The sequence below is a fragment of the Allosphingosinicella sp. genome (genome assembly GCF_036387615.1).
Lineage (GTDB): Bacteria > Pseudomonadota > Alphaproteobacteria > Sphingomonadales > Sphingomonadaceae > Allosphingosinicella.
Genome location: NZ_DASVTH010000062.1, coordinates 1 through 54,214, shown reverse-complemented (window position 1 = coordinate 54,214; position 54,214 = coordinate 1). Strand labels below are relative to the sequence as shown.

General features: G+C 65.4%; 65 protein-coding genes and 2 pseudogenes. 19 read left to right on the top strand and 48 right to left on the bottom strand.

The window, feature by feature from the left end:
* Nucleotides 1-492: pseudogene (locus VF631_RS14090) on the top strand (beta-xylosidase); the annotation flags it as partial.
* The gene (locus VF631_RS14085) at nt 489-1,601 is read left to right on the top strand and encodes an inositol-3-phosphate synthase (RefSeq protein WP_431850951.1); all 1,113 of its coding nucleotides are present in this window, start codon (nt 489-491) and stop codon (nt 1,599-1,601) included. The pseudogene VF631_RS14090 and the gene VF631_RS14085, both read left to right, overlap by 4 nt.
* A 40-nt stretch (nt 1,602-1,641) precedes the next feature.
* Here VF631_RS14085 and VF631_RS14080 read toward each other — a convergent pair whose 3' ends face one another.
* Nucleotides 1,642-2,724 (bottom strand): surface lipoprotein assembly modifier, encoded by a 1,083-nt coding sequence (locus VF631_RS14080; RefSeq protein ID WP_431850950.1) that lies wholly within the window; start codon nt 2,722-2,724, stop codon nt 1,642-1,644.
* A gap of 230 nt (nt 2,725-2,954) precedes the next feature.
* Here VF631_RS14080 and VF631_RS14075 point away from each other — a divergent pair.
* Nucleotides 2,955-3,353, top strand: a pseudogene (locus tag VF631_RS14075) (hypothetical protein); the annotation flags it as partial.
* 7 nt (nt 3,354-3,360) lie between these two features.
* On the opposite strand, the gene VF631_RS14070 reads toward VF631_RS14075, so the two are convergent.
* Nucleotides 3,361-4,275 carry a hypothetical protein gene (locus tag VF631_RS14070; protein ID WP_431850954.1) on the bottom strand — a complete coding sequence of 305 codons (915 nt, stop codon included), beginning with the start codon at nt 4,273-4,275 and terminating at the stop codon, nt 3,361-3,363.
* A gap of 175 nt (nt 4,276-4,450) precedes the next feature.
* Between VF631_RS14070 and VF631_RS14065 the strand changes: the two genes are divergently transcribed.
* Nucleotides 4,451-4,750, top strand: coding sequence for a hypothetical protein (locus VF631_RS14065; protein WP_431850949.1), 300 nt, complete (start codon nt 4,451-4,453; stop codon nt 4,748-4,750).
* A 119-nt stretch (nt 4,751-4,869) separates the two neighbouring features.
* Here VF631_RS14065 and VF631_RS14060 read toward each other — a convergent pair whose 3' ends face one another.
* Nucleotides 4,870-5,376, bottom strand: a complete 507-nt coding sequence (locus tag VF631_RS14060; RefSeq protein ID WP_431850948.1) for a flavin reductase family protein — start codon at nt 5,374-5,376, stop codon at nt 4,870-4,872.
* Between the two features lie 140 nt (nt 5,377-5,516).
* On the bottom strand, nt 5,517-5,999 hold the full coding sequence (locus VF631_RS14055) for a hypothetical protein (RefSeq protein ID WP_431850947.1): 483 nt from the start codon (nt 5,997-5,999) through the stop codon (nt 5,517-5,519).
* A 291-nt stretch (nt 6,000-6,290) separates the two neighbouring features.
* Here VF631_RS14055 and VF631_RS14050 point away from each other — a divergent pair, with 291 nt between their 5' ends.
* Nucleotides 6,291-7,124 carry a Crp/Fnr family transcriptional regulator gene (locus tag VF631_RS14050; protein ID WP_431850946.1) on the top strand — a complete coding sequence of 278 codons (834 nt, stop codon included), beginning with the start codon at nt 6,291-6,293 and terminating at the stop codon, nt 7,122-7,124.
* 183 nt (nt 7,125-7,307) lie between these two features.
* The gene (locus tag VF631_RS14045) at nt 7,308-8,063 is read left to right on the top strand and encodes a Crp/Fnr family transcriptional regulator (protein ID WP_431850945.1); all 756 of its coding nucleotides are present in this window, start codon (nt 7,308-7,310) and stop codon (nt 8,061-8,063) included.
* Between the two features lie 257 nt (nt 8,064-8,320).
* On the opposite strand, the gene VF631_RS14040 is transcribed toward VF631_RS14045, so the two are convergent.
* From VF631_RS14040 to rpsL, 31 genes are all read right to left on the bottom strand, one after another.
* Complete coding sequence (locus VF631_RS14040; protein ID WP_431850944.1) at nt 8,321-9,391, bottom strand: DNA-directed RNA polymerase subunit alpha; 1,071 nt, start codon at nt 9,389-9,391, stop codon at nt 8,321-8,323.
* An 88-nt stretch (nt 9,392-9,479) separates the two neighbouring features.
* A complete protein-coding gene (gene rpsK / locus VF631_RS14035; protein ID WP_431850943.1) occupies nt 9,480-9,869 on the bottom strand; it encodes a 30S ribosomal protein S11 in 390 nt (129 codons plus the stop codon).
* A gap of 84 nt (nt 9,870-9,953) precedes the next feature.
* The gene (rpsM, locus tag VF631_RS14030; RefSeq protein WP_431850942.1) at nt 9,954-10,322 is read right to left on the bottom strand and encodes a 30S ribosomal protein S13; all 369 of its coding nucleotides are present in this window, start codon (nt 10,320-10,322) and stop codon (nt 9,954-9,956) included.
* Nucleotides 10,323-10,678: 356 nt separating this feature from the next.
* Complete coding sequence (gene gdhA, locus VF631_RS14025; RefSeq protein WP_431850941.1) at nt 10,679-12,037, bottom strand: NADP-specific glutamate dehydrogenase; 1,359 nt, start codon at nt 12,035-12,037, stop codon at nt 10,679-10,681.
* A 314-nt stretch (nt 12,038-12,351) separates the two neighbouring features.
* Entirely contained in the window at nt 12,352-13,050 is a 699-nt protein-coding gene (locus VF631_RS14020; protein ID WP_431850940.1) for an adenylate kinase, read from the bottom strand.
* A complete protein-coding gene (secY, locus tag VF631_RS14015) occupies nt 13,047-14,414 on the bottom strand; it encodes a preprotein translocase subunit SecY (RefSeq protein WP_431850939.1) in 1,368 nt (455 codons plus the stop codon). Before secY ends, VF631_RS14020 begins: the two co-directional genes overlap by 4 nt.
* Before the next feature lie 220 nt (nt 14,415-14,634).
* On the bottom strand, nt 14,635-15,168 hold the full coding sequence (rplO, locus tag VF631_RS14010; protein ID WP_431850938.1) for a 50S ribosomal protein L15: 534 nt from the start codon (nt 15,166-15,168) through the stop codon (nt 14,635-14,637).
* A gap of 46 nt (nt 15,169-15,214) precedes the next feature.
* The gene (rpmD, locus tag VF631_RS14005; protein ID WP_431850937.1) at nt 15,215-15,391 is read right to left on the bottom strand and encodes a 50S ribosomal protein L30; all 177 of its coding nucleotides are present in this window, start codon (nt 15,389-15,391) and stop codon (nt 15,215-15,217) included.
* 5 nt (nt 15,392-15,396) lie between these two features.
* Nucleotides 15,397-16,122 (bottom strand): 30S ribosomal protein S5, encoded by a 726-nt coding sequence (gene rpsE, locus VF631_RS14000; RefSeq protein WP_431850936.1) that lies wholly within the window; start codon nt 16,120-16,122, stop codon nt 15,397-15,399.
* Nucleotides 16,123-16,491 (bottom strand): 50S ribosomal protein L18, encoded by a 369-nt coding sequence (rplR, locus tag VF631_RS13995; RefSeq protein WP_431850935.1) that lies wholly within the window; start codon nt 16,489-16,491, stop codon nt 16,123-16,125.
* A gap of 3 nt (nt 16,492-16,494) precedes the next feature.
* Entirely contained in the window at nt 16,495-17,028 is a 534-nt protein-coding gene (gene rplF / locus VF631_RS13990; protein ID WP_431850934.1) for a 50S ribosomal protein L6, read from the bottom strand.
* Complete coding sequence (gene rpsH, locus VF631_RS13985) at nt 17,028-17,423, bottom strand: 30S ribosomal protein S8 (protein WP_431850933.1); 396 nt, start codon at nt 17,421-17,423, stop codon at nt 17,028-17,030. The genes rplF and rpsH overlap by 1 nt, the downstream gene beginning before the upstream one ends.
* Before the next feature lie 11 nt (nt 17,424-17,434).
* Nucleotides 17,435-17,740, bottom strand: a complete 306-nt coding sequence (gene rpsN, locus VF631_RS13980) for a 30S ribosomal protein S14 (RefSeq protein WP_431850932.1) — start codon at nt 17,738-17,740, stop codon at nt 17,435-17,437.
* A 42-nt stretch (nt 17,741-17,782) separates the two neighbouring features.
* Entirely contained in the window at nt 17,783-18,370 is a 588-nt protein-coding gene (rplE, locus tag VF631_RS13975; protein WP_431850931.1) for a 50S ribosomal protein L5, read from the bottom strand.
* Nucleotides 18,363-18,683, bottom strand: coding sequence for a 50S ribosomal protein L24 (gene rplX / locus VF631_RS13970; RefSeq protein WP_431850930.1), 321 nt, complete (start codon nt 18,681-18,683; stop codon nt 18,363-18,365). The genes rplE and rplX overlap by 8 nt, the downstream gene beginning before the upstream one ends.
* Nucleotides 18,683-19,051 (bottom strand): 50S ribosomal protein L14, encoded by a 369-nt coding sequence (gene rplN, locus VF631_RS13965; protein ID WP_431850929.1) that lies wholly within the window; start codon nt 19,049-19,051, stop codon nt 18,683-18,685. The genes rplX and rplN overlap by 1 nt, the downstream gene beginning before the upstream one ends.
* A 58-nt stretch (nt 19,052-19,109) precedes the next feature.
* Nucleotides 19,110-19,379, bottom strand: a complete 270-nt coding sequence (gene rpsQ / locus VF631_RS13960; RefSeq protein WP_431850928.1) for a 30S ribosomal protein S17 — start codon at nt 19,377-19,379, stop codon at nt 19,110-19,112.
* Between the two features lie 12 nt (nt 19,380-19,391).
* On the bottom strand, nt 19,392-19,601 hold the full coding sequence (gene rpmC / locus VF631_RS13955; RefSeq protein ID WP_431850927.1) for a 50S ribosomal protein L29: 210 nt from the start codon (nt 19,599-19,601) through the stop codon (nt 19,392-19,394).
* Nucleotides 19,602-19,604: 3 nt separating this feature from the next.
* Nucleotides 19,605-20,036, bottom strand: coding sequence for a 50S ribosomal protein L16 (gene rplP, locus VF631_RS13950; RefSeq protein ID WP_431850926.1), 432 nt, complete (start codon nt 20,034-20,036; stop codon nt 19,605-19,607).
* Nucleotides 20,037-20,059: 23 nt separating this feature from the next.
* Entirely contained in the window at nt 20,060-20,767 is a 708-nt protein-coding gene (rpsC, locus tag VF631_RS13945; protein ID WP_431850925.1) for a 30S ribosomal protein S3, read from the bottom strand.
* Between the two features lie 2 nt (nt 20,768-20,769).
* Entirely contained in the window at nt 20,770-21,147 is a 378-nt protein-coding gene (gene rplV, locus VF631_RS13940) for a 50S ribosomal protein L22 (protein WP_431850924.1), read from the bottom strand.
* Between the two features lie 3 nt (nt 21,148-21,150).
* Nucleotides 21,151-21,426, bottom strand: a complete 276-nt coding sequence (gene rpsS / locus VF631_RS13935; RefSeq protein ID WP_431850923.1) for a 30S ribosomal protein S19 — start codon at nt 21,424-21,426, stop codon at nt 21,151-21,153.
* Nucleotides 21,427-21,428: 2 nt separating this feature from the next.
* The gene (gene rplB / locus VF631_RS13930; protein ID WP_431850922.1) at nt 21,429-22,265 is read right to left on the bottom strand and encodes a 50S ribosomal protein L2; all 837 of its coding nucleotides are present in this window, start codon (nt 22,263-22,265) and stop codon (nt 21,429-21,431) included.
* Between the two features lie 7 nt (nt 22,266-22,272).
* A complete protein-coding gene (locus VF631_RS13925; protein WP_431850921.1) occupies nt 22,273-22,617 on the bottom strand; it encodes a 50S ribosomal protein L23 in 345 nt (114 codons plus the stop codon).
* A complete protein-coding gene (rplD, locus tag VF631_RS13920) occupies nt 22,610-23,236 on the bottom strand; it encodes a 50S ribosomal protein L4 (protein WP_431850920.1) in 627 nt (208 codons plus the stop codon). The genes VF631_RS13925 and rplD overlap by 8 nt, the downstream gene beginning before the upstream one ends.
* Nucleotides 23,237-23,240: 4 nt before the next feature.
* On the bottom strand, nt 23,241-24,110 hold the full coding sequence (gene rplC / locus VF631_RS13915; protein ID WP_431850953.1) for a 50S ribosomal protein L3: 870 nt from the start codon (nt 24,108-24,110) through the stop codon (nt 23,241-23,243).
* A gap of 193 nt (nt 24,111-24,303) precedes the next feature.
* Nucleotides 24,304-24,615: a 30S ribosomal protein S10 gene (gene rpsJ, locus VF631_RS13910; protein WP_028969184.1), complete on the bottom strand. Its 312-nt coding sequence runs from the start codon at nt 24,613-24,615 to the stop codon at nt 24,304-24,306.
* Nucleotides 24,616-24,770: 155 nt separating this feature from the next.
* A complete protein-coding gene (gene tuf, locus VF631_RS13905) occupies nt 24,771-25,961 on the bottom strand; it encodes an elongation factor Tu (RefSeq protein ID WP_431850919.1) in 1,191 nt (396 codons plus the stop codon).
* Between the two features lie 43 nt (nt 25,962-26,004).
* On the bottom strand, nt 26,005-28,101 hold the full coding sequence (gene fusA / locus VF631_RS13900) for an elongation factor G (RefSeq protein WP_431850918.1): 2,097 nt from the start codon (nt 28,099-28,101) through the stop codon (nt 26,005-26,007).
* A gap of 65 nt (nt 28,102-28,166) precedes the next feature.
* Nucleotides 28,167-28,637 (bottom strand): 30S ribosomal protein S7, encoded by a 471-nt coding sequence (rpsG, locus tag VF631_RS13895; protein WP_431850917.1) that lies wholly within the window; start codon nt 28,635-28,637, stop codon nt 28,167-28,169.
* A gap of 48 nt (nt 28,638-28,685) precedes the next feature.
* Entirely contained in the window at nt 28,686-29,057 is a 372-nt protein-coding gene (rpsL, locus tag VF631_RS13890) for a 30S ribosomal protein S12 (protein WP_056426693.1), read from the bottom strand.
* Nucleotides 29,058-29,348: 291 nt separating this feature from the next.
* Here rpsL and VF631_RS13885 point away from each other — a divergent pair, with 291 nt between their 5' ends.
* On the top strand, nt 29,349-29,714 hold the full coding sequence (locus tag VF631_RS13885) for a hypothetical protein (protein ID WP_431850916.1): 366 nt from the start codon (nt 29,349-29,351) through the stop codon (nt 29,712-29,714).
* Here the strand turns inward: VF631_RS13885 and metC are convergent.
* The 3 genes from metC to VF631_RS13870 are packed head-to-tail and all read right to left on the bottom strand — an operon-like array spanning nt 29,702 to nt 33,227.
* Entirely contained in the window at nt 29,702-30,880 is a 1,179-nt protein-coding gene (gene metC, locus VF631_RS13880) for a cystathionine beta-lyase (RefSeq protein WP_431850915.1), read from the bottom strand. The two genes, VF631_RS13885 and metC, sit on opposite strands and share 13 nt — an antisense overlap.
* Nucleotides 30,877-31,719 (bottom strand): 3-mercaptopyruvate sulfurtransferase, encoded by an 843-nt coding sequence (sseA, locus tag VF631_RS13875; protein WP_431850914.1) that lies wholly within the window; start codon nt 31,717-31,719, stop codon nt 30,877-30,879. The genes metC and sseA overlap by 4 nt, the downstream gene beginning before the upstream one ends.
* Nucleotides 31,720-31,721: 2 nt before the next feature.
* Nucleotides 31,722-33,227 carry a S10 family peptidase gene (locus tag VF631_RS13870; protein ID WP_431850913.1) on the bottom strand — a complete coding sequence of 502 codons (1,506 nt, stop codon included), beginning with the start codon at nt 33,225-33,227 and terminating at the stop codon, nt 31,722-31,724.
* Nucleotides 33,228-33,323: 96 nt separating this feature from the next.
* Here VF631_RS13870 and VF631_RS13865 point away from each other — a divergent pair, with 96 nt between their 5' ends.
* Genes VF631_RS13865 through VF631_RS13850 form a run of 4 tightly spaced genes read left to right on the top strand, consistent with a single transcriptional unit; the run spans nt 33,324 to nt 37,037 of the window.
* Nucleotides 33,324-35,114, top strand: coding sequence for a GAF domain-containing protein (locus VF631_RS13865; RefSeq protein ID WP_431850912.1), 1,791 nt, complete (start codon nt 33,324-33,326; stop codon nt 35,112-35,114).
* A gap of 38 nt (nt 35,115-35,152) precedes the next feature.
* A complete protein-coding gene (gene queF, locus VF631_RS13860; protein WP_431850911.1) occupies nt 35,153-35,599 on the top strand; it encodes a preQ(1) synthase in 447 nt (148 codons plus the stop codon).
* A 3-nt stretch (nt 35,600-35,602) separates the two neighbouring features.
* Nucleotides 35,603-36,634 (top strand): 2-dehydropantoate 2-reductase, encoded by a 1,032-nt coding sequence (locus VF631_RS13855; protein ID WP_431850910.1) that lies wholly within the window; start codon nt 35,603-35,605, stop codon nt 36,632-36,634.
* 16 nt (nt 36,635-36,650) lie between these two features.
* Nucleotides 36,651-37,037, top strand: a complete 387-nt coding sequence (locus tag VF631_RS13850; protein WP_431850909.1) for an acyl-CoA thioesterase — start codon at nt 36,651-36,653, stop codon at nt 37,035-37,037.
* Between the two features lie 4 nt (nt 37,038-37,041).
* Here VF631_RS13850 and VF631_RS13845 read toward each other — a convergent pair whose 3' ends face one another.
* The 4 genes from VF631_RS13845 to hflK form a co-directional block, all read right to left on the bottom strand.
* Complete coding sequence (locus tag VF631_RS13845; protein WP_431850908.1) at nt 37,042-38,601, bottom strand: helicase HerA-like domain-containing protein; 1,560 nt, start codon at nt 38,599-38,601, stop codon at nt 37,042-37,044.
* Nucleotides 38,602-38,723: 122 nt separating this feature from the next.
* Nucleotides 38,724-40,289, bottom strand: coding sequence for a Do family serine endopeptidase (locus tag VF631_RS13840; RefSeq protein WP_431850907.1), 1,566 nt, complete (start codon nt 40,287-40,289; stop codon nt 38,724-38,726).
* Between the two features lie 116 nt (nt 40,290-40,405).
* Complete coding sequence (gene hflC, locus VF631_RS13835) at nt 40,406-41,269, bottom strand: protease modulator HflC (RefSeq protein WP_431850906.1); 864 nt, start codon at nt 41,267-41,269, stop codon at nt 40,406-40,408.
* Nucleotides 41,266-42,333, bottom strand: a complete 1,068-nt coding sequence (gene hflK, locus VF631_RS13830) for an FtsH protease activity modulator HflK (protein WP_431850905.1) — start codon at nt 42,331-42,333, stop codon at nt 41,266-41,268. Before hflK ends, hflC begins: the two co-directional genes overlap by 4 nt.
* 72 nt (nt 42,334-42,405) lie before the next feature.
* Between hflK and VF631_RS13825 the strand changes: the two genes are divergently transcribed.
* Genes VF631_RS13825 through VF631_RS13815 form a run of 3 tightly spaced genes read left to right on the top strand, consistent with a single transcriptional unit; the run spans nt 42,406 to nt 44,564 of the window.
* Nucleotides 42,406-43,389, top strand: coding sequence for a P-loop NTPase (locus VF631_RS13825; RefSeq protein ID WP_431850904.1), 984 nt, complete (start codon nt 42,406-42,408; stop codon nt 43,387-43,389).
* A gap of 24 nt (nt 43,390-43,413) precedes the next feature.
* Complete coding sequence (locus VF631_RS13820; protein ID WP_431850903.1) at nt 43,414-43,848, top strand: CoA-binding protein; 435 nt, start codon at nt 43,414-43,416, stop codon at nt 43,846-43,848.
* Between the two features lie 56 nt (nt 43,849-43,904).
* Nucleotides 43,905-44,564, top strand: a complete 660-nt coding sequence (locus tag VF631_RS13815; protein WP_431850902.1) for a 2OG-Fe(II) oxygenase — start codon at nt 43,905-43,907, stop codon at nt 44,562-44,564.
* On the opposite strand, the gene VF631_RS13810 is transcribed toward VF631_RS13815, so the two are convergent.
* From VF631_RS13810 to ubiA, 3 genes are read right to left on the bottom strand one after another with little or no spacing between them, the layout of a single operon-like run.
* Entirely contained in the window at nt 44,561-45,322 is a 762-nt protein-coding gene (locus tag VF631_RS13810; protein WP_431850901.1) for a 3'(2'),5'-bisphosphate nucleotidase CysQ, read from the bottom strand. The genes VF631_RS13815 and VF631_RS13810 overlap by 4 nt on opposite strands.
* The gene (locus tag VF631_RS13805; protein WP_431850900.1) at nt 45,315-46,661 is read right to left on the bottom strand and encodes a TldD/PmbA family protein; all 1,347 of its coding nucleotides are present in this window, start codon (nt 46,659-46,661) and stop codon (nt 45,315-45,317) included. The genes VF631_RS13810 and VF631_RS13805 overlap by 8 nt, the downstream gene beginning before the upstream one ends.
* A gap of 39 nt (nt 46,662-46,700) precedes the next feature.
* Entirely contained in the window at nt 46,701-47,609 is a 909-nt protein-coding gene (gene ubiA / locus VF631_RS13800; protein WP_431850899.1) for a 4-hydroxybenzoate octaprenyltransferase, read from the bottom strand.
* Nucleotides 47,610-47,669: 60 nt separating this feature from the next.
* Between ubiA and VF631_RS13795 the strand changes: the two genes are divergently transcribed.
* The 4 genes from VF631_RS13795 (at nt 47,670) to VF631_RS13780 (ending at nt 51,154) form a co-directional block, all read left to right on the top strand.
* Entirely contained in the window at nt 47,670-48,518 is an 849-nt protein-coding gene (locus tag VF631_RS13795; protein WP_431850898.1) for a beta-1,6-N-acetylglucosaminyltransferase, read from the top strand.
* Nucleotides 48,519-48,538: 20 nt separating this feature from the next.
* Complete coding sequence (locus VF631_RS13790; protein WP_431850897.1) at nt 48,539-49,306, top strand: 16S rRNA (uracil(1498)-N(3))-methyltransferase; 768 nt, start codon at nt 48,539-48,541, stop codon at nt 49,304-49,306.
* 44 nt (nt 49,307-49,350) lie between these two features.
* Nucleotides 49,351-50,724, top strand: coding sequence for a glutamate--cysteine ligase (locus VF631_RS13785; RefSeq protein WP_431850896.1), 1,374 nt, complete (start codon nt 49,351-49,353; stop codon nt 50,722-50,724).
* Between the two features lie 157 nt (nt 50,725-50,881).
* Nucleotides 50,882-51,154 carry a GlsB/YeaQ/YmgE family stress response membrane protein gene (locus VF631_RS13780; protein ID WP_431850952.1) on the top strand — a complete coding sequence of 91 codons (273 nt, stop codon included), beginning with the start codon at nt 50,882-50,884 and terminating at the stop codon, nt 51,152-51,154.
* 91 nt (nt 51,155-51,245) lie between these two features.
* Here VF631_RS13780 and VF631_RS13775 read toward each other — a convergent pair whose 3' ends face one another.
* Complete coding sequence (locus tag VF631_RS13775) at nt 51,246-52,562, bottom strand: methyltransferase family protein (protein WP_431850895.1); 1,317 nt, start codon at nt 52,560-52,562, stop codon at nt 51,246-51,248.
* Nucleotides 52,563-52,746: 184 nt separating this feature from the next.
* On the opposite strand from VF631_RS13775, the gene VF631_RS13770 reads away from it, so the two are divergent.
* Nucleotides 52,747-53,373, top strand: coding sequence for a PilZ domain-containing protein (locus VF631_RS13770; RefSeq protein WP_431850894.1), 627 nt, complete (start codon nt 52,747-52,749; stop codon nt 53,371-53,373).
* Nucleotides 53,374-53,384: 11 nt separating this feature from the next.
* On the opposite strand, the gene VF631_RS13765 is transcribed toward VF631_RS13770, so the two are convergent.
* Together VF631_RS13765 and VF631_RS13760 are read right to left on the bottom strand one after the other, a co-directional pair.
* Entirely contained in the window at nt 53,385-53,681 is a 297-nt protein-coding gene (locus VF631_RS13765; protein ID WP_431850893.1) for a hypothetical protein, read from the bottom strand.
* A gap of 308 nt (nt 53,682-53,989) precedes the next feature.
* The coding region (locus VF631_RS13760) for a hypothetical protein (protein ID WP_431850892.1) at nt 53,990-54,214 on the bottom strand (225 nt) is incomplete at its 5' end.

Genomic DNA, 54,214 nt, shown 5'->3' with positions numbered 1-54,214 from the left:
GTCTTCTGGTACAGCCTGTTCGATCTCCCCCAGGCCTGGGGCGCGACCACCCGCCACCGCGAGGCGGAAGGCTCCAGCTACTACCGCCATTTTTACATGGGCCTGATCCGGGAGGATGGCACGCCCAAGCTGGCGCTCGAGCATTTCGCGCGGCACACACCCCAGATGGGCCTGATGCAGTGGTTCCATTTCGAGGACCCGCGGCTGGACGACGCGGTCAAGTGGATGCGGCGACTCGGCGTCACGCATCTGCGCACCGGCCTCAGCTGGGCCGACAGCTACCGGCCGGGCTGGGAAAGCTGGTTCGACCGGCAGATGGATGCGCTGGCCGAATTTGAGACCACCGTCACCTTCTGCTTCACGCCGGAAAGCGAAGGCATCGCCCCGCACCACACCAGCCCCGCACGTGATCCCATGTATTTTGCGGATTTCTGCGCGCGGATGATCGACCGATACGCTCCGAGGGGCATGGTCAGGGTGGCTGCCGAATGAGCCTGCACGACCCGCATGCGATCAACGTCGGACTCGTTGGCATCGGAAATTGCGCCAGTTCGCTCGTGCAGGGCATCGCGCATTACCAGAATGGCGGGGCGAACGATCAGATCGGCCTCATGCACTGGGATCTCGGGGGTTACCGGCCCAAGGACATCCGCATCACCTCCGCCTGGGACGTGGACCGTCGTAAGGTCGGCCGCGACGTCGCCGAGGCGATTTTCGCCAAGCCCAATTGCACCAGCATCTTCTGCGATCACGTCCCACCCTCCGGCGTGGACGTCCGCATGGGTCGCGTCCTCGACGGCTATTCCGAGCATATGGCCGAGATGCCGGACGACCGCACGTTTCTGCTCGCCGGCGCGGCTGAACCGGACAAGGCCGAGGTCATCCAGACGCTGCGCGAGACGGAGACGGAGGTGCTGCTCAACTACCTCCCAGTAGGTAGTCAGCAGGCGACCGAATTCTACGCCGAATGTGCGCTCGAAGCCGGGGTCGCGTTCGTCAACAACATTCCCGTTTTCATCGCCAGCGACGAAAGCTGGGCAAAGCGCTTCACCGACGCCCGCGTCCCGCTGATTGGCGACGACATCAAGGCTCAGCTCGGCGCCACCATCGTGCACCGGGTGCTGACCGACCTCTTCCGCAAGCGCGGCGTCAAGCTCGACCGCACCTACCAGCTCAACACCGGCGGCAATACCGACTTCCTCAACATGTCAAACCGCTCGCGGCTCAAATCCAAGAAGATCAGCAAGACCGAAGCGGTGCAGTCGGTCGCCGAACACCGTCTCGAGCCGGAGAACATCCACATCGGCCCCTCTGATTACGTCGCTTGGCAGAACGACAACAAGGTCTGCTTCCTGCGCATGGAAGGCCAGCTGTTCGGCGGCGTTCCCATGAACCTGGAGCTCCGCCTCTCGGTCGAGGACAGTCCGAATAGCGCCGGCGTCGCGATCGACATGATCCGCTGCGCCAAACTCGCCCGCGACCGCGGCCTCGGCGGCCCGATCCACCCCGCCAGCGCCTATTTCTGCAAACACCCGCCGGTGCAGATGACCGACGACGCGGCGTACGAGGCGCTGGAGGCATTCATCGCGGGCAAGGCCTGAAGCGCGCTTCCGACTCTCCCGCATCGATGGCCGCAGCCCGTCAGAAGCTGCGCAGCAGTCCCAGGCGGACGCGGTGGCGGTCGGCGTCGAAAAAGCTGATCGAGCTCTGGTTGCGGTGATAGCTGTAGCTGAGCGACGGGAACAGGTTCCAGCCGATCGGCTTGCGCGTGGTCAGCGAAAAGGTGGTGTAGACCCGCACGTCCTCCCGCGCACCCGGCGACAGGAACAGGATCGGAGCGTCGAATAGCATGCGGCTGATCCCGGCGGAGACGGCCCCGCTAAGACTGGGCCCCAGATACCGGCTGATGCCGGCATAGATGCCGAGTTCGGCGCCCGAATATGCCTCCCCAACCAGCCAGTCGCGGCGCGCGTAGACGCCGAGCGATCCCATCATCTGCGCATTCAGGACGCGGTCATACGTCAGATAGGCGCCCGCCTGGGTCCCTCGGAAATCCACGCCATAGTCCGAATCGAAGATGCGGACGTCGAGCGACAGGCTGACACGATGCCCCGTGGCGACCTGCTGCTGGTAACGCGCACGCAGCCCATAGCCCTGACTGGCCGAAATGCCGCCATACCAGCGCTCGAACGCGGTGACCTGGACGAAAGCCCGGCCGTTCTCGGTCCAGGTGAGTTCCGGACCGGCCGCGATCAGCACCGACAGGTCGTCATTCCGCGACCCGTCGAGCTCGATCGCGTAGCCTTCCGCGTCGAGCGCGAACGCGGCGCCCGGCGCGACGGGCAAGCGCGCGCCGGCCGAGACGGATGCGCCGAGCGCCAGGTCGGCGCGGGCTCGGATCGCCGGATCGAGCGGAACCGGAAAGGTGACCTCGCCATTATGGATCGGGATGCTGTCGTCGTCGGTCGCGTTGGTGACGTTGCTGTCCGCGGTTATGCTCGCGTCAACGGTCAGGAAGAATTGGGCGGAGGACGGCGCCGGCGCTTCGAGCGCCACGAGTGGAACCGACCGGTCCGCCACCCGGTCGGGATCGGTCGGCCCGGGGCCGTCCGGCGCGTCCAACTCAGGCAGATCGTAATCAAGCGCGGGAACGGGCGGCTGCGCGAAGCCGCACAAGGCCAGCCAGATGAGACCTGCCAGGGCGGGGCTTGATTGCAATCGCACTTATTCGCCTGCCCGTGCCTCGCTCCCGACAAGCGCATCGGGAAGCCTTCGGCACCTGACTAAGCGGACGCGGTTAATTCCTTCTTACGAGCATCGCCCCTGGGCGGCTTGGCCGCGCTACTCTTAACCGGCCGGTAGTCATGCCTGGTGAGATGGCGTTGATGATAGCCCGCCTATCCGGGGAGTGGAAATCCGCTTGATCGAGCGGACCGGATCTGAACGGCGGACCCATGATGCGCTTTCTCGGCCTGCTCTGCATGGTTGCGGCGTTGCTGTTGGGACCGATGGCGCATGCGGCCGTGCCGGCCTGGCGGATCAGCGAAGTCGCCGGATCGGTGCAGGTCAAGCAGGCCGGGCAGTCAAGGCCGGCGGAGCGAGGCGGCACGCTTGCTCCCGGCGAGGCGATCGCGACCGGAGCGGATGGGCGCGCGGTGCTCGTGCGCGGACGGGAATATGTGATCGTCTCTCCCCGCACCCAGTTGCGGCTGCCGGGAGTCGCTGCCGCGCGGAGCGGCATCATCCAATTGATCCAGGATCTCGGCAAGGCGCTGTACCGGATCGAGAAAAAGTCGACCCCCCATTTCGGCGTCCAGACACCGATGCTCGCGGCCCTCGTCAAAGGAACGGTGTTCAGCGTCACGGTGGAGCGCGGGGGCGCGTCGGTCCGGGTCTTCGAAGGCCGGGTGGAAGTCGCCGCGGCGGAGGGCGGCGCGCGGCGACTAGTCGATCCGGGCATGGTAGCCTCGGTCCTGGCGCAAAGCCCGACCAGCATCGAGCTCGGCACCACGCCTGCAGGGAAGGGCGAGGCCGCCAGCTACGGCTTGGCCGGAAGCGGATCGGGCGCCCCAAGGCTGGATTATGCGCGCCTGCCGGTTCCGACCGGAACGGCCGCAACCGGCGAACCGGGCTCCGCGCCCCTGCTGCGGCTTGCCCGCCTGGACGAAATGGACCAGCGCGACCCGTCAACCCTGGTGCGTGAGGCTGCCGCGGTCTCGGCATTGTCCTCGACGCTGCCGCCCGCGCCCTCACCGGCTCCGTCGCCCGCTCCGACTTTGCCAGCACCCGCTCCAGCCTCAGCCGCCGATGCTGCTGCGGGCCAGCAACCAGCACCTGCGCCAACTCCTGCTCCAGCTCCAACTCCGACAACTGCTCCGGAGCCCGCGCCAGCACTGGCGCCTGCGCCTGCTCCGGCCCCGGCACCACAGCCTGCTCCCGCTCCAGCACCTGCCCCGGCACCGGCACCCCAGCCTGCTCCCGCTCCAGCCCCTGCCCCGGCACCAGAGCCCGCTCCAGCACCAGCTCCTGCTCCTGCTCCAGCACCCGCCCCAGCGCCTGCCCCGGCACCGGAGCCTGCTCCTGCAGCACCAGCGCCGGAGCCCGCTCCTGCGCCAGCCCCAGCGCCTGCTCCCGCGCCCGCACCGGAGCCTGCTCCCGCTCCTGCCCCGGCTCCTGCTCCTGCTCCAGCACCTGCCCCGGCGCCAGCGCCTGAACCCGCCCCTGCTCCAGCTCCGGCTCCGGCTCCGGCACCGGCACCGGCTCCCTCGCCTCCACCCCCGGCGCCGCCGGCGCCGGAGCCGCCGAAGTGCCTGCTGGGTCTGACCCTGATCTGCCTCTGAGGATTGGTCGGTTCGGGCCAGACAGAACCGCTGCTCCGACAGCCTTGATTGGACCCAAAGCCGGTCAGAAGCGCTTAGCCTCCCGCACGTAATAAACAGGAGGAAGTTGGATGCGCATTTTTCTCATGATCGGTGCGGCTTTGACCCTGTCCGCCTGCGGCGGCGGCGGGTCTGAGGCCAACGACGCCAATATGGCAGCGTCGGGCAACATGACCATGGACCAGAACATGACCATGGACCCGATGATGAACGGGAACATGGGAATGGATCCGATGATGAACGGCAATATGGCCACGGACCCGGCGATGAACGGAATGGCCAACGGCGCCGCCGATCCCGCCACCCAGAACGCGATGCAGAAGGACATGAACGCCAACGATCCCGACACCAACCTCGCCAACGGCATGTAGCCGGCCGAGACCGGAGCTGCTTTCAGGCAGGCAGCTCCCAGGGAGCGTCCGCCAGGGCGGGCGCTCCTTTGTTTTTGCGGATGGGGGCTATGCGCCCGCCGAAAGCGCTGCGGCGCTCCTCAGACCTCAACCCTTTCTGACCGCGCCCCTGCATAGGACCCGTCCAGGTAGATCAGCGGATCGACCTCGCCGCGCACCCGCACCTCCTCGACCACGCCGATGAAGATGCTGTGCGTGCCGAATTGGTGGTGATCGATGCGCCGGCACAGGAGCGACGCCTGTGCGTCGGCCAGCCGCGGCGGGTGCGCGCAGTCGAGCTCCCATCCACTCGCGAAGCGCAGCTCCGCCTTCGAGCGATCCGCGAACATCTGCGCCAGATGCTGCTGGTCGCGGTGGAGCACGTTTACGCCGAAATGCGTCACGTCCCTGATCGAGGCGTGGAGCGAGGCGGTCTGGTTGATGCAGACCAGCAGGCTCGGCGGGTTCATCGCCAGCGATGACATGGCTGTGGCCGTAATCCCCATCGGCCGCCCGTCGACGCAGATCGTGATCACGTTGACGGTCGATGCGACGCGACGCATCGCCTGGCGGAACGCCTCGTCGAGCTGGTCTGAGGGGGCAGGCATCGTCCGCCCAACTGGGGTCCCGCGCGCCGGAGCACAAGCTTGGTCGACTCGCGGAACACGACTTGGCCGGAGTGCCCCGGCGAGAGAGCTTCGGTCAGGTGGCGCGGGAGACGCTTCACCGCCTCCCGCGCCGCGTTGGCTCACCGGCGCTTGCTGCTGCTGCCGCTCTTGCTGAACAAGACCGAGCGGCTCTCGCCCGTCTCGAAATCGTCGCCGGTCTCGGTGAACGACGCCTGGCTCCTCCCGCCCGACTTGCGGGCCGCGAACAGGAACGGGATGGCGCCGCCGGTGATCGCGCCCGCAAGCGCCGCGCCGGCGATCACCGCCGTGCTCGGGCGGCTGCGCGACTGCTCGGCGTAGGTCGCCTGGTCGCCAGAAGACTGATAGCTGCTGGTCTCATAGCCGCTCGTCTCCGGCTGGAAGTTCGAGCCCGAGCCCGAAGACGACGACAAGCCGCCCGAACTCTGCGTCGAGCTGGTGGTGGTGCTGCCGGTCGGCCGGCTGGTGTCGCCGAAATTGCTCGAGGCGCCGGATGGGCTGGAGCCCGTGCCGCCGGTGCTGCTCGTTGTGGAACCACTGACCGTGCTGCCGGCCCCGGGGGCGAGGGTGTTCTTGTCTGCCATACTCATTTCTCCTTCACATGCCCGACCGGCGCGAGCGTCCGCCCGGTTTCGGGCGACATGGAGCTGCGCTGCTTGGCACGCGCGGCCCATCAACGTCTCTGCTGTCGGGACCTGGCCATAACGGCTTTCCGCACCCGGGCGTTCCCGGGCCGGTCGGATAAGGCTCGCGGCGGGCTCGCGGTGCGTCCCGAGCATCACGAACCTCCGCTTGCGGCCATTGCGGACACTCGAGTGGTGGGGCAGACTCAAACCGCGATTTGATGCGTTCCGGCGGATTAGCAAGGATCAGACGTGGCCAATCCACTTACGATGAAGCTGGAGCAGTTCACGAGCTTCGACCCCGAGGAGCGGCAGCGGCTGGATCAGCTCCTCAGCTATCCCACCGAAACTTACGCCCGCGGGAAGACGATCATTCGAGAGGGCGAGAAGGTGGACGACATCCATCTCGTCCTCACCGGCCTTGCCGCCCGCTCCAAGACGCTTCGCAACGGGGACCGTCAGTTCATGGCTTTCCTCGTTCCCGGCGACCTGTGCGACGTGGAGGTGTTCATTCTCGAAGGCATGGACCACGACATCACAGCCCTCACCGACACGACCTGCGTGCTCATTCCGGCGAAGATCATCGAAGGATTGCTGACCGAGTCCACCAAGCTCACCCGGGCATTGTGGTGGGGCACGATGAGCGACTCGGCGATCCTGCGCGAGTGGATCGTCGACCATGGGAGCCGCGATTCATTTGAGCGGATCGCGCACCTCATGTGCGAGATGCTGATCCGATACCGCGTCATCGGCGAGACGACGGACAACAGCTTCCCCTTCCTGCTGACTCAGGAGGAGCTTGCGGATGCGACCGGGATGACTCCGGTTCACGTCAACCGGATGCTCCAGCAACTCCGCAGCGATGGCCTGATCGAACTCACCGGCAAGGTGTTGACGGTTCTCGACCCGAAAGGGCTGCAGCGGGCTGCCAAGTACGACAGCACCTATCTCCACCTCATCAGGACGGAGCGCCGGGACCCGGAGGTGTCGCAGCGGGCGGGGGACCTCGTCTCGGCATCTCCCCGCGGGCTCCTGCACGACGTAGCGGGCAAGGTGAAATCGGTGTTTGGGCGATCGGACGCCTAATTTGCACTCAATGTCCGCTCCCACCCCAAGCGGGCTCTGCCGGCCGAGCTAGTTAATCAACATGGGCAGAACCTATGTGTGAGCGGACTGGCTAAGGATGGGTTAGACAGAAGGCATTGCTGGCTTTCATGGCGTCCCGCAACTGAGAGACCTTGTTGCGCTCCCGCCGATCAGGAGAGCGCAATGCAAGTCACCGTGCAGCCGGAACGCACTCTTTCACCACTGGTGAAGAAGCTCCAGCTTTGGGGCCCTCTCGACGACGCGGCGCAGGAAGCCATCCTCGCGCTCCCGCACAAGGTGGAGGAGCTACTTCCCCACAAGTACATCGTCCGGGAGGGCGACCGGCCGTCTTATTCTTGCCTGCTGCTGGAAGGGTTTGCGTTCCGCCACAAGGTGCTGGTGGACGGTTCCCGCTCGATCAACGCCATTCACATGAAGGGCGATATGGTCGATCTGCAGAACTCGCTCCTGGGAACGGCCGATCACAGCGTCCAGACGCTCACCAGGGTAACCGCCGCGTTCATCCCGCGTGAAGCGATCCGGCAGATCGCCTTCGACGTTCCCGCCGTCGGCATGGCGATGTGGTATGACACGCTCGTGGACGCCTCCATCTTCCGGGAGTGGATCGCCAACATCGCCCGCCGCGATGCAGCATCGCGGATCGCGCATCTCCTGTGCGAATTCGGCCTGAAGCTGGAGGCGATCGAACTGGGGGACCGGCTCAGCTACGAGATGCCGATGACGCAGGAGCAGCTGGCGGACGCGACCGGCCTTACCGCCGTGCATGTGAACCGCACGCTGATGGACCTCGAAAACCGTGGTCTTATCGCAAGGGCCAAGAAGTTCGTCGCCATCTCGGACTGGAAGCGGATGGAGGACGTAGCCGGCTTTACGGACGGGTATCTGCACCTGCGGGACGAATCGAGCGTCCTGCAATAGGAAGCGGGCACCTCCGCTTTCCGCCTCTGCTAGCGCTAGATCGATGCTGGCAGGGGTTGAGGCTCGATGCCGGGTCGTTGTGAGTAGCACGATTGACGGTCAGGAGTGTATATCGACCATCCCGCCCGCTCCATGTCCGCCTCAGCAAGAACAGCCCAGGCCCGGATCAAGTCCGGGTTGACGCAAGGTAAGTAAAGAAAAAGGCCGCCCCAAGCGGGACGGCCCTCTTTTCCTTGAACCGGATAAGAGTACCACTTTTATCCGAGTAACTCCTGCTCCAGCTTCTTGGCCATTTCCTCGATATTCTCTGGCGGCCAGCCGGGGATGTCCATGCCGAGGCGCAGGCCCATCGAGGACAGCACTTCCTTGATCTCGTTCAAGCTCTTGCGGCCGAAGTTGGGCGTACGCAGCATCTCGGCTTCCGTCTTCTGGACGAGATCGCCGATGTAGATGATGTTGTCGTTCTTGAGGCAGTTGGCGCTGCGCACGCTGAGCTCGAGCTCGTCGACCTTCTTGAGGAGGTAGCGATTGAGCTGGTTGGCGTCGCTTTCCGTCTCGATCGGGCTCAGCGTCATCCCGCCGCCGCTCATCGGCACGTGGGTGGTGACCATGCCTTCGTCGAAGTGCACGAACAGCTGGAGCTGGTCCTGGAGGATCCGCGCGGCATAGGCGAGCGCGTCGTCCGGCGTGATCGTGCCGTCCGTCTCGACCGTCAGCGTGAGCTTGTCGTAATCGAGTTCCTGCCCGACGCGGGTATTCTCGACCTTGTAGCTGACCTGGCGCACCGGCGAGTAGAGCGCATCGACCGGCACCAGGCCGATCGGGGCGTCGGCCGGACGGTTGGCTGCGGCCGGCACATAGCCCTTACCGGCTTCGGCGGTCAGCTCCATGTTGAGCGTCGCGCCTTCGTCCAAGTGGCAGATGACCAGGTTCGAGTTCATCACCTCGATGTCGCCCGTGGTCGCAATCTGGCCGGCGGTGACTTCGCCCGGGCCGGTCGCCGACAATTGCAAACGCTTGGGCTGATCGCCTTCCATGCGCAGCGCGATCTGCTTGACGTTGAGCACGATGTCGGTGACGTCCTCGCGGACGCCGGCAAGACTCGAGAATTCATGCAGCACGCCTTCGATCCGCATCGAGGTCACCGCAGCACCCTGAAGGCTGGACAGCAGCACGCGGCGCAGCGAATTGCCGAGCGTGAGGCCGAAGCCGCGCTCCAGCGGCTCGGCGACGAACGTCGCCTTGCGGCGCGCATCGGCGCCCCCGGTGCGCTTCTCGAGCGCGTTGGGCTTCTTCATTTCCTGCCAGTTCTTTGCGTTGACGGCCATGATGTTCCCTTGCCATTGGCGGGGAAGCTTGCCCCGCCGCATTCATAAAGTTCGAAAAGTTCACGTCCCCAAAGGACGAAAACTTTCGTCAGACGCGCCGGCGCTTCGAAGGCCGCACGCCATTGTGCGGGATCGGGGTCACGTCGCGGATCGACGTGATCTGGAAGCCGACCGCCTGCAGCGCACGGAGCGCGCTCTCGCGGCCGGAACCTGGTCCCTTGACCTCCACCTCGAGCGTGCGGACGCCGTGCTCGGCAGCCTTCTTGCCCGCATCCTCAGCGGCGACCTGGGCGGCATAGGGAGTCGACTTGCGCGATCCCTTGAAGCCCATCATGCCAGCCGAAGACCAGGCGATCGCATTGCCCTGCGCGTCCGTGATGGTAATCATCGTGTTGTTGAAGCTGGCGTTCACATGCGCGACGCCGGCCGAGATATTCTTCCGCTCGCGCCGCTTAACGCGCTGTGGTTCACGTGCCATTTGGTTCGTATCCTACCTGATCCAGAAAACCGCTCATCCTAAGGAGCGGCTGAGCTTGGCGAAGTCGCGTCTCGAAGGACGAACTTACTTCTTCTTGCCGGCGATCGGCTTGGCCTTGCCCTTGCGGGTGCGCGCATTGGTGTGCGTGCGCTGACCGCGGACCGGGAGGCCCTTGCGATGACGGAGGCCGCGATAGGAAGCCAGGTCCATCAACCGCTTGATGTTCATCGCCACCTGACGGCGAAGGTCGCCCTCGACCGTGTAGTCGGCATCGATCGACTCGCGGATGTGCAGCACTTCCTGGTCGGTCAGGTCCTGCACGCGGCGCTCCGGCGTGATGCCGAGTTTGGCGGTCAGTTCCCTGGCCTTGGTTCGTCCAATGCCGTGGATGTAGGTCAGCGCGATTTCGACGCGCTTGTTGGTCGGGATGTTTACGCCCGCGATACGTGCCATCTGGTCTCTGTCTCCTGCTCCACAGGGCGGATGGCAGACCTTTCGGTCACCGCCCCATCTCAGCGCTTTGAGGGCCCGTCCAAACAAGCATAGCCGACGCGCGCACGACATGCGCGGCCGGATGCCGGTGAACGGGATGAGGGCGAGATAAGGAGGTGAGTTGAGGCTGTCAAGCGGTGGGGAGTGTCTGCTTTCGCGGTACGGCGGCCCTCCCCCCTTGCGGGGGAAGGATAGCGCAGCTCCGCGACGAAGTCGCTTAGCGAAGCTTGGAAGGGGTACGCGCCATAGGCGCGTGGCGCTGCGTCGCAGCGCCACGCCCTCCCCTACCCCTCCCCGCAATGGGGAGGGGAAACATCTTACACCACCCCGTAAGCCAGCATCGCGTCCGCGACCTTCTTGAACCCGGCGATATTGGCGCCGCGGACATAATCGATGTGATTGGTGCCGGCGCGCCCGCCATATTCGGCGCAGCGCTCATGAATGCCGTGCATGATGTCCTTGAGCAGTTGCTGGAGCTCCGCTTCCTTCCAGGAGATGCGCGCCGAATTCTGGCTCATCTCGAGGCCGGAAACGGCGACGCCGCCGGCATTGGCGGCCTTGCCCGGGGCGTAGAGGATCTGCGCCTTCTTGAAGACGTGCACACCGTCGAGGTCGGTCGGCATGTTGGCGCCTTCGGAGACGGCCATGCAGCCGTTCTTCACCAGCAACTCGGCTTCCTGGCCGTTCAGCTCGTTCTGCGTCGCGCAGGGCAGCGCGATGTCGCAGGGCACCACCCACGGACGCTGGCCGGCGTGGAAGGTCGCGCCGGTGAACTCCTGCGCATATTCCGCGATGCGGCCGCGGCGCTTGGTCTTGTGGGTCTTGACCCAATCGACCTTCTCCTGGGTGATGCCGTCCGGATCGTGGACGAAACCTTCGGAGTCCGACAAGGTGAGCACCTTGCCGCCGAGCTGCAGGATCTTCTCGGCCGCGTGCGTCGCAACGTTCCCGGAGCCGGAGATCACGGCCGTCTTGCCCTCCACTGAGTTGCCGAGGTGAGTGAGCATGTTCTGCAGGAAGTAGACGGCGCCATAGCCGGTCGCCTCGGTGCGGATCAGCGAGCCGCCATATTCCAGGCCCTTGCCGGTCAGCACGCCAGTGAACTCGCCCGTGATGCGCTTATACTGGCCGAACATATAGCCGATCTCGCGCCCGCCGACCCCGATGTCACCGGCCGGAACGTCCGTGTCGGCGCCGATGTGGCGGTAAAGCTCGGTCATGAAGCTCTGGCAGAAGCGCATCACTTCGGAGTCGCTCTTGCCCTTCGGGTTGAAGTTCGCGCCGCCTTTACCGCCGCCCATCGGCAGGCCGGTCAAGGCGTTCTTGAAGGTCTGCTCGAAGGCGAGGAACTTCAGCACCGACTCGGTGACGGTCGGGTGAAAGCGGATACCGCCCTTGTACGGGCCGATCGCGTTGTTGTTCTGGACGCGCCAGCCGCGCTGCACGCGAATGTTGTTGTTGTCGTCCTGCCAGACGACACGGAAGGAGACCACACGATCAGGCTCGGCGATGCGGCGCAGGATCTGCCAGCGGTGATACTGCTCCTTGTCCTCGATGAAGTCGAAGATGTCCTCGGCTACTTCTTGGACCGCCTGGACGAACTCCGGCTGGCCCGGATTGCGGCGCTTCACCCCCTCGATAAAGCCGCTCAGATCCACGTGATCGGACAATGCCATATTGGTAGCTCCCCCTGCCTGGATTGATAGTTGACCCCGGTCGCGACTCCGCTCCGGAGTCTTACACCCGCTTGCATAGCACAGTTCCAGGCGGGGCCACGTCTGTAAAGATCAGGGCCGGAGCTTTGGTCGCGCGCTCCGTCAGCTTGGTCGATGAGCCGGAGTTTACTTTGAGATGCTCGGCCCGCTACTCAGCCCGGGCCAGCGCAACTGCTCAGGCCTTCTCCTCTGTCTTCAAGGACATAGGAGCAGGCCTCCCCGTTGACCGCTTCGGCCGTGTCCGCGTCGGCCGGGATTACGCTCAGGAGCGACGACTAGCGGCCGTCGAGAATGACCTCGATCGCTTGTTCGACCTGTTCGATCGGGGCCATGCCGTCCACGCGCTGGACGATCCCTCGCGCCTCGTAGCCGGGCAGGATCGGGGCCGTCTTGGCGCGATATTCGGCGAGCCGGGTGCGGACGGCTTCGGCATTGTCGTCGGCTCGGCGCTTGAACTGATCGTTGCCGCAGACATCGCACAGGCCCTCGAGCTTCGGGAGCTTGTTAAGATCGTGATAGCCCTCGCCGCACCTGGAACAGGAGAAGCGACCGGTGATCCGCTCGACGAGAGCCTCCTCGTCGACAGACAGTTCGATGACGTGATCGAGCGAGCGGCCGCGCTCGCCCAGCAGCCGGTCCAGCGATTCCGCCTGGGTGTGGGTGCGGGGGTAACCGTCGAAGATGACGCCGTTCGCGGTATCGGGCTCGTCAAGGCGATGGCCTAGAATCTCGGACATGAGATCATCGGGGAAGAGCTTGCCGGCCTTCATGATCTCGTCGGCCATGCGGCCGATCTCGGTGCCGGCCTTGACGGCGGCGCGCAGCATGTCGCCGGTCGAGAGCTGGACCATGCCGCGCTCGGCGACGAGCCGGCCGGCCTGGGTCCCCTTGCCCGCGCCCGGAGGTCCGAGCAGGATGATGTTGAGCGGCCTCGCCGACGGCTTGCCCGTCCCTGCGGCCGGCGCCGTGCTCACCGGGCCCGCCCGCCCTTCAGCTTCGCCTTCTTGATGAGGTCGCCATATTGGTGGGCGATCAAGTGGCTTTGAATCTGCGTCACCGTATCCATCGTGACGTTGACGACGATCAGCAGCGACGTGCCCCCAAGATAGAAGGGAATGCCCGCCCGCGCGATCAGGAACTCGGGCACCAGGCAGATCACCGTCAGATAGGCCGCGCCGACCACGGTGATGCGGGTGAGGACGTAGTCCAGATACTCCTCGGTCCGCTTGCCGGGGCGGATGCCCGGGATGAAGCCGCCGTAGCGCTTCAGATTGTCGGCGGTCTCCTCCGGATTGAACACCACGGCGGTGTAAAAGAAGCAGAAGAAGATGATCCCCGCTGCGTAGAGCAGCATGTAGAGCGGCGCGCCGTGCTGGAGCGCGGCGGTGATGGTGATCAAAGTATCGCCCCAGGCGCTCTCCCCCTGAGCGCGATTGCCCGCGAACTGAGCGATGGTGAGCGGCATCAGCAGCAGCGAGGAGGCGAAGATCGGCGGGATCACGCCCGACGTGTTGATCTTGAGCGGCAGGTGCGAGCGTTCGGCCTGCATGCCGCCGCGCGCCGTCTGGCGCTTGGGATACTGAATCAGGACGCGGCGCTGTGCGCGCTCCATGAAGCAGATGAACAGGATCAGCACGGCGGCTAGGCCCAGCACGCCGAGGATCACGACCGGCGACAAGGTGCCGGTGCGCCCGCCCTCGAACGCCTGCGCGATAGCCGTCGGCAGCTGCGCGACGATGCCGGCCATGATGATCAGCGACACGCCGTTGCCGATGCCGCGGCTGGTGATCTGCTCACCCAGCCACATCAGGAACATCGTGCCGCCGACCAGGCTGATCACCGTGGTGATGCGGAACATCATGCCCGGATCGATCACCGCCGAAGCGCCTTCGCGCGCGCCCCAGCCTTCCAGCCCGACTGCGATGAAATAGCCCTGGATCGCGCACAGGAAGACGGTGCCGTAGCGCGTATATCGATTGATCTTCTTGCGCCCGCTTTCGCCCTCTTTCTTGAGCGCGGCCAAAGTCGGCGACATCGAGGTGGCGAGCTGCACCACGATCGAGGCGGTGATGTAGGGCATCACGCCGAGCGCGATCAGGCTCATCCGCTCCAGGCTTCCGCCCGAGAACATGTTGAAGAAATCGAGCACGCCCCCGCGGGTCGTCTCGAAAAGGCTGTTCAGCGCGCGCGGATCGATGCCGGGCAGCGGCACATAGGAGAGCAGCCGGAAGACGATCAGCGCTCCGATCGTGAACCACAGCCGCTTCTTGAGGTCGGTCGCCTTGGTGAAGTTCGCCAGGCTGATGTTGGCGGCCATCTGTTCGGCTGCGGATGCCATGTTCGGGTAGACCTCAGAATGTCCGGGAGCTTGTTTCTCCAGCCCGCTCATCCCGAGGAGCCGCTGAGCTTGTCGATGCGGCGTCTCGAAGGACGCACCGTGCCGGTCCTTCGAGATGGGCCTTCGCCAAGCTCAGTCCCTCCTCAGGATGAGCGGGTAGAGTGCGCTATATAGTGCAACGAAGCGTCTTGTCAGCCGCCCCGACACGTCCTTTGCAGGTTCAGGCCTTACGTGCGGCAAGCCGCTCGGCGCGGACCTTGCCCTTCTTGGCGGCTGCCTTCTCGGCCGCGGGAACCACGTGGATCACTTCGACCGAGCCACCGGCCGCTTCCACCGCCGAGCGCGCACCGGCGGAAACGCCGGCGACGTTGAAGCGGAGCGCAGTGGTGACGGCGCCTTTTCCGAGCAGCCGAACCCCGTCCTTGCCGCCACGGGCGAGGCCAACGGCTTTCAAGGCGGCATGATCGATGACGCCGTCGGTGGCGAGCGTGCCGGCATCGACGAGCTTCTGGATCGCGCCCAGGTTCACCTGGGCATAATCCTTGGCGAAGATGTTGTTGAAGCCGCGCTTCGGCAGCCGCATGTGGAGCGGCATCTGGCCGCCTTCGAAGCCGAAGATGGAGACGCCGGAGCGGCTGGTCTGGCCCTTCTGCCCGCGGCCGGCAGTCTTGCCGAGCCCGGAGCCGATGCCACGGCCGACGCGGACGCGGCTCTTGCGGGCGCCCTTGTTGTCACGAAGATCGTTGAGTTTCATTGTCGTTGCACTCGCTTTCGCTATTGTCGCGCTGTGGTGGGGGAAGTTACTCCGCCACCGACACCATATGCTGCACCTTGCGGATCATGCCGCGGACCTCGGGGGTGTCCGTCAGCTCGACCGTGCGGTGCATCTTGTTGAGGCCAAGGCCGATCAGCGTCTTCCTCTGATCGGGGGTACGCCGGATCGGGGATCCGGTCTGCGTGATCTTGATCATGGTCATGTCGCTTACTCCACAACCGCCGCGGCCTCAGCCTCGGGGGCTTGCGCGCCGCCGCGGCCGAGCAAGTCGGCAATCTTCTTGCCGCGGCGTTGCGCGACCGACTTCGGGCTGGTCTGCTCGCCGAGCGCCTCGAAGGTCGCGCGGATCATGTTGTACGGGTTGGACGTGCCGACCGATTTGGTGACCACGTCGGCGACGCCCAGGCTCTCGAAGATGGCACGCATCGGGCCGCCGGCGATGATGCCGGTGCCGGACGGCGCCGAGCGGACATAGACCCGGCCCGCGCCGAAATGACCCGCGCCGTCATGGTGCAGCGTGCGGCCCTCGCGCAGCGGCACGCGAACCATCGCCTTCTTGGCGGCCGCGGTCGCCTTGGAGATCGCCTCGGGCACTTCGCGCGCCTTGCCATGGCCGAAGCCGACCCGGCCCTTGCCGTCGCCGACCACGACCAGAGCGGCGAAACCGAAGCGCTTGCCGCCCTTCACCGTCTTGGACACGCGGTTGATGTGGACGAGCTTCTCGATCAGCTCCTCGCCGCCATCATCGTCGCCGCCACGTCCACGGCCGCGATCGTCGCGCCGGCCGCCGCGATTGCCGCCGCCACGATTGTCACGGCCACGCCCGCCGCGGGCGCCGCGCTCGCGGCGGACCTCGGTCGGCTGCTCGGGGGTTTGAGCCTCCTGGGTCGGCCCGTCCTGGACCTGGGCGCCCTGAATCTGTTCGTCAGCCATTTAAAACTCCAATCCGCCTTCGCGCGCCGCATCCGCCAGCGCCTTGACGCGACCGTGGAACAGGAACCCGCCACGATCGAAAACAACCTGGGTCACGCCCGCGGCCCTGGCCCGCTCGGCGACACGCCGGCCGACATCCTGGGCCGAGGAGACGTTGGCGCCGCTCGCCTTCGCCCCGTCCTGACCCTTGACGTCCTTGTCGATCGTCGAAGCCGAGGCCACGGTGCGGCCCGCGGCATCGTCGATGACCTGCGCATAGATGTGCTTGCCCGAGCGGTGCACGGACAGGCGAGGCCTGGTGCCGGCCCGCTGACGGAGCGCGGTACGGACGCGCTGGCGGCGCCGTTGGAAAAGAGTGAGTCTCGCCATGGCTTACTTCTTCTTGCCTTCTTTGCGGAAGATGAACTCGCCGCGATATTTGATGCCCTTGCCCTTGTAGGGCTCCGGCTTGCGCCACTGGCGAATCTCGGCGGCGAGCTGACCGACCCGCTGATAATCCGAGCCGGAAATCACGATTGTCGTGGGATCCGGCGTGGCGACGGTGAGATCGGCAGGAACTTCGACATTGACGTCATGGCTGTAGCCGAGCTGCAGGCGCAAATTCTTGCCCTGCATCGCGGCGCGGTAGCCCACGCCCGTGATCTCGAGCGTCTTGGTGAAGCCGTCGGTGACTCCGGTCACCAGGTTCTGCACGAGGGTGCGCTGCATGCCCCAGAAGGAACGCGCCTTCTGGCTGTCGTTGGCCGGCTGCACCGAAATGCTTCCATCCGCGATGTCGTAGCGAATCTCTTCCCGCATCTGCAGGCTGAGCGTGCCTTTCGGACCCTTCACCGAGAGCGTCGAGCCCTCGGTCGTGGCCGTGACACCTGCCGGCATCTCAACCGGGCGCTTACCAATGCGTGACATCAGAATACCTCCGCCAGCACTTCGCCGCCGACATTCTGCTCGCGCGCCTCGGCGTCGGACAGAACGCCGCGAGGCGTCGACACGATGGTGATGCCAAGGCCGTTGCGCACGCGCGGCAACTCCTGGCTGCCCGAATAGACGCGGCGGCCCGGCTTGGACACGCGGGACAGGTGCTGGATCGCAGGCTGGCCCTCGAAATATTTCAGCTCGATGCGCAGGCCCTTGGCCGGCCCGAGCTCTTCCTCGACATAGCCGCGGATATAGCCCTCGCGCTGAAGCACGTCGAGCACACGGACCCGCAGCTTGGACGCGGGAGTCACCACGCTGTCCTTGCGGGCCTGCTGGCCATTGCGGATGCGGGTGAGCATATCACCCAGTGGATCGGTCATCGGCATATCTTGTGCCCTTACCAGCTCGACTTCGTCAGACCGGGGATCAGGCCTTGATTGCCCAATTCGCGGATCATGATGCGTGAAAGTCCGAATTTGCGATAGTTCGCGCGCGGACGGCCGGTGAGGCCGCAGCGGTTGCGCACCCGGGTCGGGTTCGCGTTGCGCGGGATCTCGGCCATCTTGAGGCGCGCGATCAGACGCTCGGTGTCGTCCTTGGACTCGTCGTCCGCGATCGCCTTCAGCTTCGCGTACTGGCCGGAATACTTCTTCACCAGCTTCTTGCGACGCTCATTCTTGTTGATGGAACTCAGTTTCGCCATTGGACTTAAGCTCTCTTCTCTCTGCCTAGACGCAAGGGGGCCTCAGGCCGCCTGCTTCTGATCTTCTTCGGTGCGCGGGAACGGGAAGTTGAAGAGGCGCAGCAGCTCGCGCGCTTCCTCATCCGTCTTCGCGGTGGTGGTGACGATGATGTCCATGCCGCGCACCTTGTCGATGCGGTCGTAGCTGATCTCTGGGAAGATGATCTGCTCTTTCAGGCCCATCGCATAATTGCCGCGCCCATCGAACGACTTGGGGTTGAGACCCCGGAAATCGCGGACGCGCGGCAGCGCTACGGTGATCAGACGGTCCAGGAACTCATACATCCGCTCCCGGCGCAGCGTCACTTTGACGCCGATCGGCATGCCTTCGCGCAGCTTGAACTGGGCGATCGACTTCTTCGCCTTAGTGATCACCGGCTTCTGGCCCGCGATCAGCTCCATCTCCGAAGCCGCCGTATCGACCTTCTTCTTGTCCTGGGTCGCCTCGCCGACGCCCATGTTGATGACGATCTTTTCCAGCCGCGGCACTTCGAGCCGGTTCCCATAACTGAACTTCTCCGTCATCGCGGCCGCGATGCGCTCGTCATAATCGCGCTTCAGGCGCGGTATGTAATTTGTGGCCTCAGCCATTGATCAGCTCCCCGGACCGCGCAGCGACGCGGACCTTCTTTCCGTCCCGAACCTCGAAGCGGACGCGCGTCGGGCGGCCGGTCTTCGGATCTTCGAGCGCCACCTTGGACACGTGCAGCGGCGCTTCCGACTTTTCCAGACCACCTTGCGGGTTGGTCTGGCTCGGCTTGCGATGGCGCGTGATGACATTGACGCCGGCTACGACGACCTTGCTGTCCTTCGGCATCGACTTGGTGACTTCGCCATGCTTGCCCTTGTCCTTGCCGGACAGGACCACGACGCGGTCACCCTTCTTGATCTTCGCAGCAGCCATCACAGCACCTCGGGGGCGAGCGAAATGATCTTCATATGCTTCTTCGCGCGCAGTTCGCGGACGACCGGCCCGAAGATGCGGGTCCCGATCGGCTCCTGGTTGTTGTTGACCAGCACGGCGGCGTTCGAATCGAAGCGGATCGTCGAACCGTCGGCACGGTGGATATCCTTTGCCGTGCGGACGATGACCGCCTTGTGAACGTCGCCTTTCTTGACGCGTCCGCGCGGTGCGGCTTCCTTGATCGACACGACGATCACATCGCCGACGCCGGCAAAGCGCCGCTTGGAGCCGCCCAGCACCTTGATGCACTGAACGCGCTTGGCGCCGCTATTGTCAGCGACGTCCAGGTTAGACTGCATCTGGATCATCGATCCGTTTTCCTTCTCACTTCAACCGGGACGTCCCGGCGATCAGCTTCAACTACGCTCAGGCGACGTCTTGCTTGGCCGGGGTTGCATGGGTGTTCACCCGCTCGATCACGCGCCAGTTCTTGAGCTTCGACATCGGCCGCGTCTCCTCGATGCGGACGGTCTCGCCTTCCTTGAACTCGTTGCCCTCGTCATGGGCGTGGTACTTCTTCGATAGCCGGATGATCTTGCCGTACATCGGGTGCTTCACCCGCCGTTCGACCTTCACCACGACCGTCTTGTCGGTCTTGTCCGACACGACCGTGCCGGTGAGAACGCGCTTTGGCATCTCGTCTACTCCTTACGCGTTCGACCGCGCGCCATTGGCGCGCTGGGTTTGGAGCGTCTTGATCTGCGCGATGGTGCGGCGCACCTCGCGAACGCGGCTGGGCTTCTCAAGCTGGTTGGTCGCCGCCTGAAAGCGCAGGTTGAACTGCTCACGCTTCAATTCGCCGAGCTGCTCCTGGAGCTGATCGTCGGACCGGGCGGTCAGATCTGCAATCTTGGCCATCTCTTATTCCTCTCCGACCAGGCTCTCGCCGAGACGGGCAACCACCTTGGTCTTGATCGGCAGCTTCTCCATCGCGCGCTCGAAAGCGACCTTGGCGAGCGGGCCGGGAACGCCGTCCAGCTCGAACAGGATCCGGCCTGGCTTGACGCGGGCGACCCAGAATTCGGGCGAGCCCTTGCCCGAGCCCATGCGGACTTCGGCCGGCTTGGACGAGACCGGCACGTCCGGGAAGATGCGGATCCAGAGCCGGCCCTGACGACGAATGTGGCGGGTGATCGCGCGGCGGGCCGCCTCGATCTGGCGCGCGGTGATCCGCTCCGGCTCCATCGCCTTGAGGCCATAGGAGCCGAAGTTGAGCGCGGTGCCACCCTTGGCGTCGCCATGGATGCGACCCTTGAAGGCCTTGCGGAACTTGGTGCGTTTCGGTTGCAGCATTTCTTATTCCTTAGCGGCGCCGGTTATCGACGATCGTCGCGCGCCGGGCGAACACCCGACGTTTGCGCTTCCATCATCAGTCGATCCTGAGCCATCGGATCGTGGCCGAGAATCTCGCCCTTGAAGATCCAGACCTTGACGCCGCAAACGCCATAGGCGGTGTGGGCCTGCGCCTCGGCATAATCGACATTGCCGCGCAGCGTGTGCAGCGGCACCCGGCCCTCGCGATACATTTCGCTGCGCGCGATCTCGGCGCCGCCGAGGCGGCCGCCGCAGGCGACGCGGATACCGTCGGCGCCAAGCCGCATCGCCGACTGCACGGCGCGCTTCATGGCACGGCGAAACGCGATCCGGCGCTCGAGCTGATCGGCGATGCCCTGCGCTACCAACCTGGCGTCGATCTCGGGCTTGCGGATCTCGACGATGTTAAGTGACACGTCGGACGAGGTCATCGTGCCGATCTTCTTGCGCAGCTTCTCGATGTCCGCGCCCTTCTTGCCGATGATCACACCGGGGCGCGCGGCATAGATGCTGACGCGGCACAGCTTGGCCGGACGCTCGATCACGACCTTGGAGATCGCCGCCTGCGGCAACTCCTTCATGATGAACTGGCGGATCTTCAAATCCTCCAGCAGCAGGCGCGAGTAGGAGTCCCCCTCGGCGTACCAGCGGCTGTCCCAGGTCCGGTTGATCTGCAGGCGCAGACCGATCGGATTGCTCTTCTGACCCATGATTAAGCTTCCTGGCTTTCGCGAACGACGATGCGCACGCGGCTGAACGGTTTGACGATCCGGCTCGAACGGCCGCGGGCGCGGCTCGCGAAGCGCTTCATCGAGATCGACTTGCCCACCGACGCTTCGGCGACGACGAGCGCGTCGACGTCGAGATTGTGGTTGTTCTCCGCATTGGCGATCGCCGAGGCGAGCACCTTGCGGACATCGATGGCCATCGCCTTGGGCGAGAAGCGCAGGATGTTCAGCGCTTCCTCGGCCTTCTTGCCCCGGATCATCGCCGCGACCAGGTTCAGCTTCTGGGCCGAACCGCGGATCGTGGTGCCGACCGACAACGCTTCGTTGTCGGCGACCTTGCGGGGGCTCTTTTCCTTGCCCATGGCTTACCTCTTGCCCTTCTTGTCGGCGGCGTGGCCCGGGAAGTAGCGGGTCGGCGCGAACTCGCCGAGCTTCATGCCCACCATGTCCTCGTTCACCGACACCGGCACGAACTTGCGGCCATTGTAGACGTTGAACGTCAGGCCGACGAACTGCGGCAAGATGGTGGAGCGGCGCGACCAGGTCTTGATCGGCGCACGGCCGCCAGCGTCCTGCGCGGTTTCTGCCTTTTTCAGCAGGGACAGTTCGACGAACGGTCCTTTCCAGACGGAGCGGGCCATCTTTACCTCTTCTTCTTCGCGTGACGCGAACGGATGATCATCTTGTCCGTCGCCTTGTTGTGACGGGTGCGGGCGCCCTTGGTCGGCTTGCCCCACGGAGTGACCGGGTGACGGCCGCCCGAAGTGCGGCCTTCGCCGCCGCCGTGCGGGTGATCGACCGGGTTCTTGGCGACGCCGCGGGTGAGCGGACGGCGGCCCATCCACCGGGTACGACCCGCCTTGGCGAAGTTCTGGTTCTGGTTGTCCGGGTTCGACACCGCGCCCACCGAACCCATGCAATCGGCGCGCAGGTAACGCTGCTCGCCCGAATTCATGCGCACGATTACCATGCCGCGATCGCGGCCGACGACCTGGACGTAAGTCCCGGCCGAGCGAGCGATCTGGCCGCCCTTGCCCGGCTTCATCTCGACATTGTGAACGATGGTGCCGACCGGCATCTGGCCGAGCTCCATCGCATTGCCGGGCTTTACGTCGGTCTTGCGGCCGGCAACGATGGTGTCGCCCGGCGCGAGCCGCTGCGGCGCGATGATATAAGCCTGCTCGCCATCCTCGTAGTTGACGAGCGCGATGAACGCGGTGCGGTTGGGATCATATTCCAGCCGCTCGACGGTGGCCGGCATGTCCCACTTGCGACGCTTGAAGTCGACATGGCGGTACTTCTGCTTGTGTCCGCCCGCAATGCCGCGGCTGGTCACATGGCCCTTGTTGTTGCGGCCGCCGGTTTTGCGCAGGCCTTCGGTCAGCGCCTTGACGGGCTTGCCCTTCCAGAGCGCCGACTTGTCGACCAGGATCAGGCCGCGCTGCGACGAGGTCGTCGGATTGTATGTCTTGAGTGCCATGGGAGCCTCAGATACCGGTGGTGACGTCGATCGACTGACCTTCGGCCAGCGTCACGATCGCCTTCTTCATGTCCGAGCGCGTGTAGGGGCGACCCTTCCAGCGCTTCGACTTGCCCTTTTGCGTCAGCGTGTTCACGCCCAGCACATTAACGCCGAACAGGGCTTCCACTGCCGCCTTGATCTGCGGCTTGGACGCGCTCTGGGCCACCTTGAAGACGACCGCGTTGTGCTCGGAAAGCAGGGTGGTCTTCTCCGTAATGTGCGGAGCGACGATCACGTCATAATGATTGATGCTGATCGCGGCCTGCTTGGGAGCGTCCGCGTCCTTCTTGCGTCCGAAGAACCTAGCCATTGAACCGCGCCTCCAGCTTCTCGACGGCCGCGCGGGTCAGCACCAGCGTGTCCGCCTTGAGAATATCGTAAACATTGGCGCCGACCGCCGGCAGGAGATCGATCTCGCGCAGGTTGGACGAGGCCATCGCGAAGCCGACGCTGAGCGCATCGCCGTCGATCACCAGGGCCTTGCGGCCGAGATTGAGGCGGCCGAGCTGCTCCTTGAGCGACTTGGTCTTGGCTTCGGTCAGATCGAGATTTTCCATCACGATCAGCTGTCCGCCCTGCGCCTTGGTCGACAGCGCCATCTTGAGGCCGAGCGCGCGAACCTTCTTGTTCAGCGACGGATTGAAGTCGCGAACACGAGGACCATGCGCCTTGCCGCCGCCGACGAAGATCGGTGCGCGGCGGTCGCCGTGACGAGCCGTGCCGCCGCCCTTCTGACGACCGAACTTCTTGCCGGTACGGGCGACATCGGACCGCTCGCGGGCTCCGCGGGCCGTGCCGCGGCGCTTCTCGAGCTGCCAGGTGACGACCCGGTGGAGGATGTCGGCGCGAGGCTCGACGCCGAACACGGCGTCGTTGAGCTCGATCTCGCCGCCCTGGCCTTCGCCGAGCGATTGAACTTGGACCTTCATGTGCTCAGCCTTCCTTGCTGTCGCTGTCGGTCGGGGTGGCCTCGATCGGCTGCGCCTCATCGGCGGCAGGCACGACGCCGGCTTCCTGCTCAGCGGCGATCGCGGCAACCTCGGCGGCGCTTGGACCCACAGGGAGTTCGTGGACCGCGGCGTCCTCGACCATTCCGGCGGGAGTAACCTCGCTCTCGATCTCGCGGGCGATTTCCTTGATGCCGGCCGGGTAAGGCGCAGTTTCGGGACGAGCAATCTTGACCGCGTCCTTGACCAGCAGCCAGCCACCCTTGGAGCCGGGCACCGAACCCTTCACGAACAAGAGGCCACGGGCCGCGTCGGTGCGAACGATCTCAAGATTCTGCTGAGTGCGGTTCTTGGCGCCCATGTGGCCGGCCATCTTCTTGTTCTTGAAGACCTTGCCGGGATCTTGACGTTGCCCCGTCGAACCGAGCGAGCGGTGCGAAACCGAAACGCCGTGGGTGGCGCGCAAGCCGCCGAAGCCCCAGCGCTTCATGCCGCCCTGGAAACCCTTACCCTGGGTGACACCCTGGATGTCGACGATCTGGCCGGCGACATAATGATCGGCGGAAATTTCCGCGCCGACATCAAGCAACGCGTCTTCAGAGACGCGGAATTCGGCGACACGCGCCTTGGGCTCGACCTGCGCCTTGCCGAAATGGCCGCGCTCGGGCTTGCTCAGATTCTTGGCCTTGGCCGATCCGGCGCCCAGCTGGACGGCGGTGTAGCCGTCATTGTCCGCCTCGCGGCGGGCGACGACCTGAACATTCTCGAGCGCCAGGACGGTGACCGGCACGTGGCGGCCGTCCTCCTGGAACAAGCGGGTCATCCCCATTTTCTTCGCGATCACGCCGGTGCGCATGACCATGCTCCTTATACAGAGGCCCCCCAGACATCCCGAGGGGCGTGCAAGCCCAAATAGTTAGCGCGCCCCGCCTGGGCTCGTGCTCCGTCTGTGACGGAACGGCGGGGACGCAGAGCCAGGAGCGTTGCTCCTGCGGTATCCCGGTTTGGATTGGCTCGGCGCACGATTTCCATGCGCGTCGCCAAGGCCCTTAGGCCAGTTTGATCTCGACGTCTACACCCGCTGCAAGATCGAGCTTCATCAGCGCGTCAACCGTTTGCGGCGTTGGCTGAACAATGTCCAGCAGCCGCTTGTAGGTGCGCACCTCGAACTGCTCGCGCGATTTCTTGTCGACGTGGGGGCTACGGTTGACGGTGAACTTCTCGATGCGCGTCGGCAGCGGAATGGGGCCACGAATGAGAGCACCCGTGCGACGAGCGGTGTCGGCGATGTCGCCCGTGGCCTGATCCAGCACACGATGGTCGAACGCCTTCAGGCGAATCCGGATATTCTGCGTTTCCATATACCACTACACCGATGCGAAAGAGCCAACCCCTTTGGGGTACTCACCAAACAACAAGAGACACCCGGAGCCTTGCGGCCCCGGACGGCCAATACTCATGAACTTAAGAGCGGGCCGCGCGAATCCCTGAGGAGCTGCGCGGCCCGCGCCCTATATTACTTCGTGATCGTGCCGACAACCCCTGCGCCGACGGTCCGGCCGCCTTCGCGGATCGCGAAGCGCAGGCCCTGATCCATCGCGATCGGAGCGATCAGCTTGACGCCGAGTGTGACGTTGTCGCCGGGCATCACCATCTCGGTGCCTTCCGGCAACACCACTTCGCCCGTCACGTCGGTCGTGCGGAAGTAGAATTGCGGACGGTAGTTGGCGAAGAACGGCGTGTGACGTCCGCCCTCGTCCTTGGAGAGGACGTAGACTTCGGCCTGGAAGTCGGTGTGCGGCTTGATCGAGCCCGGCTTGCACAGGACCTGCCCGCGCTCGACTTCCTCACGACCGACGCCGCGGATGAGGGCACCGATATTGTCGCCGGCCTGACCCTGGTCGAGCAGCTTGCGGAACATCTCGACGCCGGTCACGACCGTCTTCTTGGTGTCCTTGATGCCGACGATCTCGACTTCCTCACCAACCTTGACGACGCCGGTCTCGACGCGGCCGGTGACGACGGTGCCGCGGCCCGAGATCGAGAACACGTCCTCGATCGGCATCAGGAACGGCTTGTCGAGCGGACGCTCCGGCTGCGGAATCCAGTCGTCGACCGCCTTCATCAGGTTGAGGATCGCCTGGCGACCCGTCTCCGGATTGCTGTCCTCGAGCGCGGCGAGCGCCGAACCCGAGATGATCGGGATATTGTCACCGTCGAAATCGCGCTTGGAAAGCTCTTCGCGGATTTCAAGCTCGACCAGCTCGAGCAGCTCGGGATCGTCGACCTGATCGACCTTGTTGAGGAAGACCACCATGGTCGGCACACCGACCTGCTTGGCGAGCAGGATGTGCTCCTTGGTCTGCGGCATCGGGCCGTCGGCGGCCGACACGACCAGGATCGCGCCATCCATCTGCGCGGCGCCGGTGATCATGTTCTTCACATAATCGGCGTGGCCCGGGCAATCGACGTGGGCGTAGTGGCGAGCTTCGGTCTCATACTCGACGTGGGCCGTCGAGATGGTGATGCCGCGCTCGCGCTCTTCCGGCGCCTTGTCGATATTGTCGTAGCTGGTGAAGGTGGCGCCGCCGGTTTCGGCAAGGATCTTGGTGATCGCCGCCGTCAGCGACGTCTTGCCATGATCGACGTGACCGATGGTTCCGATGTTGCAGTGCGGCTTGGTCCGCTGGAATTTAGCTTTCGCCATTGTGATTGTCCTCGTCTTTAGATCAGAAACTTCGATTTCGCGCTCAGGCGAGCTTGGCTTTCACCTCTTCGGCGACGTTCGCAGGCACTTCCTCGTAATGAGAGAATTGCATGGTGTACTGAGCGCGGCCCTGCGAGAAGGAACGCAGCTCATTAACGTAGCCGAACATATTGGCAAGCGGCACCATTGCCTCGACAACTTGCGCGTTGCCACGGCTGTCGGTGCCCTGGATCTGCCCGCGCCGGCTGTTGATGTCGCCGATCACGTCGCCGAGATAATCTTCGGGCGTCACCACCTCGACCTTCATGATCGGCTCGAGCAGCTTGATGCCGGCCTTCTGGGCCGCCTCGCGCATGCCGCCACGACCGGTGATCTCGAATGCCAGCGCGGAGGAATCGACGTCATGGTAGGCGCCGTCATAGAGGGTCGCCGTGAAATCAATGATCGGGAAGCCAATCAGCGATCCGGTCGCGGCAATCTCGCGAATGCCCTTCTCGACGGACGGGATATATTCCTTGGGAATATTTCCGCCCTTGACCTCGTCGTTGAAGATCACGCCCTGGCCGCGCTCGCCCGGCTCGACCGTGAACTTGATGCGGCCGAACTGGCCGGAGCCGCCCGACTGCTTCTTGTGGGTGTAGTCGATGTCCGCTTTCTTGGCCAAGCTCTCGCGATACGCCACCTGCGGCGCGCCGACATTGGCCTCAACCTTGAACTCGCGCTTCATGCGATCGACCAGGATCTCGAGGTGGAGCTCGCCCATTCCCTTGATGATGGTCTGGCCGCTCTCATTGTCCGAAGACACGCGGAACGACGGATCCTCCCGGGCGAGACGATTGAGCGCGACGCCCATCTTCTCCTGGTCGGCCTTGGTCTTGGGCTCCACCGCGACCTCGATGACCGGGTCCGGAAATTCCATCCGCTCCAGGATGATCGGCGCGTTGGCGGCGCAGAGCGTATCCCCGGTGGTGGTGTCCTTGAGCCCGGCCAGCGCGACGATGTCGCCCGCATAGGCCACCTGGATATCCTCGCGGTCGTTCGCGTGCATCAAGAGCATGCGGCCGACCTTTTCCTTCTTGTCCTTGACCGAATTGGTCACGGAAGAAGCGGTCTCGAGCTTGCCCGAATAGATGCGGGCGAAGGTCAGGGTCCCCACAAACGGATCGTTCATGATCTTGAACGCCAGCGCGGAGAACGGAGCGTCGTCCGCGGGCGGACGCGTCTCGGTAGATACGCCATCGAGCTTCAGGCCTTCGACCGGCGGAATGTCGAGCGGGCTCGGCAGATAGTCGACGACCGCGTCGAGCAGGGGCTGCACGCCCTTGTTCTTGAACGCCGAACCGCACAGCACCGGCACGAACGAGAAGTTCAGCGTGCCCTTGCGGATCAGCTTCTTGAGAGTGGCCGCATCCGGCTCTTCGCCGCCAAGATAAGCTTCCATGATGTCGTCGTCCTGCTCGACGGCCATCTCGATCAGGTCCATTCGGGCCGCCGCGGCGGCGTCCTTCAGGTCGTCCGGGATCTCGCGATATTCGAACTTGGCGCCGAGCGATTCCTCGAGCCAGATGATCGCGCGGTTCTCGACCAGGTCGACCAGGCCCTTGAACGAGCTCTCGATGCCGATCGGGAGATACAGGACAGCCGGGCGCGCGCCCAGGCGATCCTTGATCATGCCGACGCACATGTCGAAGTTCGCGCCGGTGCGGTCGAGCTTGTTGACGAAGCACATCCGCGGCACTTTGTACTTCTCGGCCTGGCGCCACACCGTCTCGGACTGCGGCTCGACGCCGGCGACGCCGTCGAAGCAGGCAACCGCGCCGTCGAGCACGCGCAAGCTGCGCTCGACTTCGATGGTGAAGTCGACGTGGCCCGGCGTGTCGATGATGTTGATGCGGTGCTCGGGGCCTTCGCCCTCTGCCGGCTTCCAGAAACAGGTCGTCGCGGCGCTGGTGATCGTGATCCCGCGCTCCTGCTCCTGCTCCATCCAGTCCATCGTCGCCGTGCCTTCGTGCACTTCGCCGATCTTGTAGGACTTGCCGGTATAATAGAGGATGCGCTCGGTGGTCGTCGTCTTGCCGGCGTCGATGTGCGCCATGATGCCGATATTGCGGTAACGCTCGAGCGGATGGCTGCGGGCCATGATCGTCTTTCCTTAGCGATGTGGGGAGCCGGCATGACCGGCCCCTCCACATATAGGTATGGTTCTTACCAGCGGTAGTGGCTGAACGCGCGGTTGGCTTCGGCCATGCGGTGCGTGTCTTCCCGCTTCTTGACCGCGTTGCCGCGATTGTTGGCCGCGTCCATAAGCTCGCCCGACAGGCGCGCCGCCATGGTGTTCTCCGAGCGGTTGCGCGCCGCGGAGATCAGCCAACGGATGGCGAGCGCCTGCGCACGCTCCGTGCGAACCTCGACCGGAACCTGATAGGTCGCGCCGCCGACGCGGCGGCTGCGGACCTCGATTCCGGGCTTCACGTTGTTCAGCGCGTCATGGAACACGCCCAGCGCCTCGCGCTTGGCGCGAGCCTGGATCGTCTCGAACGCGCCATAAACGATGCCTTCGGCCACCGACTTCTTGCCGTCCAGCATGACCGAATTCATGAACTTGGACAGCGTGATGTCCCCGAACTTCGGATCGGGGAGGATTTCGCGCTTCTCTGGGCGACGACGACGAGACATAGTTTCTTCCTCTAAACTTCAGCCATATTGGTCGAATTCTCGACCGGCTTACTTCGGACGCTTGGCGCCGTATTTGGAGCGGGATTGCTTGCGGTTCTTGACGCCCTGGGTGTCGAGCACGCCGCGCAGCACGTGGTAGCGCACGCCGGGAAGGTCGCGCACACGGCCGCCGCGGATCAGCACCACCGAGTGCTCCTGCAGGTTGTGGCCCTCGCCGGGGATGTAGCTGATCACTTCGCGCTGGTTGGTCAGGCGGACCTTGGCCACCTTCCTCAGCGCCGAGTTCGGCTTCTTCGGGGTCGTCGTATAGACGCGGGTGCAAACGCCACGCTTTTGCGGGTTCTGCTCCATCGCAGGGACCTTTGACTTGGCCTTCTGCGGCTCGCGACCCTTGCGGATCAGCTGGTTGATCGTCGGCATGAAGCCTTCACTTCCTTCAAGTTACTCTGCCCACACGCAAAATGCACAAACGCCCCGGCGGCCTTACGGCCCCCCAGGCCCATGCAACGTGCAGCAATGTTCAAGCTCTGGTTCGCCCGCGGCGGGAACAGCATCGGCTTTGCGTGAAAACCACCACCAGCCCCGGGCGAGGCGGCCTATAACCGCGCGACCGATGCGGGTCAACGTCCTTGTCTGGCCGGGCCCGCCGCTTCGCTGGCCTAATCGGACGCTAACCAATCCTTAGCGCCGCCGCCATAGGGTGCGCGGTCGATGACGCACCAATCGACCTTCCTCGCCGACGCGCCGCCAATCGAGGCGGGACGGCAGGTCGCGCATTTGCGACACGTGCTTGGCCTGGTCGAGGAGATCGCCGAGGGTAAGCGCGGCGCAGGTTCAGGCTATGACGCACTTGAGGAGGCCGCCCGGATCAGCGCCGCCTACGAGCGCAGTCTTCCCGTGATGCAGCGCCGGTTCAATGCACTGGCGCAGGAAACCGCGACCTGGTCCGCTGCGTCCGTGGAGGCGCTGCTCCATGCCCAGAAGCACCGCGGCCAGCCTCGCGCCGCGGCCGCCCAGCTGGCGCGCGAGCTGGAAAGCGCGATCCGCGACCTGCGACGCACGGTTCAGCGCCCGTAGTCGCCTAAGCCGGCAGCCAAGTCCTCGATCAGATCGAGCGGATCTTCGAGCCCGATCTGGATCCGCACCATTGGCCCTTTCTGCGGGCTCGCTCCGACCGTGCGGACCCGGGCCGGGTCGATCGGCAGTGCGAGGCTTTCGAAGCCGCCCCAGCTATAGCCGATCCCGAAATGCCGAAGGCCGTCGACAAAGCGCGCCCGCTCCGCCTCCCCTCCCCCATTCAGAACGAAGGTGAACAGGCCCGAGGCACCCTTGAAGTCACGTCGCCAGAGGTCGTGCCCCGGGCAGCCGGGCAAAGCGGGATGGAGCACCTGCGCGACCTGCGGCTGCTCCTCCAGCCAATGGGCGATGCGAAGGGCGCTCGCTTCATGCTGACGAAGACGAACGCCCATCGTGCGCAGGCCGCGAAGAGCGAGCCAGGAATCGTCGGGGCTGGCATGCTGGCCGAGCATCCGGCTGGTCTCGCACAAGGCGCGCCAGTACGGCTCGGTTGCCGTGACGGAGCCCAGCATCACGTCCGAATGGCCGACCACATATTTGGTGCAGGCCAGGATCGAGAGATCGACGCCCGCGGCGATCGCCGGGAAGAGAAGCGGCGTCGCCCAGGTATTGTCGAGCAGGGTCACAATGCCGCGCTCGCGGGCGACCGCGCAAATGCCGGGCACATCCTGCACTTCGAAGGTGAGCGATCCGGGGCTTTCCATGAAGATTGCGCGGGTGGCCGGCCCGATCATCGCGGCGACGCCGTCCCCAATCAGCGGATCGTAATAGCGGGTGGCGATCCCCATCCGCTGTAGGACCGTGTCGCAAAAGGCGCGGGTGGGCGCGTAGACGCTGTCCACCATCAACAGCTCGTCGCCGGTCTTCAGGGTCGTCAGCAAAGCCGTCGTGATCGCGGCCACGCCGGAGGGAAACAGCCGCGTGCCGACCGCGCCCGGCTCGAGTTCGGTCAGCGCCTCGGCGAGCGCCCACTGTGTCGGCGTGCCGTTGCGGCCGTAATGGAGGCGGCCGTCTTCGGGCGGGTATGCCGCGCGCATCTGCTCGACGCTGTCGAACAGGATGGTGGAGGCGCGCCAGACCGGCGGGTTGACGATGCCGCCCGTCCATTCCGGACCGCGACCGCCAGTGACGAGCTTGGTATCCGTCCGGTCGTCGTCTCCGCTCACGCCGGGCCCGTCGCCTTTGGGGTGTCCGGATCGGAGCCCCAATCGGCCCAGCTGCCGTCATAGAGCCGAACACCGTCCCGGCCGAGCAGGTGCGCCCCGAAGATCAGCGCGGTGGCCGTGACGCCGGACCCGCAGGTCGTCACCATCGGCCGGTCGAGATCGACTCCCGCTTGCTCGAACGCCGCCCGGAGCGCATCGCCTCGCTTCCAGGTCCCGTCCTCGCTGAACAGCTGACCCTGCGGCAGATTGCGCGAACCGGGTATGTGCCCGGCTGCGATCCCGGGCCGCGGATCGCCGTCCGTACCGGCGAACCGAGCCGCCGAACGCGCGTCGACCAGTTGCTCCCCGCCGGCTTCGACAATGGCCCGGACGGCAGCCTTGTCGACTAGCGCCGCCGGGTCGAGCATCGGAGTGAAATGACCATGCCGGACCTGTGGCCTGCCGGCCTCAAGCGGCCGCCCTTCGGCTTTCCACTTGGCAAGCCCGCCATCCAGGACCGAAACGTGATGCGCAGCGAAGCTCTTGAGCAGCCACCAGGCGCGCGTGGCGCTGCGCAGCGGGCTGTTGTCATAGACCACGATCCGCATGCCGTCGCGAATACCGAGCGTTTGCATCCGGCTGGCGAACTTGTGCTCGGGAGGCAGCTTGTGCGGCGCGCCGGGTGTCTTGTCGGCAAGCTCGTCGAGATCGAGAAACACCGCCCCCAGAATGTGACCGTCCTCATACTCGGCCTTGGGATCTCGGCCCGTGCCGTCCAGGAACTTGGTCGCATCGACGACGGCGAGATCGGGCGCGCCAAGCTCGTTGGCTAGCCAGTCGGTCGTGACGAGAGAGTCCATGATCACCGTCCCCTGATGAATGCGCGCACGTCGCGGCTGAGCGCGGTGCGGTCGTCGTCGCGGACGTACATCATGTGGCCGGAGCCGTAATATTTATACTCGACCCGCTCCTGCGGCACGCCGGTGCGGGTCAGCGCATATTCGGCGGCGAAGAAGGGGGTCGCGAAGTCGTAGTAACCCTGGCCGACGAACACGCGCAGGCCGCTATTCTCTCGCATCGCCTTGCCGATATAGGGCGTGAGATTGAGATAGGCGTTGGCATCGCGCCCGCCCGGCAATTGCCAGTCCCACGGCTGCACGTTGCCGATTGTCACATAGCTCCGGTCCGACTTGAAGCCGAGCGGCCCACGCAGATGCGCGTTGATCGCAGCCGTATAGCCCGCATCGATGCCGTAGAAGCTGGGGTCGTTGTCCGGCGTCTCGCCGGCCGCGTCGTAGTCGCGTCCCGTATAGCGGCTGTCCAGGCGCCCGACGGTAAGGCCGCGGTCGCGCAGCAGTTCCTTGTAGAAGCGGGCCGGCTCCACCCGCAGATTGGCTTGCTCGAGATAGGTCTCGGAAAGGCCCGTGAAGCGCGCCAGCTCGCGGCGGATACGCGCGCGGTCCTCGCGGCCCAGCCGCTGCCCCTTCAACAAGGCTGTGGCATAGGGGCCGAGCGCAAATTGGCGCGCTTCCTCGGCAAAGGCTTCGGGCGAGGCCGCCTGCGCCTTGCCGTGGAAGAGCGCGGTTACGGCCATCGACGGCAGGTTCAGCATCGGGCTGAGCTCATTGCCCGGCGTGTCGGCACCGGCCGCGAAGTCGAGCACGGTCGAGATCAGGATCAGGCCGTTCAGCGCCACGTCGTTATAGGCGCCCTCCAGCTGGTTCACGACCGCGGCGGTGCGGGTGGTGCCATAGCTCTCGCCCCCCAGATATTTGGGCGAATTCCAGCGGCCATGCTCGTTCAGCCACAGCCGGATAAACTGCGCGACCGACTCGGCGTCCTTGGTTACGCCCCAGAATTCCTTGGACTCGGTCTTGCCGAGCGCGTGGGAAAAGCCGGTGCCGACCGGATCGATGAAAACGAGGTCGGTGACGTCCAGCAAAGCGTCCGGATTGTCCTCGATCGGGTAAGGCGGTCCGCTGTCGTCGCGCGCGTCGGAGGGGATCGCGACCCGCTTCGGCCCGAACGCGCCCATGTGCAGCCAGACCGAGCCCGAGCCGGGTCCGCCATTGAACAGGAACGTGATCGGCCGATTCGGGTCGCGCGGCTCCTTGAGATAAGTGGTCGAGAAGATCGCCGCGCGCGGCGTGCCATCCTCGGCGCGAAGGAAGGTCTCGCCCGCGATCGCCGTGTAGGCGACCCGCTGCCCGCCGAACGTGCCGCTGTGGCGCGTGACGGAGCGGTTCGGCTCCCGGCTCGGCGGCGCGGCTTCCTTGGGCTGCGTCGGCCCGGGCGCCGGCGGCTGCGCGGCCAGGGGAGCGGTGAGAAAGGCGGCGCCGAAGCAGAACAGACGCGCGAGCATTTGCATGGACGATCAATCCCCGAAGCTGGTAGGCTCGGCTATTGCACGGCGGACGCGAACGGAAAAGCGCGTCGCGGACTATCGTCTTGGGGGAGGCGCGGCATGCAGGTGCGGTTCTGGGGAACGCGCGGATCTCTGGCGAAGCCCGGGCCGGACACGCTGCGCTATGGCGGCAACACCGCCTGCGTCCAGATCGTCACCAAGGCGGGTACCTTGCTGATCCTGGACTGCGGCACCGGCGCGCACGACCTCGGCCGCAAGCTACTTCAGGAGGCGACCGGGTCGCTGCATGGGCACATGCTGATCAGCCACACCCATTGGGATCATATCCAGGGCATTCCATTCTTCGCGCCCTTGTTCCAGCCCGGCAGCCGCTGGGACTTCTACGCGCCCCAGGGGTTTGGGGAATCCCTGCGCGAAACGCTCGCCGGGCAGATGGAATACACCTACTTCCCGGTCACCCCCGACGCATTCGCGGCCGACATCCGCTATCACAACCTCGGCGAAGGGAGCTTCCGGATCGGCGACGTCACTGTCCGCACGCGCTATCTCAATCATCCGGCGCTGACCCTGGCCTACCGGATCGAAGCGGATGGAGCGGCTGTCGTCTATGCGTCGGACCACGAGCCGCATGCCCGCGCGCTCGCGGCAGGCGAGGGTTCGATCGACGGGCAGGACCTGCTCCACGCCGAATTCATGCGCGACGCCGATCTCGTGATCCACGACGCTCAATATACGGCGGCCGAATATCCCCAGAAGATCGGCTGGGGTCACAGTACGCACGAATATGCGGCGAAGGTCTGCGCCCCCGTCGGCGTAAAGCGGCTTGCTCTGACCCATCACGATCCGTTCCGGTCGGATGACGCGCTCGACATTCTGATCGAGCAGGCCCGCAGCCGCCTGGGCGACAGCGACATGGAAGTGTTCGGCGCGGCCGAGGGGCTGACCCTTGAATTCGATGGGCCTGCCGAAGCAGTGCTTCCGGTCGAGTCTGGCTCGGAGAGCGCGAACCGATCGCCGGATGAGGATGATCGCCACCTGATCCTGCTGGTCACGGCCGATGCGGGTCTGGTCGAGCGGGTCCAGACGGCTGTCGGTGACGATCCGATCGAGCTGATCCGAGCGTCCAGCGACGACAGCGCGAGGCGCTTGTTCGTCGCCGAGCGGCCGGCGCTCGTGATCATGGACGATGCCCTGCCCGGAATGGGCGGCTCAGCCTTGTCGCGGGAGCTTCGCACTCTCGCCAACGGCTGCTCCGACGAAATCCCGATGGTGATCGTCGGCCGCCGAGCGGCGCCGGACAGACAAGCTCTCGACGAGACCACCGACTGGGTCCAGGCCCCCTTCTCGCCCGAATATGCGCGCACCCGGATCCGCACCTGGCTGCTGCGCGGCCACTGCCGTTGGGAGCGGGCCGGCATTGACGAGCGCGAGGCCGAGCGGCTTACCGCGCTACGCGGGCTCAAACTGCTGGATACCGCGCCCGAAGAGCGGTTCGATCGCTTCACGCGGATAGCGGCGGCCTTGTTCGATGCGCCCGTGTCGCTGGTCACCCTTGTCGACGAGAGCCGGCAATGGTTCAAATCCTGCGTCGGGATCGAACAATGTGAGACTTCGCGCGACGTCTCCTTCTGCGCGCATGCGCTCAAGAGCGCCGACGTGATGATCGTCCCCGACGCTCTGGTGGACAGCCGCTTTGCCGACAATCCGCTGGTGACCGAAGGGCCGCGTATCCGTTTCTACGCCGGAGCGCCGCTGTTCCTGGCCGATGGCCTGTGCGTCGGGACCTTGTGCGTGCTCGACACCCGGCCGCGCATTCCCTCCGACCGGGAAATCGCGCTGCTCAAGGATGTGGCCGATCTTGTCAGGAAGGAGTTGGCGGCTGTCGCTTGACCGCTGACATGCGGGGGGCGCGCCGCTAGAGCCGCGCCATGACTCCCAAACATCTCGGCCAGGCCAGCAAGCTTCCGACCACGCCAGAGGATGCCGTGCTCGATTATGTGGCGAACCCCCGCCCGGGCCGTCCCTACCTCGTCCGCTTCACTGCCCCCGAATTTACATCGCTCTGCCCCGTCACCGGACAGCCCGATTTCGCGCATCTGGTGATCGATTACGCGCCGGCCGAGACGATCGTGGAATCCAAGTCTTTGAAACTGTTCCTCGGCGCTTTTCGCAACCATGCCGCTTTTCACGAGGATTGCACGGTCGGCATCGCCGAGCGGCTGTTCGCCGAGATGAAGCCGCTGTGGCTCCGGATCGGCGGCTACTGGTATCCGCGCGGGGGCATCCCGATCGATGTCTTCTGGCAGTCCGGGGAGCCGCCGGCGGCGCTCTGGCTGCCCGCGCAGGACGTCCCCGGCTATCGCGGGCGGGGCTAAGCCTTGCACGTCGTCATTCTCGGTGCAGGCTCGGTCGGCTGCTTCATCGGCGGGGCCTGGCAGGCCGCTGGGCTAAGCGTCTCGTTCATCGGGCGCGAGCGGGTGCGCGACGAAGTGGCCCGGCATGGCCTGATGCTCAGCGATCATGAGGGCTGGCGCGTCCGGCTCGCGCACGACCTTGTCGATTTCTCGACCAAACCGGCCGCTCTCGCCAAGGCGGACGTGATCGCGCTGTGCGTGAAGAGCAGCGACACCGAAGCCGCCGCCCGCCAGATCTCCGCCCACGCCAAGCGCAAGCCGGTCGTAATCAGCTTCCAGAACGGAATCGACAATGTCGAGCGCCTCAGCGCTGCGCTGCCAAGCCTGGAAATCATCCAGGGTATGGTGCCGTTCAACATCGCCCATCTTGGCGATGGCAGATGGCACAAAGGCACTTCGGGCGAACTCGCGGCCGGGCGCAGTCAGGCCACGGAGGCGATCGCGGCCCGGGCGAAGAGCGGCCCCGCGCGCCTCAGGCTGGCCGACGATATGGTCGGGCTCGCCTGGGGCAAGCTCCTCATCAACCTCAACAACGCGGTCAATGCCCTCTCCGGCGAGACTTTGCTCGATCAGCTGAGCAAGCGCGACTATCGCCGCGTCGTCGCAGCCTCGATGGTCGAGACGCTCGATCTACTCGCCGCCGCCGGAATCGAGCCGGCTCAGGTCGGTCCGCTTTCGCCCAAGCTCCTGCCCCACGCCATCGCCGCGCCCGACTTCATCTTCAAGAATCTGCTGCTGCGGGTCCAGAAGATCGATCCGCAGGCCCGGTCCTCGATGGCCGACGACCTCGCCGCGGGCCGAACCACCGAGGTCGATTACCTGAACGGGGAAGTCGTCCGGCTCGCCGAGCGGCTCGGCCGTAATGCCCCGGTCAATCGCACGATCGTCAATCTGATCAAGCAGCGCGAGGCCGGCGTCGAGCAGCTTTGGAGCCCGGATCAGCTGCGCAAATATGTGATGGAGGGTCACAGGGGAGTCGCAATCTTCGGCTATTGACACTAATGTGAGCGTCATGTCCGCACATTGCTTCAGGATCGGGATCGACCCGGCCGACATCGACTTCATGGGTCATGTCAACAATGCGGCCTATTTAAAGTGGGTGCAGGCGGCGGTTGTCAGCCATTGGGAGAAGCTGGCGCCGGCCGAGGCCGTGGCCAAGCACCTCTGGGTCGCGCTCAAGCACGAGATCACCTACCGCAAACCCGCCTTCCTCGACGACGAGGTGATCGCGCAGGTCGTGCTGGAGAAGGTGCATGGCGCCCGCGCCTTTTATGAAACGCTGATCAAGCGCGGCGAGGAAGTGCTCGCCGAAGTGAAGTCCAGCTGGTGCTGTCTTGACGCCACCACACTGAGGCCATCGCGGATAGCCCACGACATCGCCGCGCACTTCAACCGCTGAGGCGTCACCTACCTCGGAATAAGCCCCCGAGAAGGCCGCGAACGATCTTGCCCGCGACCTTGTTTGCCACCTGACGCTGCACCGCGCGGCCGACCTGGTGCATCAGGTCTTCCGCGAGCGGCGGATTGGCCCGGCGCTCACGGGCCAGCCTCGCCTCTTCCTTCACGGCAGCCGCGCGTTCCCGGGCCTCGATCTTCGCGCGTTCGACTTCCGCCTTTGCTTCGGCAACCTGGACCTTGGCAGCTGCCGCTGCGGCGGCGGCCTCTTCGCCTCGGGCCTGGAGTATCTCCGCCGCGCTCTCCCGATCGACGGTCTCGTCATATTTGCCCGCCACCGGCGAGAGCGTCTGGATGACGGCACGTTCGCGCTCCGTAAGCGGGCCCAAGCGCGATCGCGGCGGCTTGATGGCGGTCCGCTCGACCGGGGTCGGCGCGCCGTCTTCGCCCAGCACGGAGACCAAAGCTTCGCCCACCTTCAACTCTGTGATGGCGGTCGCGACGTCGAGCCGGGGATTGACCCGGAACGTCTCCGCCGCCGCCTTGATCGCCTTCTGGTCGCGCGGCGTGAATGCCCGCAGCGCATGCTGGACGCGGTTGCCGAGTTGGCCCGCAACCTCCTCCGGAATATCGATCGGGTTCTGCGTGACGAAATAGATGCCGACGCCCTTGGATCGGATCAGCCGCACGACCTGCTCCACCTTGTCGATCAACGCCGGCGGCGCGTCCTCGAACAGCAGGTGCGCCTCGTCGAAAAAGAAGACGAGCTTGGGCTTGGCCAGGTCGCCGACCTCGGGAAGCTCCTCGAACAGCTCCGACAGCAGCCAGAGCAGGAAGGTGGCGTAAAGCTTAGGGCTCGCCATCAGCGTCTCGGCGGCGAGGATGTTGATGATCCCCCTGCCCTGCTCATCGCTGTTGATCAGGTCGGCGATCTCCAGCGCCGGCTCTCCGAAGAAGCGATCGCCGCCCTGCGATTCAAGCTGCAGCAGCTGCCGCTGGATCGCGCCCACGCTGGGCTTGGTGACATTCCCGTACCGGGTCGTGAGTTCACTTGCCCGCTGGGCGACTTGCACCAGCAAAGCCTGGAGGTCCTCCAGGTTCAGCAGCAGCAAGCCCTCCTCGTCGGCGACGCGGAAGGCAATGCTGAGCACGCCTTCCTGGGTCTCGTTGAGCCCGAGAAGCCGAGCGAGCAGCAGCGGACCCATTTCGGAAACGGTGGTGCGGACCGGGTGACCCTTGGCGCCGAACAGATCCCAGAACACCACCGGATTGTCGGCATAAGCGTAGTTGGCGATTCCGAGCTCGGCCGCGCGGCGGGTCAGCGCTTCGTGGGCGGGGTGGGTCGGCGACCCGGCCATCGCCATGCCGGCCAGATCGCCCTTCACATCGGCCACGAAGACCGGCACGCCCGCCGCGGAGAAATCCTCCGCCAGGCCTTGCAGGGTCACCGTCTTGCCGGTCCCAGTCGCGCCCGCGATCAGGCCGTGGCGATTGGCCCGGCTCAGGATCAGCCGCTGCGGCCCACCGTCGCTACTGCCTCCGATCAGGATATGCTTAGAAAGGTCCAATGCTCGTTCCCGCCTTGGCTTGAGGTTGCCCGGCGATAACGAGGGTCGAAAGCCCGCGCAAACGAAGTGCCGCCCCGGCATGAGACCGGAGCGGCACACAATCACTCGAAATATTTCGCGGTTTACCCGCGGCGGATGCCGACTCCCAAGTAGAGCGGCGGGGCGTTACCGCGCCGGACCAGCAACAGCGCGGTACTCTTCCCTTCCCTGCGCACCGCCTCGACGGCGGCGGCGGCCTCTTCGGGCGTCCGCGTCGGGCGTTGATTGACCGAAATGATGACGTCGCCGGTCTGGAGTCCCTTCGCCGCGGCGTCGCTGCTGGGATCGACCGATGCGACCACAACGCCCCGTGTTCCGGTGTCGGTGATCCGCAGCGAGCGGGCAATTTCCGGCGTGAGGGTCTGCACCGTCACACCAAGGCTCGCCCGCGCCGAGCGCTGGCCCGTGGACTGCTGCTCGGTCGGCTGATCGCGCAGCTGTGTTTCCTCCTCATCCGGGATGCCGTTCAGACGGGCCAGTTCTTCCTCGGTCGGGCGCTGCGCCACGACGACGGTGGTGGTCTGGCGTCGACCGTTGCGGATGAGCTCGATCGGCACGCGCGAGCCGATCGGCTGGCGCGAGACGATATAGGCGAGCGATTCGTCCGGATTGACCGCACGGCCGCCGACGCTGACGATCACGTCGCCCTGCTGGATGCCCGCGCGCGCCGCGGCTCCGCCCGGGGTCACTCCGCGGATCAGCTCGCCCCGGTCCTTCGGAATGCCGAGCGCGGAGGCGACATCCTCGTCGAGTGGCTGCAGGCTCACCCCGATATAGCCGCGCTGAGGACGCTGGCCGCGACGCAGCGCGTCGATCACCGGTGAGGCCTGCTCGGCAGGAATCGCGAAGCCGATGCCGACATTGCCGCCGGTGGGCGAGATCAGGGCGGTGTTGATGCCGATCACGTTGCCGTTGATGTCGAACATCGGGCCGCCCGAATTGCCGGTGTTGATCGACGCGTCGGTCTGGATGTAGCGATCATACGCGCCCGCGCCCTGGATAGAGCGGTGCAGCGCCGAGACGATCCCCGCTGTGACGGTGCCGCCCAGCCCGAACGGGTTGCCGATCGCCACCACCCAGTCGCCGACCCGGGTGCGGGTCGAATCGCCGAAGCGGACATAAGGCAGGTTGGTGGCATTGATCTTCAGAAGAGCGAGGTCGGACGCCTCGTCGCGGCCGATCAGGCGCGCTTCATATTCCTTGCGATCGGCCATGATGACGGTGATCGTTTCAACCGTAGCGCCGTTGCGGGCCGGTGAAATCACATGGTTGTTGGTAACGACATAACCGTCCGGCGAGATAATGAAGCCGGAACCGAGCGAGCCGCCGCGCTGGGTGGTGGTGCCGTCGCCGTCGCCCTGCCCGCCCTGCGGCGTGCGCCCGCCGAAGCGGCGGAAGAATTCCTCGAAGCCCGGCGGCAGCGTTGGGTTCCGGTTCACCTGGATGCTTTGCTTGGTCGAGATGTTGACCACCGCCGGCTGAAGCCGGGTAGCCAGGTCCGCGAAGCTCATCGGCGCGCCCGGGCGCGGTGTCGCGCCCTGGATCGCGCCCGGCTCGTTCTGCGCGGTCTGCGCGCCGACCGACGTCGCGAGCGTCGCGGCGCTTCCGCCCAGCAGGAGGGCGGCGGTAAGCCCATAAACGTAACGCACGATTGCTGTCCTCCTAAAGGGCCCGGCCGGGCGGCCCGGACGGGCGAAATACTTGCCCTAAGCTATGCTGAGTGGCTGAACGGGATTTGAATGGCGCAAGCCACTTGGCCCTATTGTCAGCGCCTCCCCTGAAATTCCTTCAGATACTGATTTTCCGGCGAGAGGATTATGCTGGAACGTCCCTTCTCGCCGGCCGATCCGTCGCCCAGGAAAGTCTTCTCGTAGCTCTGCATCGCGCGGTAGAAATCATAAAAGTCCGGGTCCTTGCCGAACGCCTCGGCATAGATGCTGGCCGCTTCTGCGTCGGCTTCCGCCCTGATGATCTGGGCCTGCTTGCCGCCCTGGGCGCGGATGGAGCGGGCCTCCTGCTGGCGCGCCGTCTGCATCCGCTGGTAGGCGGATTCGAGCGGCGTGCCTTCGGGAAGGTCGGCGCGGTTGATGCGAACGTCGACGATCTCGGCGCCATACTGTCGCGCGACGCGATTGAGCGCGGTCTGGATATTGTCCATCAGCTGCCCGCGCTCCGGGCTGAGCAGCGACGCGAACGGGCGCCGGCCAAGCTCGTTGCGAAGCGCGGAGCCCAGGATCGGGCGGAGCTGATCGCTGACGCGCTGCTCGGTCCGGGCGGAGATGTACATGCGCAGTGGATCGGTGATCCGGTAACGCGCGAACGCGTCGACCTCGAGCCGCAGCTGATCGGTCGAGAGCACCTGCTGATCGTCCATCTCCACCGACAGGATGCGCTTGTCGATCCAGTGGATTTCCTCGACGAACGGGATACGGGCGATGATGCCGGCTCCGGTCTCGCCGAACGGAACGCCGACGCGGTACGGATTGATGATCCGGTTGACCTCGCCAAAGCGGACGATCACCGCCTGCTTGGTTTCCGGCACCACCGCCAGCGTGCTGGCAAGCAGGATCAGCAGAAGTACCGCCGCGATGGTAAGGGCGATCGGGTTCCTGGTCAGGCGCGCATTCATTGCGCTGCTCCGGCGGCGGGAGGCCGGCGCTGCAGTTCCGGCAATGCCAGATAGGGCGTCACGCCTGAGCCACCTTCGACGACGGTCTTGTCGACCTTGCTCAACACGCGCTCCATGGTCTCGTAATACATACGTCTCCGGGTGACTTCGGGCGCGAGCCGGTATTGCTCGTAAACCTTGTCGAAAGACGCGGCTTCACCCTGCGCATTGGCAGTGATCTGCAGCGCATAGGCCCGGGCCTGATTGAGGTAGGATTGCGCTTCCTGCTGCGCAGCCGACACGTCCTTGAACGCTTCGGTCACCGCGGCGGGCGGATCGGATTGCTTGATCGCGATGCCCTGGATTTCGACGCCCGCGCGATATTCGTCGAGCAGGCCTTGCATCACCAGCTGGACGCGCTGCTCGATCTCGCTGCGACCGGCGCCGATCGCCTCGTCCAGAGTGACGCCGGCGACGACCGCGCGCATCGCGCTTTCGGCGACGTCGTGAATGGTCTCGTCGGGCTTGTTGATCTGGAACAGGTAGCGCTCCGGCTCCTTGATCTTCCAGCGCACGGAATATGCCAGGTCGATGATGTTCTGATCGCCGGTCAGCAGGCGATTCTCCCCACCGGCCCCGCTCGCGCCGATGTCGACGGTACGGATTTCCTGAACGTCGACCTTCTGCACCCGATCGATTGGCGAGGGCAGGGTGAAGCTGATGCCCGGCTGCAACGTCGTGACGTAGCTGCCGAACCGGGTGACCACGCCATTTTCCTGCGGGCCGATGCGGTGGATGCTGGTGAACAGAAGCCAGAGAACGAGCGCGACGCCGAGCCCATAAAGCCAGTAAGGCCGCCCGTTCTGCTGCGGAAAATGTCCGCCGAAGCGGTCGCGGCTCCGTTGCAGGAATTCATCGAGCGACGTGATGTTGCCGGGGCCGCCCGCACGCGGGCGGCGCGGCGTCTGTCCCCATGGAGTGCGAGGGCCGCTGCCGCCGCCAGAGCCGCCGGTTCCCCAGGGGCCGCCCTTATTCTCGTTCAACACGGCGCCGAGGCGCGCGCCCCACCCGAATAACTTGATCATGGAACCTTTATAGGGAGGCTGGCTCGCGAAAAACAGTGGCGCGCAGGCCGTGATTAACTATCCCCTCGCGCGATGAACGTAGAAAGCATCACCGCCGCGCTGGCGCGCATTCCCGATCCGCAGGGCGAGGGGGACATCGTCGGAAAGGGCCGGGTTCAGGCGCCGCGGTTCAACGACGGAGTCGCGAGCCTGGTGCTCGACGTGACGGGGCTCGGCGCCGAGGCTCGCGCAGCGCTCGAACGCCGCATCAGGGCCGCCATGGTCGGCGTGCCGGGCGTCAGCGACGTCCGCATCGCGATGACCGCGGAAAAGGTCGAGCGTCGGATCATAGCGGTCGGCAGTGGCAAGGGCGGGGTTGGAAAATCCACGATCGCCGCCAATCTCGCGGTTGCGCTTGCCCGCGCGGGCAAGAAGGTCGGCTTGGTGGATGCGGACATCTACGGGCCTTCGCAGCCGCGCATTATGGGCAACGAGGATCGCCCCGAACTGGCCGACAAGCAGATCGTGCCGGGTGAGTCCTGGGGCGTGAAGCTCCTCTCGCTCGGCCAGTTGGTGGACGCCGGAGCAGCGCTCGCCTGGCGCGGGCCAATGGCGGCGAGCGCGCTCGGTCAGCTGATCGAGGGCGATTGGGGCGACACCGAGCTGCTCGTCGTGGATCTGCCCCCCGGCACCGGCGACATCCAGCTTTCGCTGATCCAGAAGTGGAAGCCGGCCGGCGCGGTGATCGTCTCGACGCCGCAGGACCTGGCCCTCATCGATGCGACCCGTGCGATCGACCTGTTCCGCAAGATGGACGTGCCTCTGCTCGGCCTCATCGAGAACATGGCAGGCTACATTTGCCCGCATTGCGGCGAGGAATCGGACCCGTTCGGGATGGGTGGCGCCGAAGCCGCAGCCAAGGTCATGTCGATCCCCTTCCTTGGCAGGGTCCCGCTCACCCTCTCGATCCGCCGCGCCTCCGACGCCGGCGCTCCGCCCGCAGCGGGAACAGGTGAAGAGGCGGACATATTCCACTCACTCGCAAAGCGGCTGCTGGAACAGCTCGATCGCGCTTAGGTTAGTCACGGCAGGAGGCTCCAGATGCCGCTCACCACCGATGGGGAGATTGCCGATCTCCTTCGTTCCACCCGCACCATCGCGCTCATCGGCGCGTCCGACCGTCCCGGACGTCCTTCCTACGATGTGATGCGCTTTCTCCAGCAGCACGGCTACCGGGTCCTGCCGGTCAATCCGCAGATCACGGGCCAGCATGTGCACGGCGAATATGTCTGGCGCGATCTTTCCCAGATCGGCGAGCCGATCGACATGGTCGACATCTTCCGCAGGTCAGGAGCGGCAGCGGAAGCGGTGGATCAGGCGATCGCCGCCGGCGCCAAATCCGTTTGGATGCAGATCGGCGTGGTGAACGAGGAGGCAGCGGCGCGCGCCGAAGCGGCCGGCCTCAAGGTCGTCATGGATCGCTGCCCGAAGATCGACATCCGGCGGCTGAACATCGCACCCGTCGGCGAAACTTAGCGAGCCGCAATCCACCCTCGCTTGACGCAGCCTGGCCGCTCCGTCACTGGGCCGCCATGGCGGCGGAACAGGCAGGCGCGACGAAGGGGCCGCTTCCGCCGGTCGCCATTCACAAGCAGTTCCTCAGCCCCGCCGATCACGCGGCGATGCTCGATTGGGCTCTGTCCAGGGAGTCCAGTTTCAAAGCCTCTCGCCTGTTCGGGAATGAAGTCGATCCTGGAAGGCGCTTGTCCCGCAGCCTGCGCGACCTTGGGCCGCTGCGATCAGTCCTGGAGCGCGAGCTTGCCGCGCATGCACCCGATATTTTCCGCAAAACGGGCACTCGCCCGTTCGCAATCGCCCAGTACGAACTCGAGATGGTGGCTTATGGAGACGGTGCTCACTTCGCCGCGCATACGGACATCCCGATCGGAACAGACCATCGTGATCACGGCGCACGCTTCGCAGGCTTCGATCGCCTGCTGAGCGGGGTCTATTATTTCCATGCCGAGCCGAAGGGCTTCACCGGTGGCGAGTTGCGGCTGTTCCGTTTTGGCGCCGGAGCCGCGGAAGAGCCTGGAGACTGGATGGACGTTCCGCCAGAGCAGAACAGTCTCGTCGTGTTTCCATCCTGGGCCAGGCATCAGGTGCTCCCCGTCAGCTGCTCGTCCGGCTTTTTCCAGGATAGTCGCTTCGCGGTGAATTGCTGGCTATGTCGTGATCGCCCGAACGGCTAGACGACCGCCAGCGCCCTCTCCCTGAGCCGCTCTGCCGCTTCTGCGTGGATGCCCGGCGTCGACACCAGCACCCCGAACGCCTCGCCCAAAGCCGTGTTGAAGGCGAGCGGCTGGCCAAGGACGCCGGCCACCGTCGCTCCGGCTTCGCTGGCGATCAGGGCGGCGGCGGCGATGTCCCATTCGAAGCCCCACCGCAGGGTCGCAACCAGGTCGGCTTCCCCCGCTGCGACCATTGCGATCCGCAGCGCGATCGAATTGGGCTTGGCTACCGCGATGAGGTCGCGATCCGCTCTGGGCAGCGCGTCGGCGGGCACACGCGAGCCGGCGAAGCGCGTCCGTTCGCTCACGGCCAGGCGCCGGCTGTTGCGCCAGGCGCCTTGGTCGCGCTCCGCCGTCCAGTGTTCGCCTCGCGCTGGAGCGTCGAGCACGCCGAGCACCGGCACGCGATCCTCAACCAGCGCGACGGAAACGCACCAGCCGGGGCGGCCGCGAAGATAGTCGCGCGTGCCGTCGATCGGATCGACCACCCACACCCGACGCCGCTCGATCCGGTCGGAGGCGTCCAGTGTTTCCTCCGACAGCCAGCCGGCCTCCGGTTCCAGCGCCGACAGACGCTCGCGCAGGAATGAATCCACTTCCAGGTCGATGTCGCAGACCGGGTGCCCCGGCACCTTTTCCCATCGGCGGAATGCGCCGCCCGAGCGATCAAGCGCGATCCGCCCGGCCTCGGCGGTAATCTTCGAAACTTGCTCAAGCACCGGCGACGGTCATTCCTTCCACGCGCAAGGTGGGAACGTTCACCGCCCGGCGATGCTCCAGATCATCGGCCGCCGCCAGCGTGCGGAACATGTCGAGCAGATTGCTCGCGATGGTGATCTCGGCAACCGGTTCGGTGATCTCGCCATCCATGATGATGAAGCCGGACGCGCCACGGCTATAGTCGCCGGTGACGGGGTTCACCCCCTGCCCGATCAGCTCGGTGACGAACAGCCCGTGCTTGATATCGCCGATCAGTTCGGCGCGGCTGACCGCGCCCGCCGCAAGATCGACGTTGGTGGCACCGGCGCTTGGTGAGCCGCCGATCCCCCGGGTCGCATGCCCGGTCGGCTCGAGGCCGAGCTGCCGGGCCGAGGCGCTATCCATCAGCCAGCCGGTCAGCCGCCCTTCCCTGACCAGGTCACGGGGCGAAGTCGCCACTCCTTCCGCGTCGAACGGCTTGGAGCGAAGTCCTCGCGGCCGGTGCGGGTCGTCCCTGATCGTGATCCCCTGCCCGAAGATCGGCTCGTCCTCGCGGCCAAGCAGGAAGCTCGTCTTGCGGGCGATCGCGGCCCCGGTGATTGCGCTGAGAAGATGCCCGACCAGGCTCGCACCGACCCGGGGATCGAAGACGACCGGCATGGTGCCGCTCGCCAGCTTGGCTGGGTTCATCCTCGCCAGCGCGCGTTCGGCGGCGAGCCGGCCCAGGGGTTCGGGCTCGTCCAGGTCCGCATAGTGGCGCACGCTGTGACTGGCATAATCGCGTTGCATGCCGCTGCCCGCGCCCGCGATGACGCTGACCGAGCCCGAATAGCCGCTGGTCGTGTAGCCGCGGCAAAAGCCGTGGCTGGTCGCAAGCGCGATCACCGAGCGTCCGGCGCTGACGCCCGCGCCTTCCGAATTGGTGATGCCGGGAAAGCCGCGCGCGATCTCCTCGATCGCGAGCGCGCGAGCCTTGAGCTCGGTCGGGAGCGGGTCGGCGCCGTCATCGCCGGCGACGTCGGGCCCGGTGTCGCGCAGCAGCCGATCCTCGGGCGCGAGGCCCGAATAGGGGTCCTCCGGCGCTTCGCGCGCCATCGCAGCCGCCCTTTCCACCAGCGCGAGCAGCGCCTCGCGCGACAGGTCGGACGAGGACACGCTGGCCGAGCGCCGGCCGACGAACAGGCGCAGTCCGATCTCCTCCCCTTCCGAGCGCTCGACGTCCTCCAGCGCGCCGAGCCGCACCTGCACGCTGGTCGAGCCATCGCCGATATATATGGCATCAGCGGCGTCCGCTCCGGCTGTCCGGGCCGCTTCGATCAGCGCGGCGCAGCGCGCCTCCGCGTCTTTCACGCTTAACATTGCGCAGCGCTTAGGGGGGCACGGGCCCGGTGCCAAGCGTCAGCTCGTTCCCACCACCAGGCAGGCGAGGAACATGAGCAGGCCGGCGAAACGGTTGGAGCGGAACTTGGCGAGCGCGTCCGCGCCGTCGTCCGGTCGCAACGTCGCGACTTGCCAGAGGAGGTGCAGCGCGACCGGCAGCAAGGCGAGGAGGCCGAGCAGGTCGGGTCGCACTCGCCAGATCGCCGCGGCCCATAGCAGCAACGCCCCCGCGTAGAACAAGGCCACGCCCGGCCCGACCCGGCTTCCCAGTCTCAGCGCGGAGGAGCGGATGCCGGCCAGCGCGTCGTCCTCGCGATCCTGGAGGGCGTAGATCGTATCGTAGCCGATCACCCAGCAGACCGAACCGGACCACAGCAGCAGGGCCGCCAAGTCCAGCTCCCGCGTCACCGCCGGCCACCCGACCAGCGCGCCCCAGGAGAAGACCAGGCCCAGCCACGCCTGCGGCCACCAGGTGATCCGCTTCATGAACGGATAGCCGGCGACGAGTACGAGACTCCCCAAGGCTATCAGCTGGGCCGATCGCTGGAGCTGAAGCAGCACTGCCAACCCGATCAGGCACAACGTAGCCAGCAGGACGCACGCGGACCGGACCGACACGCGCCCGCTGGCGAGCGGCCGCAGCCTGGTCCGCTCCACTCGTGCGTCGAGATCGCGGTCGACGATGTCGTTGTAGACACAACCCGCGCTCCGCATTGCGAACGCGCCCAATCCGAACCACAGGATCAGCTCGGCCCCGCCCGGCCCGACGCCCGCGAGCGCCACGCTCCAGGCGCATGGCCAGAAGAGCAGCCACGCCCCGATCGGCCGGTCGAGCCGCATCAGCGACGCATAAGGCCGGACGGCCCGCGGCAGGACGCCGATCAGCCCCCGCCGCTCGCTGTCCGGAACGATATCTTGCACGTCCACCCGCTCTGTTTCGGCTCGCTTAAGGCCAATCGCAACCTTTGCGCGCTAGGCGCAGCTTCCATGCGAATGGCCTATCTCATCCTCGCCCACCGCGACATGGACCAACTCGGCGCGCTCGTCACGCGCCTGCTGCGCGACGATTCCGAGGACCGCGTAGTCATCCACTATGACCGCGGTAGTCCCGTGTCGGACGAGGAGTTGCAAGGCTTTGCCAACCGCTTCGGCGGCGCGGTCTCGCTTACCCCGCGCGTTCGCTGCCTGTGGGGCCATCACAGCCAGGTGGAGGCCGAGTGGCTGCTCAAGAAGGCCGCGACCAAACTTCCCGTGGACTGTGCCCACCTGATCAGCGGCCAGGACTGGCCGGTGGCAAGCAAAGCGGCAATGATCGCGGGCATCGATCCCGACGTGAGCTACGTCAGCTTTGAAACTCCTGACCTCACTGAGCGCATGGACGATTATCATTTCCATGACCGCATACTCGGCCCCAACCCACACCCGACGGCCTATCGCTATCATCTCGACATGAACCTCCGGCGCGCAGCCCGCCTCTACACGCGCCTGCGCGGACCCCGAACTTGCCCGCTCGGCCCGTCCTGGAAGAAGGGGTCGGCCTGGTGGTCGCTTCCCAAGCAAGCCCTCGACTATGCCGTTCCGCGGATCGGGTCGCTGATCGACACCGGCCGTGTCCGCCACACGCTGTGCGGCGACGAGCACGTCATCCACACAGTCATGGCCTACTCGCCGTTCGCTGCTCGAATGGCGGAGAATCGCCGCTTCATCCGCTGGAAGCCGGGCACATCGAACCCGGAGCTTCTCCGCGAGGCCGACGAGCCCGCCATGCGCGCCTCGGATGCCTGGTTCGCTCGCAAAGTCGACCGCAACGTAGACCCGTTCTTCCTGAAGCTTTGAGGCTCGGCTAAGCGGGGCGGATGCCCGCCACTCCCGCATGGCCGCCGGCCAGCCTGCCACGCCTGTTCGTACCCGAGCCGCTGGCCGCGGCCACAACGCTGAAGCTGGAGGGCAATCAGGCCAATTACCTCGCCAACGTGATGCGGCTCGGCCCGGGCGATCGAGTCAAGCTGTTCGACGATCGCACCGGCGAGTGGCTCGCCGAAATCGTCGATGCCGGCAAGCGCCGTGTGACTCTCAGCATTACCGAGCACCTGCGCCCACGCGAACCCGTTCCCGACCTGTGGCTCCTGTTCGCGCCCTTGAAGCGCGGACGCATCGACATGCTCGTTGAAAAGGCGACCGAGCTCGGCGTCGCGCGGCTGCTCCCCGTCGTCACCCGCCGGACCGTCGTCGACCGGGTCAAGGACGAACGCCTGCTCGCCCACATGGTTGAGGCCGCCGAACAGTGCGAGCGCACCGCGTTGCCGGAGCTCGCCGACGCCGTGATGCTCCAGGATCTTCTCGCCGCCTGGCCCGCCGAGCGCACCCTCCTGTTCGCGGACGAGACCGGCGGACGGCCTCTGCTCGAGCAAGCGGCGCCCGGGCCGGCCGGGATCCTGATCGGCCCGGAAGGCGGTTTCACCAACGAGGAGCGCGCTGCGATCCGCGCCCACCCTGCCGCCCGCGCGATCTCGCTTGGGCCGCGCATCCTGCGCGCCGAAACGGCGGCCCTCGCCGCAGTCGCGCTCTGGATGGCGGCGGCGGGCGATTGGGGCGACGCTCCGCGAAGCTCCGTAGCCGATTGAAACCGGCTGGCAGGGCCCCTGCCGCCCCGCTATGGCGCGCGGCGATGACAACCCGAACCGACAGCGACCGCTTGGATCCCACGATCGAGAGCCGCGAGGACCTGCTTCGCCCTTTCGTCAAAGGCGAGAAGCCCAAGGCGGACTGGCGGATCGGGACGGAGCATGAGAAATTCGTCTATCGCGTGTCCGATCACCGCGCGCCCAGCTATGATGAACCCGGCGGCATCCGCGATCTCCTCCTCGGCCTTACGGAATTCGGCTGGAGGCCTGTGGAAGAAGGGGGAAAGGTCATTGCGCTCTCCGGCCCTGACGGAACCGTCAGCCTAGAGCCCGCCGGCCAGCTCGAGCTCTCTGGCGCCCCGCTCGAGCATCTTCACCAGACCTGCGCGGAGGCCGGTCGCCATCTCGACCAGGTGAAGACTGTGGGCGACCGCCTCGGCCTTGGCTTCCTCGGCCTCGGAATGTGGCCGGACAAAAGGCGCGAAGACCTGCCGATCATGCCCAAGGGCCGCTACGAGATCATGCTGCGCCACATGCCGCGCGTCGGCACTCTCGGGCTGGACATGATGCTGCGCACCTGCACGATCCAGGTGAACCTCGACTACGCCTCCGAAGCCGACATGGCGCAGAAGTTCCGCGTCGGCCTCGCGCTCCAGCCGCTCGCGACCGCCCTGTTCGCCAGCTCGCCCTTCACGGAGGGCAAGCCCAACGGGTTCCTGTCCTATCGCAGCCATATCTGGTCGGACACCGACCCTGCCCGCACGGGAATGCTCCCATTCGTGTTCGAGGATGGTTTCGGATACGAGCGCTACATCGACTACGCGCTCGACGTGCCGATGTACTTCGTGTTTCGCGACGGCCGCTATATCGATGTTGCCGGCCATTCCTTTCGCGATTTTCTCCGCGGCGAGCTTTCCGCGCTGCCAGGGGAGAAGCCGCTCCTGTCGGATTGGAACGACCACCTGTCCACCGCCTTTCCTGAAGTCAGACTCAAGAGCTTCCTTGAGATGCGCGGCGCTGACGGCGGGCGTTGGAGCCGGATCTGTGCCCTCCCCGCGCTTTGGGTCGGCTTGCTCTACGATCAGACGGCGCTGGACGCCGCTTGGGACGAAGTGAAGCATTGGACGCTGGAGGAGCGCCAAAGCTTGCGCGATACGGTGCCCCGCCTCGCATTGGACGCCGCTGTCCCGGGCGGCGAAACCCTCAAGCAGCTCGGCGAACGCATCCTCGACATCGCGGAAGCGGGCCTAAACGCCCGCGCCGCTCACAACGCCGCCGGCGACAATGAGAGCGGGTTCCTCGATACCCTGCGAGAGATTGTCGCCCGCGGCGCGTCTCCCGCCCAGATCCTGCTCGATCGCTACCACGGGGATTGGAAAGGCAAGGTTGACCCGATTTACGACGAAATGAGCTTCTAGCCCTGCTTCAATCCGCGCTCAGCAACCTGCCGCTGGGCTGGCCGGCCCGGCGAAAGATCGTTGAGGGGAAGGAACAACCTCTCGGCTGAGGCGTCTCTCCCGCAGACCGATGCAAAGCGCTCGGTTTCGTTTAGATGGAACAGGAGGGACGCGAATGATTAACTTAATCATTGCGCTTGTGATTGGCGGCATCATCGGCTGGCTGGCCAGTATCGTCATGCGCACCGATGCTCAGCAGGGCATTTTTCTCAATGTCGTGGTTGGCATCGTCGGCTCGCTGCTCGGCAGTTTCCTGGCTCAGGCGCTGGGATTGACACGGGGCACGATCCTCGACGCGCCGTTTAGCCTGACGACCCTTCTCGTCGCGCTTGTGGGCGCGATTATCCTGCTCGCGATCGTGAACCTTTTCCGTCGGGGCAGAGTGCGCTAACGCTTTGAATTCTTCCTCTTCCGAGAAGCTCCGGCCCGAAAAGCCGGAGCTTCTTTGTTTTCAGAATGCCGCGGCTGGCCATCGGCGCGACTTACTCGGCCGGAAGCGCCTCCGGGCTCCTGCGCCTCAGCTTTCCGATCAGCCGCGGGAGCGGGCCGTTGCGGTCCATCCACTCGACATATTCTCGGTAAGCCGGATCGGCGCTGAGGTGCCGCTCCTCCGTCCGCGCCCGCCAATAATAAACGCCGGTGACGATCCCCAGCACGACCGTGTTGCGTATCATGTCGACCAAACTGCCCGTGGTCGCCAGGAACGGCATGGTCGCCAGCCACCAGAACAGGTTCTTGGACACATAGGCCGGATGCTTGGTCCAGGCATAAGGGCCGTGAGTCAGAATGCCGCGATGGGTGAGGTTCGAGAAACGGATGCCGAACGCGACCGTCGCCCAGGCGTAGATCGCCGTCAGCATCACCAGGGCAAGGCCCATCACGGCCGTGCCGAGCGGATAGGCTTCGAGCCAGTAGATCCAGGCGTCCGATCCGGCCGTGCCCTGATGGTAGTCGAGCGGCCCGCCCGAATTCATCATGATGAACGGCGGGTAGCAGATCAAAGCCGCCGTCCAGCCCGCCGCATAGGGATTGGCCGAGCGGATGTGCGCGTCGAGCGGCTTGCAGGTCAGCATGTAACCGACCGTCGCGAAGCTCACATCGATCATGAACATGATCGCGATCAACCAGATGGTGAGCCGTACGGGATTGGCGGTGACGTCCTCGGCGGGCGCGCGGATCACGTCCGCCCAATTGCCCGGCACGATCGAGAGCATGAAGGCGAGGAAGAAACCCTTCACCGCCCATGAGCGCAGGAAATCATAGACGATCTCCCGGTCCACTCCGTCGCGACGCCCGATGATCAGCCGCCCGAGATGCCAAGCCCCATCGCGCGGCTCCCTGAGCCGGCGGTCCAACCACAGCACGTACGGGATCGAGATCAGTAGCAGCGGCAAGGCGCCCAGCCCGAGCACCTGCATCGCGAACAGATAATTTCCGTCCCAATACCAGCGACCGATGCAGTAGAGGCAGGCGATCGCGCTCCAGATCGCCCACAGGCCGGTGATCTTGGCGAGACTGAAATCAACCGTCTCGCGCCACGGCCTCCGCAGCGCCCAGTCGATGCCCGTGCTCGGATTGCGGTGCACCTTGTCGACCAGCAGCGACCAGAGCACCATCGGCACGCCGCAGGCCAGCAAGGCGCACAGCGCGGCGAGCGGCCCCTCCATTCCGAAGCTGCGCGCGGCCGCTACCCAGGCTCCGAGGCCGATCAGCCCGGCAATCCCAACCCCATGACTCACGGCGGAGCGGGGGCGCGGATCGGCGCGAAGCAGCGCTTCGATCTTCGTCTCGGCGTTCATGGCGGCAGGAATAATGGAAGTTGGTCAATACAGTGTGAAGAGCGTGGTCCCGCTCGCGGTCCCGCATCGGGATGCAGTAGCCGCCCGTGCGTGAGGTAAGCGCTTCTTAAACCTCTCTTGTTCTAAGCTTTTGCCGGGAGCGGAACCGACACCTGTCGATCCCGCTGGGCAGGGGAGATACGAGGTGGGTTTGGAGCAGGCCTTGGAGGAGACGACTTTCTCCTTTTCGAGCGAGACCCCGCGTCCGCCGGAGCGAAGACAGGCCCAGCGGCACATGACGATCCTGCGGGTCGGCACGCTGTTCACCGGCGGCCGACGCGAGCTCTGCCTCATCCGCAACATCTCCGCCGGCGGCCTGATGGCCCACATCTACTCAAATCTGGCAGTGGGGGACGCGGTCGCCGTCGAACTCAAGACCAATCAGCGTATCGGGGGGCGGGTCACCTGGATCGAGGGATCGAATGTCGGAATCAGTTTCGACGTTCCGATCGATGTCGAGGAGATCCTCGCCAGCCATTCCGGCCTGGAAGACGGATGGCGGCCACGCCTACCCCGCGTGGAGGTGGACCGCCTCGCAACCCTGCGAATAGGCGCGCGCGTTTACGGTGTCAGCATCCGCGACATCAGTCAGGGCGGTGTCAAGCTGGAGACCGATCAGCCAATCGACGCCGGAGAAGATGTCGTCCTGACGCTTGAGAAGCTTCCGTCGGTTCACGGCGTCACCCGCTGGTACCATGCCGGCCTGTGCGGCATTTCGTTCAACCAGGTGATCCCGTTCCGGGACCTGATGGGCTGGCTCCGGACCGACTGAGTCGGGCCGGCTCAGTGCCGGCAGATCGGCGTATCCAGCCAGTCCGATCCCAACGCCTGCAGCTCGGCGCGAATCTCTTCCTGCACCGCCGCGTCGCCGCTGCGGATCGCCCATTCGAGCTTGTGCATGGCGACCGAGATCCGCTCGGCTAGGGTCACATCAGCTCGCGGAGCCTGCATCCGCCGCAGATCGTCGATCGCCGAGAACATGGCCCCTGTCAGACCGGCGGGAGGGCAGTCGCCGGAGCAAAGCTCCTCGACCACTTGATAAACCGACATATAGGCATTGCTGTGCTGGGCGATTGGCATGGTGTGGACCTCCTGCCCAACAGCTAGCCGGCAGATGGTTACCAACTCGTTAGCGATGCCTGGTGACGTTCCGATAACCACCGCACCGCCTGTTGACGCTGCCGGGCCGCTCGTGGCAGTTGGCCCGAGGCGAGCGGGTATAGCTCAATGGTAGAGCACTAGCCTTCTCAAATTGGCTGGCCCGGTTCGTAGCTGCAAGCAGCGGCAACTTGCCCTCTATGAGAGCCGTCCTCCCCACATCTTGCAACGCTCATTCCCGCCAGGTTCCGGGTGAAATGTCACGCGGCTCACACCGGCGCGGCTGCCTCTCAGAGTTCGACCGGCTCGTCGGGCTTGCATTCGCCCGTGCTTGCGTCCTCCCGATGGAGGCGATTGCCGATTTTGCAATAAGCGTAACGCGTCTGGAGGTTAGCCTCTACTGCACGAGCGTCCTTGCACTCGTGGCTCGAAGGATTCGCGGAACGGGCACAATCTTTCACCGACAACTTGAGAGAGAGGATATCATCAGCCTCCGACGCAGCGCTGACCGCACC

Excerpts from the sequence above, each read along its gene's own strand:
- VF631_RS14085 (WP_431850951.1), top strand. The coding sequence starts at position 489 with ATGAGCCTGCACGACCCGCATGCGATCAACGTCGGACTCGTTGGCATC.
- VF631_RS14065 (WP_431850949.1), top strand. The coding sequence starts at position 4,451 with ATGCGCATTTTTCTCATGATCGGTGCGGCTTTGACCCTGTCCGCCTGC.
- VF631_RS14060 (WP_431850948.1), bottom strand. The coding sequence starts at position 5,376 with ATGCCTGCCCCCTCAGACCAGCTCGACGAGGCGTTCCGCCAGGCGATG.
- VF631_RS14055 (WP_431850947.1), bottom strand. The coding sequence starts at position 5,999 with ATGGCAGACAAGAACACCCTCGCCCCCGGGGCCGGCAGCACGGTCAGT.
- VF631_RS14045 (WP_431850945.1), top strand. The coding sequence starts at position 7,308 with ATGCAAGTCACCGTGCAGCCGGAACGCACTCTTTCACCACTGGTGAAG.
- VF631_RS14040 (WP_431850944.1), bottom strand. The coding sequence starts at position 9,391 with ATGGCCGTCAACGCAAAGAACTGGCAGGAAATGAAGAAGCCCAACGCG.
- rpsK (WP_431850943.1), bottom strand. The coding sequence starts at position 9,869 with ATGGCACGTGAACCACAGCGCGTTAAGCGGCGCGAGCGGAAGAATATC.
- rpsM (WP_431850942.1), bottom strand. The coding sequence starts at position 10,322 with ATGGCACGTATCGCGGGCGTAAACATCCCGACCAACAAGCGCGTCGAA.
- gdhA (WP_431850941.1), bottom strand. The coding sequence starts at position 12,037 with ATGGCATTGTCCGATCACGTGGATCTGAGCGGCTTTATCGAGGGGGTG.
- secY (WP_431850939.1), bottom strand. The coding sequence starts at position 14,414 with ATGGCATCCGCAGCCGAACAGATGGCCGCCAACATCAGCCTGGCGAAC.
- rplO (WP_431850938.1), bottom strand. The coding sequence starts at position 15,168 with ATGAAACTCAACGATCTTCGTGACAACAAGGGCGCCCGCAAGAGCCGC.
- rpmD (WP_431850937.1), bottom strand. The coding sequence starts at position 15,391 with ATGACCATGATCAAGATCACGCAGACCGGATCCCCGATCCGGCGTACC.
- rpsE (WP_431850936.1), bottom strand. The coding sequence starts at position 16,122 with ATGGCTGACGAACAGATTCAGGGCGCCCAGGTCCAGGACGGGCCGACC.
- rplR (WP_431850935.1), bottom strand. The coding sequence starts at position 16,491 with ATGGCGAGACTCACTCTTTTCCAACGGCGCCGCCAGCGCGTCCGTACC.
- rplF (WP_431850934.1), bottom strand. The coding sequence starts at position 17,028 with ATGTCACGCATTGGTAAGCGCCCGGTTGAGATGCCGGCAGGTGTCACG.
- rpsH (WP_431850933.1), bottom strand. The coding sequence starts at position 17,423 with ATGCCGATGACCGATCCACTGGGTGATATGCTCACCCGCATCCGCAAT.
- rpsN (WP_431850932.1), bottom strand. The coding sequence starts at position 17,740 with ATGGCGAAACTGAGTTCCATCAACAAGAATGAGCGTCGCAAGAAGCTG.
- rplE (WP_431850931.1), bottom strand. The coding sequence starts at position 18,370 with ATGGCTGAGGCCACAAATTACATACCGCGCCTGAAGCGCGATTATGAC.
- rplX (WP_431850930.1), bottom strand. The coding sequence starts at position 18,683 with ATGGCTGCTGCGAAGATCAAGAAGGGTGACCGCGTCGTGGTCCTGTCC.
- rplN (WP_431850929.1), bottom strand. The coding sequence starts at position 19,051 with ATGATCCAGATGCAGTCTAACCTGGACGTCGCTGACAATAGCGGCGCC.
- rpsQ (WP_431850928.1), bottom strand. The coding sequence starts at position 19,379 with ATGCCAAAGCGCGTTCTCACCGGCACGGTCGTGTCGGACAAGACCGAC.
- rpmC (WP_431850927.1), bottom strand. The coding sequence starts at position 19,601 with ATGGCCAAGATTGCAGATCTGACCGCCCGGTCCGACGATCAGCTCCAG.
- rplP (WP_431850926.1), bottom strand. The coding sequence starts at position 20,036 with ATGCTGCAACCGAAACGCACCAAGTTCCGCAAGGCCTTCAAGGGTCGC.
- rpsC (WP_431850925.1), bottom strand. The coding sequence starts at position 20,767 with ATGGGTCAGAAGAGCAATCCGATCGGTCTGCGCCTGCAGATCAACCGG.
- rplV (WP_431850924.1), bottom strand. The coding sequence starts at position 21,147 with ATGGGCAAGGAAAAGAGCCCCCGCAAGGTCGCCGACAACGAAGCGTTG.
- rpsS (WP_431850923.1), bottom strand. The coding sequence starts at position 21,426 with ATGGCCCGCTCCGTCTGGAAAGGACCGTTCGTCGAACTGTCCCTGCTG.
- rplB (WP_431850922.1), bottom strand. The coding sequence starts at position 22,265 with ATGGCACTCAAGACATACAATCCGACGACCTCGTCGCAGCGCGGCCTG.
- VF631_RS13925 (WP_431850921.1), bottom strand. The coding sequence starts at position 22,617 with ATGGCTAGGTTCTTCGGACGCAAGAAGGACGCGGACGCTCCCAAGCAG.
- rplD (WP_431850920.1), bottom strand. The coding sequence starts at position 23,236 with ATGAAGGTCCAAGTTCAATCGCTCGGCGAAGGCCAGGGCGGCGAGATC.
- rplC (WP_431850953.1), bottom strand. The coding sequence starts at position 24,110 with ATGCGCACCGGCGTGATCGCGAAGAAAATGGGGATGACCCGCTTGTTC.
- rpsJ (WP_028969184.1), bottom strand. The coding sequence starts at position 24,615 with ATGGAAACGCAGAATATCCGGATTCGCCTGAAGGCGTTCGACCATCGT.
- tuf (WP_431850919.1), bottom strand. The coding sequence starts at position 25,961 with ATGGCGAAAGCTAAATTCCAGCGGACCAAGCCGCACTGCAACATCGGA.
- fusA (WP_431850918.1), bottom strand. The coding sequence starts at position 28,101 with ATGGCCCGCAGCCATCCGCTCGAGCGTTACCGCAATATCGGCATCATG.
- rpsG (WP_431850917.1), bottom strand. The coding sequence starts at position 28,637 with ATGTCTCGTCGTCGTCGCCCAGAGAAGCGCGAAATCCTCCCCGATCCG.
- rpsL (WP_056426693.1), bottom strand. The coding sequence starts at position 29,057 with ATGCCGACGATCAACCAGCTGATCCGCAAGGGTCGCGAGCCGCAGAAG.
- VF631_RS13885 (WP_431850916.1), top strand. The coding sequence starts at position 29,349 with ATGACGCACCAATCGACCTTCCTCGCCGACGCGCCGCCAATCGAGGCG.
- sseA (WP_431850914.1), bottom strand. The coding sequence starts at position 31,719 with ATGGACTCTCTCGTCACGACCGACTGGCTAGCCAACGAGCTTGGCGCG.
- VF631_RS13870 (WP_431850913.1), bottom strand. The coding sequence starts at position 33,227 with ATGCAAATGCTCGCGCGTCTGTTCTGCTTCGGCGCCGCCTTTCTCACC.
- VF631_RS13865 (WP_431850912.1), top strand. The coding sequence starts at position 33,324 with ATGCAGGTGCGGTTCTGGGGAACGCGCGGATCTCTGGCGAAGCCCGGG.
- queF (WP_431850911.1), top strand. The coding sequence starts at position 35,153 with ATGACTCCCAAACATCTCGGCCAGGCCAGCAAGCTTCCGACCACGCCA.
- VF631_RS13850 (WP_431850909.1), top strand. The coding sequence starts at position 36,651 with ATGTCCGCACATTGCTTCAGGATCGGGATCGACCCGGCCGACATCGAC.
- hflC (WP_431850906.1), bottom strand. The coding sequence starts at position 41,269 with ATGAATGCGCGCCTGACCAGGAACCCGATCGCCCTTACCATCGCGGCG.
- hflK (WP_431850905.1), bottom strand. The coding sequence starts at position 42,333 with ATGATCAAGTTATTCGGGTGGGGCGCGCGCCTCGGCGCCGTGTTGAAC.
- VF631_RS13825 (WP_431850904.1), top strand. The coding sequence starts at position 42,406 with ATGAACGTAGAAAGCATCACCGCCGCGCTGGCGCGCATTCCCGATCCG.
- VF631_RS13820 (WP_431850903.1), top strand. The coding sequence starts at position 43,414 with ATGCCGCTCACCACCGATGGGGAGATTGCCGATCTCCTTCGTTCCACC.
- VF631_RS13815 (WP_431850902.1), top strand. The coding sequence starts at position 43,905 with ATGGCGGCGGAACAGGCAGGCGCGACGAAGGGGCCGCTTCCGCCGGTC.
- VF631_RS13805 (WP_431850900.1), bottom strand. The coding sequence starts at position 46,661 with ATGTTAAGCGTGAAAGACGCGGAGGCGCGCTGCGCCGCGCTGATCGAA.
- VF631_RS13795 (WP_431850898.1), top strand. The coding sequence starts at position 47,670 with ATGCGAATGGCCTATCTCATCCTCGCCCACCGCGACATGGACCAACTC.
- VF631_RS13790 (WP_431850897.1), top strand. The coding sequence starts at position 48,539 with ATGCCCGCCACTCCCGCATGGCCGCCGGCCAGCCTGCCACGCCTGTTC.
- VF631_RS13785 (WP_431850896.1), top strand. The coding sequence starts at position 49,351 with ATGACAACCCGAACCGACAGCGACCGCTTGGATCCCACGATCGAGAGC.
- VF631_RS13775 (WP_431850895.1), bottom strand. The coding sequence starts at position 52,562 with ATGAACGCCGAGACGAAGATCGAAGCGCTGCTTCGCGCCGATCCGCGC.
- VF631_RS13765 (WP_431850893.1), bottom strand. The coding sequence starts at position 53,681 with ATGCCAATCGCCCAGCACAGCAATGCCTATATGTCGGTTTATCAAGTG.